General features: G+C 47.3%; 46 protein-coding genes and 3 pseudogenes (1 of these 49 running past the window's edge). 39 read left to right on the top strand and 10 right to left on the bottom strand.

Going from position 1 to position 57,671, the window contains the following annotated elements; translation table 11 throughout:
• The 14 genes from DFP97_RS22730 to DFP97_RS22680 all read left to right on the top strand — a co-directional run.
• On the top strand, nt 1-676 hold the 3' portion of the coding sequence (locus DFP97_RS22730; protein WP_114382643.1) for an ABC transporter permease. It extends 284 nt beyond the left edge of the window; only the last 676 of its 960 coding nucleotides appear in the window; its start codon lies off the left edge, out of view; its stop codon occupies nt 674-676.
• 12 nt (nt 677-688) lie between these two features.
• Nucleotides 689-1,582 carry a carbohydrate ABC transporter permease gene (locus tag DFP97_RS22725; protein ID WP_114382641.1) on the top strand — a complete coding sequence of 298 codons (894 nt, stop codon included), beginning with the start codon at nt 689-691 and terminating at the stop codon, nt 1,580-1,582.
• Between the two features lie 71 nt (nt 1,583-1,653).
• The gene (locus DFP97_RS22720; protein ID WP_114382639.1) at nt 1,654-3,354 is read left to right on the top strand and encodes an ABC transporter substrate-binding protein; all 1,701 of its coding nucleotides are present in this window, start codon (nt 1,654-1,656) and stop codon (nt 3,352-3,354) included.
• Between the two features lie 153 nt (nt 3,355-3,507).
• On the top strand, nt 3,508-7,842 hold the full coding sequence (locus tag DFP97_RS22715; RefSeq protein ID WP_114382638.1) for a polysaccharide deacetylase family protein: 4,335 nt from the start codon (nt 3,508-3,510) through the stop codon (nt 7,840-7,842).
• Between the two features lie 159 nt (nt 7,843-8,001).
• Nucleotides 8,002-8,811 (top strand): polysaccharide deacetylase family protein, encoded by an 810-nt coding sequence (locus tag DFP97_RS22710; protein ID WP_114382636.1) that lies wholly within the window; start codon nt 8,002-8,004, stop codon nt 8,809-8,811.
• 287 nt (nt 8,812-9,098) lie between these two features.
• Complete coding sequence (locus tag DFP97_RS22705) at nt 9,099-10,634, top strand: glycoside hydrolase family 43 protein (RefSeq protein ID WP_114382634.1); 1,536 nt, start codon at nt 9,099-9,101, stop codon at nt 10,632-10,634.
• 215 nt (nt 10,635-10,849) lie between these two features.
• Nucleotides 10,850-13,231 carry a glycoside hydrolase family 95 protein gene (locus DFP97_RS22700; RefSeq protein ID WP_342773301.1) on the top strand — a complete coding sequence of 794 codons (2,382 nt, stop codon included), beginning with the start codon at nt 10,850-10,852 and terminating at the stop codon, nt 13,229-13,231.
• Nucleotides 13,232-13,326: 95 nt separating this feature from the next.
• A complete protein-coding gene (locus DFP97_RS31705; protein WP_245976550.1) occupies nt 13,327-13,554 on the top strand; it encodes an alpha/beta hydrolase in 228 nt (75 codons plus the stop codon).
• A 30-nt stretch (nt 13,555-13,584) separates the two neighbouring features.
• A complete protein-coding gene (locus tag DFP97_RS32145) occupies nt 13,585-13,671 on the top strand; it encodes a hypothetical protein (RefSeq protein ID WP_342773305.1) in 87 nt (28 codons plus the stop codon).
• Between the two features lie 23 nt (nt 13,672-13,694).
• The gene (locus DFP97_RS31700) at nt 13,695-14,048 is read left to right on the top strand and encodes an alpha/beta hydrolase (RefSeq protein WP_245976549.1); all 354 of its coding nucleotides are present in this window, start codon (nt 13,695-13,697) and stop codon (nt 14,046-14,048) included.
• 27 nt (nt 14,049-14,075) lie between these two features.
• On the top strand, nt 14,076-15,212 hold the full coding sequence (locus DFP97_RS22690; protein WP_114382632.1) for an SGNH/GDSL hydrolase family protein: 1,137 nt from the start codon (nt 14,076-14,078) through the stop codon (nt 15,210-15,212).
• 349 nt (nt 15,213-15,561) lie between these two features.
• Nucleotides 15,562-15,837, top strand: coding sequence for a hypothetical protein (locus DFP97_RS30445; protein WP_147275085.1), 276 nt, complete (start codon nt 15,562-15,564; stop codon nt 15,835-15,837).
• Between the two features lie 41 nt (nt 15,838-15,878).
• On the top strand, nt 15,879-18,623 hold the full coding sequence (locus DFP97_RS22685) for an RICIN domain-containing protein (protein WP_114382630.1): 2,745 nt from the start codon (nt 15,879-15,881) through the stop codon (nt 18,621-18,623).
• A 362-nt stretch (nt 18,624-18,985) separates the two neighbouring features.
• Complete coding sequence (locus DFP97_RS22680) at nt 18,986-20,845, top strand: polysaccharide deacetylase family protein (protein WP_114382628.1); 1,860 nt, start codon at nt 18,986-18,988, stop codon at nt 20,843-20,845.
• Between the two features lie 149 nt (nt 20,846-20,994).
• Here DFP97_RS22680 and DFP97_RS22675 read toward each other — a convergent pair.
• From DFP97_RS22675 to DFP97_RS22665, 3 genes and pseudogenes are all read right to left on the bottom strand, one after another.
• Nucleotides 20,995-21,174: pseudogene (locus tag DFP97_RS22675) on the bottom strand (transposase); the annotation flags it as partial.
• A gap of 103 nt (nt 21,175-21,277) precedes the next feature.
• A complete protein-coding gene (locus DFP97_RS22670) occupies nt 21,278-22,123 on the bottom strand; it encodes a rhodanese-like domain-containing protein (RefSeq protein WP_114382626.1) in 846 nt (281 codons plus the stop codon).
• 7 nt (nt 22,124-22,130) lie between these two features.
• Nucleotides 22,131-23,945, bottom strand: coding sequence for an alpha-galactosidase (locus DFP97_RS22665; protein ID WP_114382625.1), 1,815 nt, complete (start codon nt 23,943-23,945; stop codon nt 22,131-22,133).
• A 123-nt stretch (nt 23,946-24,068) separates the two neighbouring features.
• Between DFP97_RS22665 and DFP97_RS22660 the strand changes: the two genes are divergently transcribed.
• Nucleotides 24,069-24,893, top strand: coding sequence for an AraC family transcriptional regulator (locus DFP97_RS22660; RefSeq protein WP_114382623.1), 825 nt, complete (start codon nt 24,069-24,071; stop codon nt 24,891-24,893).
• A 1,119-nt stretch (nt 24,894-26,012) separates the two neighbouring features.
• Nucleotides 26,013-26,453, top strand: coding sequence for a hypothetical protein (locus DFP97_RS22650; protein WP_114382619.1), 441 nt, complete (start codon nt 26,013-26,015; stop codon nt 26,451-26,453).
• Between the two features lie 682 nt (nt 26,454-27,135).
• On the opposite strand, the gene DFP97_RS22640 is transcribed toward DFP97_RS22650, so the two are convergent.
• Complete coding sequence (locus DFP97_RS22640; protein WP_245976558.1) at nt 27,136-28,134, bottom strand: helix-turn-helix transcriptional regulator; 999 nt, start codon at nt 28,132-28,134, stop codon at nt 27,136-27,138.
• A gap of 3 nt (nt 28,135-28,137) precedes the next feature.
• Between DFP97_RS22640 and DFP97_RS22635 the strand changes: the two genes are divergently transcribed.
• Nucleotides 28,138-30,123, top strand: coding sequence for a beta-galactosidase (locus DFP97_RS22635; RefSeq protein ID WP_245976548.1), 1,986 nt, complete (start codon nt 28,138-28,140; stop codon nt 30,121-30,123).
• Nucleotides 30,124-30,379: 256 nt separating this feature from the next.
• Here DFP97_RS22635 and DFP97_RS22630 read toward each other — a convergent pair whose 3' ends face one another.
• From DFP97_RS22630 to DFP97_RS22625, 3 genes are all read right to left on the bottom strand, one after another.
• Nucleotides 30,380-30,721, bottom strand: a complete 342-nt coding sequence (locus DFP97_RS22630) for an HAD family hydrolase (RefSeq protein WP_245976547.1) — start codon at nt 30,719-30,721, stop codon at nt 30,380-30,382.
• Between the two features lie 285 nt (nt 30,722-31,006).
• On the bottom strand, nt 31,007-31,159 hold the full coding sequence (locus DFP97_RS30890; RefSeq protein WP_181873634.1) for a hypothetical protein: 153 nt from the start codon (nt 31,157-31,159) through the stop codon (nt 31,007-31,009).
• Nucleotides 31,156-31,947 (bottom strand): AraC family transcriptional regulator, encoded by a 792-nt coding sequence (locus DFP97_RS22625; RefSeq protein WP_114382613.1) that lies wholly within the window; start codon nt 31,945-31,947, stop codon nt 31,156-31,158. Before DFP97_RS22625 ends, DFP97_RS30890 begins: the two co-directional genes overlap by 4 nt.
• 206 nt (nt 31,948-32,153) lie before the next feature.
• Between DFP97_RS22625 and DFP97_RS22620 the strand changes: the two genes are divergently transcribed.
• Nucleotides 32,154-33,281 carry a glycoside hydrolase family 5 protein gene (locus DFP97_RS22620; protein ID WP_114382612.1) on the top strand — a complete coding sequence of 376 codons (1,128 nt, stop codon included), beginning with the start codon at nt 32,154-32,156 and terminating at the stop codon, nt 33,279-33,281.
• Between the two features lie 232 nt (nt 33,282-33,513).
• Here the strand turns inward: DFP97_RS22620 and DFP97_RS22615 are convergent, their stop codons facing one another.
• Nucleotides 33,514-34,656, bottom strand: a complete 1,143-nt coding sequence (locus DFP97_RS22615; RefSeq protein WP_114382610.1) for a X2-like carbohydrate binding domain-containing protein — start codon at nt 34,654-34,656, stop codon at nt 33,514-33,516.
• A gap of 197 nt (nt 34,657-34,853) precedes the next feature.
• Nucleotides 34,854-35,885, bottom strand: a complete 1,032-nt coding sequence (locus tag DFP97_RS22610) for a LacI family DNA-binding transcriptional regulator (protein WP_114382609.1) — start codon at nt 35,883-35,885, stop codon at nt 34,854-34,856.
• A gap of 349 nt (nt 35,886-36,234) precedes the next feature.
• On the opposite strand from DFP97_RS22610, the pseudogene DFP97_RS22605 reads away from it, so the two are divergent.
• The 7 genes and pseudogenes from DFP97_RS22605 to DFP97_RS22580 form a co-directional block, all read left to right on the top strand.
• A pseudogene (locus DFP97_RS22605) lies at nt 36,235-36,672 on the top strand (FGGY-family carbohydrate kinase); the annotation flags it as partial.
• A 20-nt stretch (nt 36,673-36,692) separates the two neighbouring features.
• Entirely contained in the window at nt 36,693-38,162 is a 1,470-nt protein-coding gene (locus DFP97_RS22600; protein WP_114382607.1) for a DUF5605 domain-containing protein, read from the top strand.
• Nucleotides 38,163-38,368: 206 nt separating this feature from the next.
• Nucleotides 38,369-38,491, top strand: a complete 123-nt coding sequence (locus DFP97_RS31975; protein WP_281271002.1) for a hypothetical protein — start codon at nt 38,369-38,371, stop codon at nt 38,489-38,491.
• Entirely contained in the window at nt 38,458-38,631 is a 174-nt protein-coding gene (locus tag DFP97_RS32340) for an RICIN domain-containing protein (protein ID WP_181873633.1), read from the top strand. The genes DFP97_RS31975 and DFP97_RS32340 overlap by 34 nt, the downstream gene beginning before the upstream one ends.
• 3 nt (nt 38,632-38,634) lie before the next feature.
• The gene (locus DFP97_RS32335) at nt 38,635-38,814 is read left to right on the top strand and encodes an RICIN domain-containing protein (protein ID WP_114382603.1); all 180 of its coding nucleotides are present in this window, start codon (nt 38,635-38,637) and stop codon (nt 38,812-38,814) included.
• A 224-nt stretch (nt 38,815-39,038) separates the two neighbouring features.
• Complete coding sequence (locus DFP97_RS22585; protein WP_245976545.1) at nt 39,039-39,776, top strand: SDR family NAD(P)-dependent oxidoreductase; 738 nt, start codon at nt 39,039-39,041, stop codon at nt 39,774-39,776.
• A 38-nt stretch (nt 39,777-39,814) separates the two neighbouring features.
• The gene (locus DFP97_RS22580; RefSeq protein ID WP_114382600.1) at nt 39,815-40,480 is read left to right on the top strand and encodes a Rossmann-fold NAD(P)-binding domain-containing protein; all 666 of its coding nucleotides are present in this window, start codon (nt 39,815-39,817) and stop codon (nt 40,478-40,480) included.
• A 344-nt stretch (nt 40,481-40,824) separates the two neighbouring features.
• Here DFP97_RS22580 and DFP97_RS22575 read toward each other — a convergent pair.
• Nucleotides 40,825-40,968, bottom strand: a pseudogene (locus DFP97_RS22575) (sigma factor-like helix-turn-helix DNA-binding protein); the annotation flags it as partial.
• A gap of 308 nt (nt 40,969-41,276) precedes the next feature.
• On the opposite strand from DFP97_RS22575, the gene DFP97_RS32330 reads away from it, so the two are divergent.
• From DFP97_RS32330 to DFP97_RS22515, 14 genes are all read left to right on the top strand, one after another.
• On the top strand, nt 41,277-41,522 hold the full coding sequence (locus DFP97_RS32330; RefSeq protein ID WP_114382599.1) for a helix-turn-helix domain-containing protein: 246 nt from the start codon (nt 41,277-41,279) through the stop codon (nt 41,520-41,522).
• A gap of 496 nt (nt 41,523-42,018) precedes the next feature.
• Nucleotides 42,019-42,999, top strand: coding sequence for an ABC transporter permease (locus DFP97_RS22565; protein ID WP_114382597.1), 981 nt, complete (start codon nt 42,019-42,021; stop codon nt 42,997-42,999).
• Between the two features lie 46 nt (nt 43,000-43,045).
• Complete coding sequence (locus DFP97_RS22560; protein WP_114382788.1) at nt 43,046-43,897, top strand: carbohydrate ABC transporter permease; 852 nt, start codon at nt 43,046-43,048, stop codon at nt 43,895-43,897.
• Nucleotides 43,898-43,969: 72 nt separating this feature from the next.
• Entirely contained in the window at nt 43,970-45,580 is a 1,611-nt protein-coding gene (locus tag DFP97_RS22555; protein ID WP_114382595.1) for an extracellular solute-binding protein, read from the top strand.
• Between the two features lie 101 nt (nt 45,581-45,681).
• On the top strand, nt 45,682-46,185 hold the full coding sequence (locus DFP97_RS31695) for a hypothetical protein (protein ID WP_245976543.1): 504 nt from the start codon (nt 45,682-45,684) through the stop codon (nt 46,183-46,185).
• Between the two features lie 63 nt (nt 46,186-46,248).
• The gene (locus DFP97_RS22550; protein WP_245976542.1) at nt 46,249-47,421 is read left to right on the top strand and encodes a sensor histidine kinase; all 1,173 of its coding nucleotides are present in this window, start codon (nt 46,249-46,251) and stop codon (nt 47,419-47,421) included.
• Complete coding sequence (locus DFP97_RS22545) at nt 47,418-48,050, top strand: response regulator (protein ID WP_245976541.1); 633 nt, start codon at nt 47,418-47,420, stop codon at nt 48,048-48,050. Before DFP97_RS22550 ends, DFP97_RS22545 begins: the two co-directional genes overlap by 4 nt.
• Nucleotides 47,974-48,135: a helix-turn-helix domain-containing protein gene (locus DFP97_RS31690; RefSeq protein ID WP_245976557.1), complete on the top strand. Its 162-nt coding sequence runs from the start codon at nt 47,974-47,976 to the stop codon at nt 48,133-48,135. Before DFP97_RS22545 ends, DFP97_RS31690 begins: the two co-directional genes overlap by 77 nt.
• Nucleotides 48,136-48,566: 431 nt before the next feature.
• Nucleotides 48,567-50,228, top strand: a complete 1,662-nt coding sequence (locus DFP97_RS22540) for a sensor histidine kinase (protein WP_181873632.1) — start codon at nt 48,567-48,569, stop codon at nt 50,226-50,228.
• The gene (locus DFP97_RS22535) at nt 50,228-51,673 is read left to right on the top strand and encodes a response regulator (RefSeq protein ID WP_114382592.1); all 1,446 of its coding nucleotides are present in this window, start codon (nt 50,228-50,230) and stop codon (nt 51,671-51,673) included. Before DFP97_RS22540 ends, DFP97_RS22535 begins: the two co-directional genes overlap by 1 nt.
• A 237-nt stretch (nt 51,674-51,910) precedes the next feature.
• Nucleotides 51,911-52,828, top strand: coding sequence for an ABC transporter permease (locus tag DFP97_RS22530; RefSeq protein ID WP_245976540.1), 918 nt, complete (start codon nt 51,911-51,913; stop codon nt 52,826-52,828).
• Entirely contained in the window at nt 52,825-53,697 is an 873-nt protein-coding gene (locus DFP97_RS22525; protein ID WP_114382588.1) for a carbohydrate ABC transporter permease, read from the top strand. Before DFP97_RS22530 ends, DFP97_RS22525 begins: the two co-directional genes overlap by 4 nt.
• Before the next feature lie 65 nt (nt 53,698-53,762).
• Nucleotides 53,763-55,373, top strand: coding sequence for an extracellular solute-binding protein (locus DFP97_RS22520; RefSeq protein ID WP_114382586.1), 1,611 nt, complete (start codon nt 53,763-53,765; stop codon nt 55,371-55,373).
• A gap of 171 nt (nt 55,374-55,544) precedes the next feature.
• A partial coding sequence (locus tag DFP97_RS22515) for a discoidin domain-containing protein (protein WP_181873631.1) occupies nt 55,545-57,671 on the top strand: 2,127 nt, incomplete at its 3' end.

The following is a 57,671-nucleotide window of genomic DNA, read 5'->3' as shown; positions in this document are numbered from 1 at the left end:
GAGTACGATGGGACTAATTGTAGGCTTCACGGTTCCTGTTATATTCGCATTATTGTTAAATGAGATGAAAGGTCAGTTTTTCAAACGGTCAGTTCAAACGATTTCGTATTTGCCTCACTTTGTTTCATGGGTTGTCGTAGCCGGACTCGTATATAAGATGCTTTCGACAGACGGCGGAGCGGTGAACCAACTGCTCATGTGGCTTAACATTATCGATCAGCCTATTCAGTTTATGGCCAAAGGCAATTTGTTCTGGGGAATTGTAACCGCTTCAGATTTATGGAAGGAAATGGGCTGGAACTCGATTATTTTCCTGGCAGCGATGGCTGGCATCGATCCCGAGCTTTACGAAGCTTCAACGGTTGACGGCGCAGGCAGATTCCGCAAGATGTGGCATATCACGCTGCCTGGTATTCGTACAACCTTCATGGTCCTTTTCATCTTGTCGATTGGACACTTAATCAGTATTGGTTTCGAGAAGCAGTTCTTGCTAGGCAACCCTCTGGTATCCGATTTTTCAGAGGTACTCGATCTGTATGCGCTCAAGTACGGTATTCAAATGGGCCGATATTCGTACGGTACGGCAATCGGTATATTTAACTCCGTAGTCAGCATCCTACTAGTGTTTATCGCGAACGGGATATACAAGAGAGTCACCAAAGAATCAATCATATAGGAGGCGCGGCACATGCAAGGAGTTGTTCAAAAAAATATTGGCGATAAAATATTTGACCTAATCATCTATATATTCATGACGATGGTAGCTATTGTAACCTTATACCCGTTTTTAAATGTACTCGCGATTTCATTTAACGATTCGGTGGATACCGTTCGAGGCGGTCTGACGATTTACCCGCGGGAATTTACCTTAAGAAACTATGAAACGATTTTCGGCTTTGAGGGCTTAATAACCGGCTTTAAAAACTCCGTCATTCGGACGGTTGTCGGTACAGCAATCGGGGTTGTGGCAGCGTCCATGATGGCTTATACGTTAAGCCGTCCTGATTTTCAGGCTAGAAGATGGATGTCGGTTGTGTTCGCTCTCACGATGTATTTCTCAGGCGGACTCATTCCGGGCTTCCTATTGATAAAAAACTTAGGCTTGATTGGAACCTTTTACGTTTACATCATTCCTGCACTGCTCAGCGTTTGGAACGTGTTCGTTATCCGCTCGTATATCGACGGACTTCCGTATGCGCTTCAAGAATCAGCGAAAATTGACGGTGCGAATGATTGGACTATATTTTGGAAGGTGATCCTTCCGCTTTGCCAACCCGTACTTGCGACAATCGCATTGTTCATTGCTGTCGGACACTGGAATTCCTGGTTTGATACGTACTTGTTTAATAACAGGAATCCCGAAAATACGACGCTTCAGTATGAGCTGATGAAGGTGCTGTTATCTACGCAGACGGGCAGCAATTACCGCGACCCGAACGCACAGCAAGCGATATCGGCGGTATCGCCTGAATCCATTAAGATGGCGATTACGATCGTCGTTACCGTACCCATCTTGCTCGTATATCCATTCCTTCAAAAGTACTTTGTCAAAGGAATGACACTTGGCGCAGTAAAAAGCTAATTTCGGTAATAGCAGGTTTCCTGTTATATACATTCAAATCACGCACATGAAAAAAGGGAGGCTTTAACGAAATGAAAAGAAAGATGCAAATGGCACTTAGTCTGATGTTGGCACTCGTATTCGTATTCGTCACAGCATGCAGCAGTTCGAATACTGAAGGCGGTAAAAACACGACGACGCCAGAAACAACAAATGCAACAAACGAGCAGCCAGCTGAGCCCATGACGATTCGCTTCGCAACCGGTAACAACCCGAACTGGGATGACATGCAATCCGATATCGGCAAATTCATTAAAGAAAAAACAGGCATTACAATTAAACCAGAATTCCCTGTCGGCGGTTCCAGCGATGAAATGCTCGCACTTATGATAGCAAGCGATGAGTATCCGGATCTGGTTATTCCGGGTGGCGCCACAAACAAAATGGTTGATGCAGGCGCTTTGATCGACCTTCGTCCTTTGATCGAAGAGCATGCTCCTAACATTAAAAAGGTTTACGGCGAATATTATAACCGTCTTCGTTGGAGCAAGGATGATGACGCGATTTATACACTTTCGCTGACCGGCGTTGATCATACGTACTTTGATTCAGGCAGCGGTTTCCAATTGCAGCACCAAGTGCTTGAAGCAGCCGGCTACCCGGAAATCAAAACCGTTAAGGATTACGAAGCTGCAATCAAAGCCTATATCGAGAAAAACCCGAAAACGGCAGACGGCCAACCGAATATCGGTTTGTCTCTTAACGGCGGGGAATGGCAAATTCTGATTTCCGTAACAAACCCTGCGTTCTACGCAACTGGAGCACCGGACAATGGCGAGTTCTTCATTAATGAAGATACGTATGAAGCTATTATGCACTATCAGCGTCCTGAAGAAAGAGAATATTTCCGTTGGCTCAATCACATGAACGATATCGGCTTGCTAGACCCGGAAAGCTTCATTCAGAAATACGATCAGTATAAAGCAAAAATCGCTTCCGGCCGCGTTCTGGGTCTTATCGATCAAAATTGGGATTACGGCCAAGCTGAGAACGCTTTGAAAGCTGAAGGCAAATTCGGTTCGACATACGCTCGTTTCCCTGTAACATTGAACGAAACGTACCAGGATCATTCCTTCCAAGGAACGGGTTACCTTCCAGCCCTCGGAATCGCTATTACGAAAGATGCTCAAGACCCGGTTCGTCTGATCAAATTCCTGGACTACCTTGCTTCCGATGAAGGCCAAGTGCTTTTAAACTGGGGGATTGAAGGCAAGCATTACAATGTGGTAGACGGCAAACGCGTCATTCCTGCCGATCTGCTAGAGCAGAAAACAAATGATAACAACACTTTTGTGAAAACAACGGGTATCGGCAACTACAACATATCCGCCCGTTACGGGGACGGCGTGAAGGATCCGTCCGGAAACTACTACACGACGACATTCCCTGAGCAGATCCAAGCCGCTTACTCGGAAGAAGACAAGAAGACGCTGGCGGCTTACGGCGCTACGACTTACAAGGATCTGTGGCCTTCCGATGATTCGTTCCCTGAACGCAAATACGGCGCGGCATGGACGCTTCCGTTCGAGGCGACCTCCGAGGCGAACGTTATTTTCCAGAAAACGCAGGATATTATGAAGAAACGCATACCGGAAGCGATTCTGGCGAAGCCGGAAGATTTCGATAAGGTCTACGATCAGTTCCTGAAGGACCTGGAAGACGCAGGCGTTGCGAAGATGAATCAAGAATTTACAAAGATGGTGAAGGACCGCGTCGAGCTTTGGTCGAAATAAGTGCAAGGCGGATAATCTCCGGACGATGGGGCTGTCCCAAAAGTAGAATTAGTCTACTTTGGGACAACCCTCCCTATGCCGCAGATAGTCGCCGCATTGTGTCGATATAAGTTCAGTACGTAGACTACAGCACAATGAGAGGAATGACATCAAATGAAAAGATTTTTTTTATTGTTCTTAGCTCTCTTAATTCTTTTACCTCAATTACCGTTTGTGTCTAAGACTGCATCAGCAGAGTCATTAGACCCATATGTTGTGAATTTCAGTAATAGTAGTAATCTAACTGCAAGCAGTGATTCCACTGTTGTACCTGGAAGCACCGGTGTTAACTCCCAGAAATTTGTCCTTTCAGATAGTAGTAGTGGCTGGAACGGGGCCTTTTTCACGGATTGGGCCCCACATGATGTATCCAGCTACAATACTTTGGAATTTTGGGTAAAAGGAGAAGCTGGCGACGAAGCTCTTATCATGAATGTTAGCGATGGGACTAATAATTATACCGCAAACATACAAACCCCATACGATGGATCCTGGGAGCACGTTTCCATTCCTCTTTCTGATATGACCGGGGTTGATTTTACAAAATGGAACAGCATTACATTTACTACTAATACACGTACTGAAAACACTACATTCTACATTAATAACGTTAAGTTCACGTACATCGAACCGTACACTGGACCAGCAATAACAGTCTTGCCATGGAATGGAGCACAATCAGCAATATCTCTTACCTTTGATGATGGAAGTGATTCGCAGCTTGATTATGCGGTCCCGGCTTTAGATGCAAAAGATTTGGATGCTACGTTTTTTGTAACGGAAACGGCAGTAACGGGCAGCCGAAAAGAGGATTGGAAAAAGCTCCCTTTGGATGGACATGAAATTGCAAACCATTCCAAACATCACTATATGCCAAGTGCCAATCCAACCCAACCACATGAAAAAACTTTTGACGATACTTTAGGCTACGATGAAACAGTCGCAGCGCAAACCATGTTAGAACAAGAGTTGGACACAACAGTTGTAACTTATGCTTATCCTTACACGAATAATGATCCATATCTCGTCAAATACCTGAGGGATACGCACATTTCGGCAAGAGGGGGATGGGGTGACGGAACTTACTTTATGAAACCATCACACAAACCCAATTGGATGAATATCTCTTCCAATTTTTCATGGGGAGAAGGGAAATTCGATTCGGACTACAAGAACATGGTAGATAATGCAATAAGCCAAGGTGCCTGGACAGTATTTACGATACATGATGTTGGTGCTAATACTTCCTTGCCACTGAATGAGATGAATTTATTGTTTGACTATTTGGATGCCAATCGATCCAGCATCTGGATCGCTCCTTTCGGAACGGTGAGCAGCTACTGGAGAGCGCAGAAAACAATTGAAAAACTTACTCCAAATGCGACTCCAACAGGAACCAGTTATACTTGGGATGTTCCAGCCTACTACCCTGATAATGTCAATCTAAAGGTGAAGGTGAAGGACGGGGATGGTTACCAGCTTGTGCAAAATGGTCAAGCCATTCAACCTGATGCAGATGGCAATTATACGATCTCCTTTGGTGCCAAGTCGCTTGAATTGACGAATGAGCCACCACAGTCGGACACTGTGCCGGTAACAACGCAAGCCTATGATTGGGGCAGGGTGAAGATCGTCGGCGGCGGACTCATTACGGGTATTATTTACAACCCGACGGAGAAGGATCTCATCTATGCCCGCACGGACATGGGGGGCGCGTATCGCTGGGACCCGGAGACCAAGACGTGGATTCAGCTGCTGGAATGGGTGAGCTTGGATGACTGGAACCTGTCGGGTGTGGAGAGTATAGCTACCGACCCTGTCGATCCGAATCGCGTCTATATTGCGGCCGGCACTTACTCGAACGACTGGGTGCAGACAAATGGTTACATTCTTCGTTCGCAGGACCGCGGGCAAACGTGGGAGATGACGGAAATGCCGTTCAAATTCGGCGGCAACATGGCCGGCCGGACCATGGGCGAACGTCTGGCTATCGACCCGAACGATAACCGGATCCTCTATCTGGGAGCCCGCAACGGGAACGGATTGTGGAAGAGCGAGGACTTTGGAGCGACATGGCATAAGGTGGACAGCTTCACTCCGATCGGCGACGTGACTGAGAGCATGAGCAACGGGAATATCGGCCCCGTATGGGTCACCTTCGATCCTTCGACGGGCTCAGCGGGCCATGCGACGCAGACGATTTATGTCGGTTTGGCCGATACGCAGACGAGCATTTACAAGTCGGTCGACGGCGGCGAGACCTGGGAACCGGTGGCGGGCCAGCCGAAGCAGGGTTTCCTGCCTCACCACGGAACGCTGGGTTCCAACGGTATGCTGTACGTAACGTACAACTCGGGTATAGGACCTTGGGACGCCGGCACCGGCGCGGTATGGAAGCTGAATACGAGTACGGGCGAGTGGACGGACATCAGCCCGGGCGGAGCCGGCACTACGGAAAATCCGTACGGCGGTCTTGCCGTCGACGCTCAGCATCCCGATACACTGATGGTCGCAACGTTGAACAAATGGTGGCCGGATAACCAGTTTTACCGCAGTACGGACGGCGGACAAACATGGAAACCATTTTGGGAGTTCACCTCGTATCCGCAGCGCGACAATCGGTACACGATCGATTATTCGATCGCGCCATGGCTTGACTGGGGCGTTCAGCGCGATCCGGAGACCGATCCGGTAACCTCGCCAACTCTTGGCTGGGGAATCGGCGACCTGGAGATCGATCCGTTTAACTCCGACCGGATCATGTACGGTACCGGGGCTACGCTGTACGGCTCCGAGAACATGACCAATTTCGATAAGGGCGAGAAAATCCTGATTTCCGTCATGGCGGACGGGATTGAAGAGAACGCGATTCTGGGCTTGATCAGTCCTCCATCCGGGGCGCCGCTCATCAGCTCGATGGGCGATATCGGCGGGTTCCGTCATGAAGACCTGAATAAGGCGCCGCAAATGATCACAAATCCTTATATCGTATCAAGCACCGATCTGGACTACGCGGAGACGAATCCGAACCTGATCGTGCGCGTCGGCCATGCATCGAACCTAGACGCGCGGATGGGCGTATCGACAGACAACGGCGTCACCTGGACGCCGGCGGCCAATGCCTGGCAGGCGGCGGACGGCGACCATACGAGCGGAGAATGGGTCGCGGTCAGCGCGAACGGCGATACGATCGTATGGGCTCCGGATGGCAACGGCGACCGGCCGGTAAGCTACTCTACCGACCTTGGCCAGACGTGGACACCATCGACAGGCATCCCGCAAGGCTCGATAGTCTCTTCGGACCGTATCAATCCGGACAAATTCTACGGGTTCCATGAAGGGACGTTCTATGTCAGCACGGACGGCGGCGTCAACTTCACGGCTTCGGCTGCTTCCGGATTGCCGCAAAATCTGATTGGCAAGTTCAAGGCTGCTCCTACGGCTGAAGGCGATATCTGGCTTGCCAGCTCGGAAGGACTATTCCGTTCGACGGATTCGGGAGCGAGCTTCCAGAAGCTAGCGGGCGTTGATGAGGCGGTATCCGTCGGTTTCGGCAAAGAAGCGCCAGGCAAAACGTATAAAACGATCTATGCCGGACTGAGAGTAAACGGCGGCAAGTTCGGGTTCTACCGCTCGGAGGACGAAGGAGCGAGCTGGATCCGCATTAATGACGATCAGCATCAGTTCGCGAATGCAAGAGGGGTGATTACGGGCGATGGACAAGTGTACGGCCGGGTCTATATCGGAACGAACGGTATGGGCATCGTGCGCGGCGATATTAAACAGGGCACGACAGAGCCAACGCCTAACTCGGCTCCATCCCTCTCGCTCACTTCGTATGAGGATGGCCAAACGATCAATCTGAATAGTCCGCAGCTTAACTGGACGTTCCTTGACTCCGACGATGCGGATGTTCAGGCAGCTTATCAGGTTCAAGCCTCCAGCAACGGCTTCGAGACGGTTGATGTGGACAGCGGCGAACTGACGGGCGAATCCGGTTCATACACGTTGAATGGACTGGCAGACGGAAACTGGTCGATCAGGGTTCGTGTGAAAGATAATCAAGGCGCTTGGTCGGAGTGGGCATACAGAAGCTTGATCATTGATACGACTGCTCCTACCCTGAATGTTGTTTTGGATAAGGAAACCTTGTGGCCGGCCAACAACAAGCTGGTTAAAGTAACGGCGATTGTTGAGACGGGGGATGAGCAGTCTCAGGTGGAATTGCTGTCCATTACGCCGAGCGTAGCCGTCTACCGCTACGAATCCATGGTACAAGGAGCTGAATTCGGCACATTCGATACGGAATTCAAGCTGCTGGCCAAAAAAGCAAAGGGTAAAAAGCCTCTAGTCTATACGATTACTTATAGAGCGGTAGATCAAGCAGGGAATGTAACGGAAGCATCTGCCACCGTTACGGTTCCTCATGATCAATCAGGAAAAAAATAAGCGAGATCAGAAGCATTATACCTCCGGCCGTAATGGTTCGGAGGTATAATGCTGAAAGGTTAGCGGAACACGCTTGCCGAGATTTTAATACGCTCTAAGCGTATGCTTCCGAAGCGGTTTTGTTCCACTCCGTTCCACAAAACTTAAGGAGGAGTCATAATGGATAACGTGAGCATTCGATTCGACCGATTTCCGGGAGGGTTTAGCAAGGCGGTCGTGTTTAGTTTTGACGATGGCCGCGAACAAGACAGGAGGCTGGTGCAGGCATTTAACCGATATGGCCTCAAAGGAACGTTCCATCTGAATTCCGGCAAATTCGGCGAGGAAGGACACATCCGTGCCGAAGAAGTGGCGGACTTATTTCGCGGCCACGAGATTTCGGCCCATACCGTCACGCATCCATTCCTGGAGCAGTCCCCGGACGACCAGATTGCGGAGGAGCTGATCGCGGACCGCCGAAATCTGGAGGCGATTGCGGGATATCCTGTACGCGGCATGAGTTATCCGTTTGGCACTTACAACGACCGCGTTGTGCGCGCGCTGCCGGTGCTCGGTATCGAATATGCCCGCACCGTCCAGAGCCACGGCGGCTTCCACATGCCAGATGATCCGCTGAGATGGCATCCGACCTGCCACCACAAGGAGATGGTTGAGAAGGCGGAACAATTTCTGTCGTCCAAGCAGTGGTTCAGCCGGATGGAGCTATTGTTTATCTGGGGCCACAGCTACGAATTCGATCATGATGACAACTGGGAACTGGTAGACAAGGTGGGCGAGCTGCTCGGCGGCGAGGAGTCGATCTGGAAAGCATCGATGACGGACATTGTAACCTATCAGAACGCCCTCAAAGCGCTCCGTTTCTCGGTTGATCGAAGCATGGTGCATAATCCGAATGCCCTTGAGGTTTGGTTTAGCGCAGACGGCGAAGCCGTCCGTATTGCGGCAGGCGAAACGAAAAGGCTGCGATAGCAAGTATTTGTTTTCTAAATATAGCAAAAAAAATTCAAGGCACCGGATAGCTTCCATGCGAAGCCCGGTGCCTTTTTGGTTCGGAAGTTTTCAGATGCCCCTCGCGCTGCCCTTCAAAAGACCTTTTTTCAGCTAAGCCAAGCGCCTGAAATATAAATGGCTAAATCATGCTATTCGATGACCTGAAAATCAAGGTGCAGGTTTATGCCGTGTTTTATAATCCGAATTGGAAGGGGAATGGAAGGGCTTCAATAATATCAAACTTTAGAATGATTAGGAGTTGTAACATGGAGACGACCTTTAGCACCGCGACGTATAGCAATCCTGTAATTCCAGGCTTTTATCCCGACCCGAGCATCTGCCGTGTCGAAGATGATTATTATTTGGTAACAAGCTCGTTCGCTTATTTTCCTGGAGTCCCCATATTCCATAGCAAGGATCTTGTCAATTGGCGCCAGATCGGACATTGCCTCACTACCGAGCAGCAATTGCCGCTGGGCAACACCTGGATATCGGGAGGGATTTTCGCCCCGACGATCCGCTATCACGATGGCTGGTTCTATATGGTCACGACGAATGTGAGCGGGGTCGGCAACTTCTATGTTCGCAGCCAACAGCCGGAAGGTCCTTGGTCCGAGATGATTACTGTCGCGCAGGGTGGCATCGATCCATCTCTATTATTCGATGAAGATGGCAGCGTATACTTTCAATCCACCTATTCCGGAAATGAAGGCTATGGCATTTATCAATGCGAGATTGACATATCTACCGGTCAAATTCTGACAGAGAGCCGTATGATCTGGATGGGAACGGGCGGAGCGCATCCGGAAGCGCCTCATCTTTACAAGATCAATGGGCTTTATTACTTGTTGATTGCCGAAGGCGGGACGGAATACGGTCATATGGTGACGATTTCGAGAAGCGACGCTCCATATGGACCTTACGAACCATGCCCCCATAACCCGATACTAACTCATAGAAGCCGGAACAGCAGCATTCATGCAACAGGCCATGCAGATCTGGTACAGGCGCATGACGGCAGCTGGTGGGCGGTTTTCTTAGGCATTAGACCGGTCTCCTATCCTTATCGGCATCATTTGGGCAGGGAGACGTTCCTGGCGCCCGTATCATGGAAGGCTGACGGCTGGCCCATCATCGGTAATGGGGGAAGCGTCGAGAGCGTCATGGATGCTCCGCAGCTGACGGAGGTCCGGTGGCCATCTAATTCAACCCGAGAGGATTTTGACGATTCAACCTTAGGCTGCGACTGGGTGTTCCTGCGGAATCCTGATCCGTTAAGCTGGTCGCTCAGCGAATCTCCGGGGAATCTTGTATTGCGCGGAAACAAGACGTCGCTCGACGATTCCGGTGCCCCAGCCTTTGTAGGCCGTCGTTTGCGCCACTGGTCAAGCAACATCTCCGCCTTGCTGAATTTCGAACCGCAGCACGAAGGCGAGGAAGCCGGACTTACCGTATTTATGAACGATAGCTATCATTACGATCTGGCTGTAAAGCGCCAAGAAGGGCGCAAGGTGGTCGTATTCCGGCGTACCGTAGGATCCTTGAAGGCGGAGATCATGCTGGAGTGCTCAGAGGGTTCTGTCATTCTTAAGGTTGAAGCGCAGCCGGAATGGTTTCACTTCAAAATTCAGCAGGATTCATCCGATGTACTTGAAGTGGGATCTGGAGAAACACATCTTCTCTCAACAGAAGTTGCGGGCGGCTTTACGGGAGTAGTCATTGCGATGTACGCCGTCTGTGAAACGGGGCAAGGTTCTCCGGCAAGCTTTGATTGGTTCGAATATGAGCCGTTGAACGGATAATGCACAGCTCGAATAATTAAGTTCCATCTGCAAGTGACCCATGAATATATTCATGGGTCTGCTCGGTTTTTGAAGGCGTCGGAATGAATCTGAACCGTCAGATACGGTAGCTGTCTTGTCTCTAATGTGCTAGTCAATGACTAGAAGAGCAAGGCACCTCGGATTGCCTTGCAATATAATTGGAAATATTTAGTATCGCAGAAAGGTGGAATAACGTGGAACACAGCAAACCCATACAATCGCCAATGCGGTTATGGTACAGACAGCCGGCAGTTGAATGGACCGAAGCTCTGCCTCTGGGCAACGGTCGGCTTGGAGCTATGGTTTTCGGTCGGCCGGACGAAGAGCTGTTTCAATTAAATGAAGATACGCTATGGTCATTCCAGCCGCGAGATACGGTGAATTATGGCGCGGCAGCTTATCTCGCTAGAGCGAGACAGGCTATTGCGAACGGAGCGTATATGCAGGCACAGGAAATAATCGAGCGGCATATGCACGGACCCCGAACGGAAGCGTACCAGCCGCTTGGCGATTTAAAGCTTAAGCTCGGCGACGGCTCAGGCTCCGTCGAAGCTTACGAACGGCAGCTCGATCTGGACACGGCTGTAAGCAGCGTTACTTACGTGCGTGACGGCGTCCGTTATACTCAGGAGTCATTCATCTCCGCCGCCGATCAGGTATTGGCGATCCGATTGAGCGCAGATCGTCCGGGGAGCATCGATGTGACGGCGTCCCTTGAAACGCCTCATTCGGCGGCTGTCAGCCTGGAAGCCGACAGAGGCATTCTGACGATGAATGGAAACGGTCCTACGCATCCGGAGCCGGAATCGGTACCCGGTGCGTTCGAAAAGCTAATCTACGAGGAACATAAAGGAGTGCGCTTCGAGGTTCAGCTCCTGGCTGTCATCGAAGGGGGATCGAAGGAGAGCGGGAATCATGCCGAGCTGAGAGCGGCCAATGCCGACGCCGTAACGTTCCTGCTTGCGGCTGCAACGAGCTTTAACGGCTTTGATAAAAATCCGGAGTCCGAGGGCAAAGACCCGGCCGATCAGGTTCGAATCGCTCTCACTGCGGCAGCCGGTTTCTCCTACGATGAACTCAAGCGGCGTCATCTCAAGGATTATCTCCAGTTGTACAACAGGGTGAAGCTTCATCTGGGCGAATCCGATGCCGATCGGCTTCCGACGGACGAACGGCTTGTTCGCGTGCAGCAAGGCGAGAGCGATCCGGGGTTGTCGGCTCTGTACTTCCAATATGGCCGGTATCTGCTTATCGCTTGTTCCCGGCCAGGCACGCAAGCGGCGAATTTGCAAGGGATTTGGAACAAAGACATAGACCCGCCATGGAGAAGCAATTATACCGTTAACATCAATACGGAAATGAATTACTGGCTGGCGGAAACGTGCAATCTGGAGGAATGCCACGAGCCGCTGTTCGACCTGCTTGAAGGTCTCAGCGTCAGCGGGCGAAAAACCGCGGAAATACATTACGGGTGCCGCGGGTGGACTGCCCATCACAATGTGGATTTGTGGCGAATGTCGACACCCGCTGCCGGCTCCGCAAGCTGGGCGTTCTGGCCGATGGGCGGCGCATGGTTGTGCAGGCATTTGTGGGAGCGGTACTTGTTCGAAGGAGATGCGGAATTTCTTGCAGCCAAGGCGTATCCCATCATGCGGGAGGCTGCTTTGTTCTGCCTGGATTGGTTGATCGAAGACAGCGAGGGACATTTGGTTACGTCGCCTTCTACGTCGCCGGAAAATATGTTTCTGGATGCTGAAGGCAGGGCGTGTGCGGTCAGCATGGGGACAACAATGGACACCGCCATTATCCGTGAGTTGTTCACGAATTGCATAGAAGCGAGCGCGCTGCTGAATGCCGATGCCGAGCTGCGCCGCGAATGGGAAGCCGCGCTAGCCCGTCTGCTGCCTTATCGCATCGGTCGGCACGGCCAGTTGCTGGAATGGTTCCGCGAGTTCGAGGAGCATGAACCTGGGCACCGCCATATCTCGCATTTATACGGATTTTATCCTGGAGAGCAGATCGATCTGCATCGCGATCCGGAGCTGACGGCGGCCGTACGAACCTCTCTTGAACGTCGTCTGCAGTACGGAGGCGGACATACCGGATGGAGCTGCGCCTGGATCATTAACGTTTGGGCTCGGCTCGCGGATGCGGAGAACGCGTATCGGTATGTGCAAACGTTATTCGCCAAGTCGTCCTACCCGAATTTGTTCGATGCGCACCCTCCGTTCCAAATCGACGGCAATTTCGGCGGTGCCGCCGGTATCGCGGAGATGCTGTTGCAGAGCCATGGCGGAGAAATCCGCTTGCTTCCGGCACTTCCGGCAGCGTGGCCGACCGGCTTTGTAAGCGGCCTGCGGGCGCGGGGCGGTTTTGAGATCGATATGGCCTGGAAAGACGGTCATCTTGCCGAAGCCGAACTGAGAGCGACGCGGGATGCTCTGTGCAGCATGCGCGTTCCGAGCGCCATTCGCGTCAAGCGGGCAGACGGTTCTGTGCTGGCTCAAAGCGATGGTGCGTCGGTAGTGAGGTTTCAGACGGTCGCAGGAGAGACGTATTATATCAGGGCTGTCTGATAAGGAATGAAGAATGGAGGCCATATGCGTACAATTGAATTATGGCTGGCGCATCCGAAGAAAGCATCGGCGATGAGAACCAGGGATGTCCGAGTTTGAATGTATACCCTGTGCATGGAGAAGGACCTTGTCCTGCAGTCATCGTATGTCCGGGCGGGAGATATCTCAGACGCGCCGCGCACGAGGGCGAGCCGATTGCCAAGTGGTTGAACGGGCTCGGCATAACCGCATTCGTCCTTAATTACCGGGTATCGCCGCATCAACATCCAATTCCGCTTCAGGATGCGAAGCGGGCTATTCGAACCGTAAGACATTATGCGTAGGATTGGAACATCGATCCGGAGCGAGTCGGCATGTTTGGCTTATCCGCAGGCGGTCACCTGGCATCCGCAACGGGCACTTTGTATGACAATGGAGATACCTATCATCCGATCCGATAGAAAGACAGAGCAGCCGTCCGAAATTGCTAATCTTGTGTTATGCGGTCATCACATTCGGAGCGTATGGTCATCAACCGTCCATGCGCCATCTGCTTGGCGATTCTCCGGATGAATCGCTTGTTGCTTTGTTGTCCACGGAAACGCAAGTGGCCGAAGACACCCCGCCAACGTTTCTCTGGCATGCGGCGGATGATGAGAACGTTGCGGTCGAAAACAGTTTGCTTTTTGCAGGTGCTCTCAGCCGCCATCAGGTGCCATTTGAATTGCATATTTTCGAAAGCGGCGGACATGGGTTAGGTTTAGCCGAAGGTCATCCTGAAGTGAAGGCTTGGCCGGAGCTCTGCGAGGCGTGGCTAAGAAAACGAAATTTCTTATGACGAATAATAGACAGGGGGAACGTATCCATGTGGTGGAGTTCTTATACTTCGGCGACAGTTCTATCTACAGCCAAAAATTTTATTATGAAAAGTGATTCCGCTTTTACTCATACGTACAGAGCTTATATCAAGACAACGGAATGCGGGGAATTAAAGCTGAGATTCTGGTGCAGCAACCTGGTGGATTCCACATGGGCAGACGGTTCTGAATCGAGTGCCAATCTGATGGGAGGCTCGTGGAAAATCGAGTCTGCTTACATTGCTGATGGCGGGAGGCTGCCTGATGGAAGCGTTGTAGAGGGTACGCAAATTCCGGTAACGTTCGATTCGTCGATCGCCAGATTGGTTATGCCGGGAGAGAAGTTTTGGAGCGATGCCGCCCGGATCATGATCCCGGAGGAGCATTATTTGGTATTTTCGTGGACGATTACGACATTGGCTGCCGGCGTAAGCTTTCCCTACAATACAGAAAACCCATTGGTGTCCGCCTACGATGCGCCTGGGCATGCAGCCGGCCAAATCAGTGCCGAAGGTTTCCAAAAATCTGCGAATTGTCTGTTTCTGCCGGATTTCATCGGTTGCGAGCGTGAGGGAGCTAAGCGTATTGCATTCTTTGGCGATTCCATCACCCAAGGTGTGCGAACGCGCCCGGACGCATATGAATACTGGGTTTCCCGCATTGCGAAGGGGCTTGGTCCGGAATATAGTGTATGGAATCTTGGTTCGGGCTGGGCGCGTGCTTACGATGCCGCAACCGACAAGGCTTGGCTGAGCAAAGCCAAGCTAAGCGATGAGATCGTCATAGCATTGGGGGTCAACGATATAGGTACGACCGGACGAAGCGCCGTTCAACTGCTGGAGGATCTGCAAACCATTGTGTCCAGCCTTAAAGGCAGCCGTACCGGTATGTCGGTGATCCTTTGCACTGTACCCACATTCAATTTTTCCGATGCGCAGGAGCTTGTCTGGAGGGATGTGAATCAGGCAATACGAAGCCATGCTATTGCCGGAGTCGATCGAGTATTTGATATTGCGGAAGTACTCTCGCAAGCGGCTCCTCGCGATAACCTGCTTATACCTGAATATATGTCGAGCGAGTTCGATGCGCATCCGAATGGTGAAGCAGGGTCTGCTGTTGCCTCGGCTTTCTTGGAATGGTATTGAATGGGAACAGCCTAAAGTCTGCATTAGTCACGTAATAAGGAGCCTGGTCGGAGTTCCCAATGATTAGAAAAAGCTAGATAACAACAAGGTACCGGGTCGCTTCCTTACGAAGCCTTGGTACCTTTTTCGTCTTCACTGAGACAAATCCAATTTTAACCAGACTAAATCGTGCTAAACGATGTCCAAAAAATCAAGGTTCACTATTCAACCTGTTGTTAAAGTATTTATGTAAGGAAACACGCGAGATTAGGAGGAGTGGTTATCGAAAATTGAAAACGTTTTCATAGAGATCGGCTTTGAACAAGGGCAAATGGCATAAGCGCAAGAAGAAAAGAAGGATACTAGCTTGATGAAAACAAGGAAAAAGTCGCGTGGATTCACCAAACAAATCATTCCCTTATGTAAGTCCGCTTCACTTCTGATGACGACCGCCGATTTGACGGTAAGCACGGGCCCTTCGTTAACACGATTCCCGGCAAGGCATTCTCAGCGGATTCGATCGGAAGCGCAGCAACAGCTGTACAGTCGGATATCGGCCAGTGAAATCGCAAGCCTTTATGAAAGCGCATACTTGCCGTTATTACGAAGGAAGAAGGGGGGATTGGCACAGCGGAGTGATGGGTAATAATTTATTTTAAATCCAACTAAAACCGAGGAGGTTCCTATATGAACCAAAGACTTTTTAAGAGGATGTGGATAATGCTTCTTGCAGTTATTTGTATCGGCTCTGCTTTTGCCGGGACAAACCCCACGGCTGAAGCGGCAAGCAGCGAGGCATATACATGGAAAAGTGTCAATACGGGTGCGGGCGGCGGCTTCATATCCGGAATTATTTTTAATTCAACGGAACAAAACCTGATCTACGCCCGGACAGATATCGGCGGCGTTTACCGGTGGAACCAGACCGATTCAAGCTGGATTCCGCTGATTGACCATGTCGGCTGGGACGATTGGGGCAAAACGGGCGTAGACGCTCTCGCTACAGATCCGGTCGAACCGAACCGGCTTTATATCGCGGCCGGCACATACACCAACGGCTGGGAAACCAGCAACGGTTATATCATGCGGTCAACTGACAAAGGGAATACCTGGCAGGAAACGCAGCTGCCGTTCAAGGTCGGCGGCAACATGCCGGGACGTTCGATGGGCGAACGTTTGGCGATCGACCCTAACAAAAACAGCATCCTCTTCTTCGGCGCCCGCAGCGGCAACGGATTGTGGAAAAGCACGGACTACGGCGTAACGTGGAATAAAGTGACTTCCTTTACGAATACAGGAACATATATTCAAGTGCCGGGCCACGACTACCAAGGCGATATCATGGGGCTGGCTTGGATCACGTTCGATTCGAGAACCGGGACAGCCGGCAACGCAACCCAAACCATCTATGTCGGGGTGGCCGATACCGGAAACAGCGTCTATCGCAGTACGGACGGCGGCGTAACATGGTCGGCCGTGCCCGGGCAGCCTACCGGCTACCTGCCGCATCATGGCGTTCTGGCATCCGACGGCAACATGTATATATCCTATAGCAACGGCATTGGGCCGTATGATGGCACCAAGGGTGATCTTTGGAGGTTTAATACGGCGACAGGCGTCTGGACGAACATTAGCCCGGTTCCGTCCAGCAGCCCGGATAACTCGTTCGGTTACGGCGGTCTGGCCGTCGATGCCCAAAATCCGGGTACGGTTATGGTAGCGACGCTTAATTCATGGTATCCGGATGCGATCATCTACCGCAGCAAGGACAGTGGCGCAACCTGGTCGAGAGCCTGGGATTACAACGGCGGCTATCCGAACCGCGTCAATAAGTATACGATGGATATCTCGGCTGCGCCGTGGCTGGATTGGGGGGTTACGGCTACGCTGCCTGAAACGTCGCCGAAGCTCGGATGGATGATCGGCGATCTGGAGATTGATCCGTTCAACTCCAATCGCATGATGTACGGCACGGGCGCTACGCTTTACGGCACGAACAATCTCACGAACTGGGATAACGGCGGGACATTCACTATTTCCGTCATGGCCAAAAATATCGAAGAAACGGCCGTTATCGACCTGATCAGCCCAGGGTCCGGCGCTCCTCTTATTAGCGCTCTCGGCGACGTATCGGGCTACCGCCACAGCGACCTGACAGCCGCTCCGGCGAAAATACTGAAAAATCCGGACAGCACGTCAAGCCTGGATTTTGCCCAATTGAACAACAGCTTTATTGCACGCGTAGGCTTTGCCAATCATTCCGCAAACAGCAACGCCAAGTCGATTGCGCTGTCGACCGACGGCGGCGTGAACTGGTCCAGCCCGAGCTCGGAGCCGACCGGAACGAATGGCGGCGGCATGATCGCGGTTGCGGCCAATAACAGCTCTCTCGTATGGAGCACATCGGATGTCGGCGTATACTATTCCAAGACGAACGGAAGCTCCTGGACCAAGAGCACGGTCGTTCCCAACGGCGCCAAGGTAGCGGCGGATCGCGTGAACCCGAACAAATTTTATGCGGTATCAGCAGGGAAGTTCTATGTAAGCACGGACGGAGGCGCTACGTTCACGCAAACGGTCGCAACCGGCCTTCCAGCCGAAGGCGCGCTTAACTTCAAAGCGCTGCCGGGCGTTGAAGGGGATATCTGGCTTGCAGGCGGCAGCGACAATAGCGGCGTCTACGGCTTATGGCACTCCACGAACTCGGGCGCATCGTTCACGAAGCTGTCCAATGTGCAGGAAGCCGATGGCGTCGGCTTCGGAAAAGCGGCGCCTGGACAGAGTTATCCCGCGATCTATGTTTCGGCTCAGATCGATGGTGTAAGAGGCTTCTTCCGCTCGATCGACAGCGGCGCAACGTGGGTGCGAATCAACGACAACAACCATCAATACGGCCGAGCCGGGGTTTCCATTACAGGCGATCCGAACCTATACGGACGCGTCTATGTCGGGACAAACGGACGCGGCATCCTGTATGGCGACACGACGGTGAGCAATCCAATCATTTCGGGCGCTACGTATACTCTGATCAATCCGAACAGCGGCAAAGCGCTGGATATAGCTGCTAATAGCACCGCAGACGGCGCGAATGTGCATATCTGGGCGAACAACGGCGGAACGAATCAACAGTGGACGATTACGGATAACGGCGACAACACGTACCGATTGATCGCTGTACACAGCGGCAAAGCGCTGGACGTCAGCGGTGTCGGCACCGCCAACGGAACTAACGTGCAGCAGTGGACATACTTGGGCGGGGCGAATCAGAAGTGGAAAATCATCGCAAACGCCGACGGCACGTTCAAGCTGATCGATTCGAATAGCGGGAAGGCGTTGGACGTTAATGGAGCCGGTACGGCGGACGGGACCAACGTGCAGATTTGGACCGATACCGGCGGTTCTGCGCAAAAGTGGCAGTTGATCCGTAAGTAACGGTGTTCGGCTAGCGAAGGCCTCTGTCGGCCTAATTTTTGGCTGACAAGGTCCTTCTATTTATTTCGGCGGAAATCAACTGGAAGGTGTCATCGGTATTGCTAGCCAAATTGGACATTGCGTCAGCTTCAAAACGATACGAAACCGAAAGGCGATCAGTCACTCGAAATGGAAATTGTTGTTGTCGAGACAACAAAACCATAAGAGGGGGGAATTCCGCTTGGATGAGTGGAAAGCAGCCGCCGAACAAAACCGTTTTTATGAGTCATTCGGTAGGAGGGGCTGATCATGGCTTTGCTTGCTAGTATGACTGGATATAAGTTCAATACGTATACTACAGCACACGAAAGGAATGACATCAAATGAAAATTTTTTTTTCAATATTCATAACTGCCTTAATTCTTTTATCTCAATTACCGATTGTGTCTCAGACTGCATTAGCAGCACCATCAGCCCCATATGTTGTGAATTACAGTGGTAGTAATAATCTATCAACAAGTAGTGATTCCACCGTTGTACCTGGAAGCACCGGTGTTGCCTCCCAGAAATTTGTCGTTTCAGGAAGTGGCTGGAACGGGGCATTTTACACGGATTGGGGCACACATGATGTATCTAATTACAATACTTTAGATTTTTGGGTAAAAGGAGGAGCTGGCGGCGAAGCTCTTTCCATAAATGTTAGCGATGGGACTAATGGTTATTCCGCAAACATACAAACTCCTTCCGATGCATCTTGGAAGCACGTCTCCATTGATTTTTCTGCTATGACCGGGGTTGATTTTACAAAGTGGAACACAATTACATTTACTTGTAATACAAGTGCTGTTAATACTACGTTCTATATTAATAACGTTGAGTTCTCATATGTAGATCACTACACTGGGCCACAAGTAACAGTCGTGCCTTGGAATGGAGCACAATCAGCAGTATCTCTTACCTTTGATGACGGATATGATTCGCAGCTTGATTATGCGGTCCCGGCTTTAGATGCAAAAGGTATGAAGGCTACGTTTTATATAACGGAAACTGCAATAACGGGTAGCCGAGTAGATGATTGGAAAAAGCTCCCCTTGGCTGGCCATGAAATTGGAAACCATTCCAAACATCACTATGAACCAAGTGCCAATCCATCCCAACCCTATCAAAGGACTTTTAACGATACTTTAGGCTATGATGAAACAGTCGCAGCTCAAACGGAGATAGCACAAGCGCTGAACACAACAGTTGTATCTTATGCCTATCCTTACACGAATAATGATCCATATCTCGTCAAATACCTGAAAGATACGCACATTTCAGCAAGAGGGGGTTGGGGTAACGGAACTTACTATATGAAATCATCAGACACCCCTGATTGGATGAATATCTCTTCCCAGTTTACATGGTCAGGTGGAAGTTTCAATACTCACTACAAGAGTTGGATAGATAATGCAATAAGCCAACGTGCCTGGACAGTAATTTCGGCACATCATGTGGGTGATGCTGACTTGCCACTGGATCAGTTTAATTTATTGGTTAACTATTTGGATACCAATAGATCTAGCATCTGGATAGCTCCTTACGGAACGGTAAGCGGCTACTGGAGAGCGCAGAAAATAATAGAAGGTCTTACACCAAATGCGACTTCAACTGGAACGAGTTATACTTGGAACGTTCCAGCCTACTTCCCCAATAATATCAATCTAAAGGTGAAGCTAAAGAATGGGGATGGTTACCAGGTTTTACAAAATGGTCAAGTAATTCAACCTGATACAGGTGGCAATTATACGATCTCCTTTGGGGCCAAGTCACTTGAATTGAAGCGTAAGCCATATGCTGTAAATTATAGCAATTCTAACAATCTAACTGTAAGTACTGACGCTACAGTTGTACCCGGAAATACCGGTGTCGTTTCCCAGAAATATGTCTACTCAGGAAGCGGCTGGAACGGGGCTTTTTATACGAATGATTGGGCCGCACATGACGTATCTGCTTACAATACTTTAGATTTTTGGGTGAAGGGAGGAGCTGGAGGCGAAGTTTTTTCCATGTATGTTAGCGATGGGACTAATGGTTATTCCACAACCATACAAACTCCTTCCAATGCATCCTGGCAACATGTTTCTATTAATTTAGCCAGTATGACTGGGGTCGATTTTACGAAATGGAAAACAATCACGTTTACCAGTGTTACCAATCCAGCTACGTTCTACATTAATAACGTCCAGTTCTCTCGCACATAGATCCAGGAAACAGCTGACTATAACCGGAAATGCGAAATGTTCTCAATCGTTAAAATGCCGGTATTATCGAAGGCAATGTCAGTAACTCAAATCCCCCTCCAAATTTATAGTTTGGAGGGGTGGATTCTATTTTCTTGCATCTTAAGACTAAACATTCGCAAGGGGTCGATAGCGTTGCGGCCATTGTCTAGACAATAGTTTGCTTTCAATACGTCGTAGACGAAGGAGAAGTCCACCAGCTCGTAAATCTGGCGCAGCACGTTATCCTTTGGCACAATAAGGTCGTATAGTGCCGTATAAGGGCTGAACGCAAATGAGATTTTCTTCAGTAGCCTTTGTCATCAAGATGGGGGCTACTACGATGGATGTTATTCTTGTTTAAATCTCGATAGGTTAGCGGCAGCGACGACGACCACGGAAGCAGCCATTCTCCTATATTAAATGATACGGATACTGCTCTATACCTGGAATCGTGTAGACTCTACTATAGCCTGCTTCTATAAGGTCTTGTGCCGCTGCAGAACTCTTATACCCCTTTTGGCAGTAAAGGATTATTGGAGTATCCTTTCTCACACATACCGAGAACGGATTAATTGATATATCATGTAACGGTATACAAATGCTTTCTTGTATATGCCCTGTTTTATAATCCTCGATAGTCCGCACATCAACAAGCATTGCAGTAGGATCATTTAACATCAGCTCCCAAGCTTCATCGGGGGACAGATTTTTGCTTTGAAATTTTCTGCCCCCAGTCTGGGGAATACGCTGCTCCCTATTAAGCATTCTTGCAACAACTGCTGCTGCTTCCGCATGAGTTAAGCTGCCCGCAGCGTCGAACAGGTTATGGTCACGCGCGAGCATTATACCTTTAACATACATCTGCGCTATATGCATAACGCAGGTATGGCAGGAATATAAGTCCCTAAGATTTTCTGCCGTCGACCATTCGTACTCATCTCTTTCTCCGAATTCTGTTAAAAGCGCCTCATGAACGATTCTTGCAGCGGAACGGCGCTCAATGGGTTTGCTTATGTTTGTTATATCATAGTCCTCTATTATTCCCTTATACAACGCGTAATCCATATACCCTGATGACCAAAAGCCACGCGTTGGCTCTATATTACCTTTACTACTTCTAATTACCATTGTCACAAACTGTTCAGTAGTAACATTATCTTCGGGATGAAATAAGCCGCCATTCATCCCTGGAATAATGCCACGTTCTATAAGTTTTAAAATATATGCTTTTGCCCAATGATTATCAATATTCATCATCAGCGTATTAAACAGGAGTAACTCTTATGGTAACATTGTCATAGGCGTCAATGCCTGTAACAGAGAAGGTCCTTGAAATGTTCGTTGTAACCTCACCTGTCCATAAATCCTTAAGGGAATAGCTTGCGGCATTTTTAAATTTTTCAGCATCAATTATTTTATGCCCAATATAATCGATAATGCGGCTTACATCAACGGAATGCTCCTTCGTCTCTCTTGAGTCGCTGAGATTTATAAAGGATATTGCAATATCTCCGTTCGCAAGAGGTTTTACAAGAATATCAACACGGTTGTTATTAGCAATATAGGCCGTATCGGGATTGGTATTATCGATAGAGCAGTAAATTCTTTTTGCCTGAATGCCAAGGGTATCCTGATTCAATGCGATTACATCTTTGTTCGCAATAATCATCCATAGCTCGTCACCCTTTGCAACCCGTCTTAAATCCATTCCAAGCATAATCGGAGAATTCATCATACACCACATCGTCATATGAGTTTTACTCATGGTATTGGTGATTTCGTTCATACCGATTACAAGCATATCGGGATCGTTCCACCCCTTGTCAAGTCCGGTAAACTCGTCCATAATAACCGCCTTGCTGTACTGCGAAGTTATACTTGCGGTATTGTTTGAACTCCATTCGGCGGAGCCCGGATTACCATCAGAGCCGACACAGAAGGTTATATCATTAAGAATACGCCATGAGTCTCCAACCTTATATCCCCAGTTATGCGGCTGTGTTTTACCCCATTCACAGATTGAGAATACAATATCATGGTCAGGGTCAGCCTTGTTCAAGCCTTCGAGCAAAGCCGCATATGAATTAAGGGTATTTTCCTGCCTTCTGTGGTTCATTAGACGTATGATATTGTCTCCCTCATTTAAGGATACCGTTATTTCTTCTGAATCTGCAAAAGCATCTGTACTTTCAGTAAGAGGAAGCATATTATCAAAATATCGAGTTTCATTATCTGCGTTTCCTACTGCAAGCTGAAGCCAGCGTCCAGTGCCATCCTCCTCACCGCTTGCGTAATTTATGGTTATGGCGTATTTTCCGCTAGCCGGTGCGTTCACAGTAAACTCAAGCTCGCCCCAGCGATCGCCCACAGGTGTTGTACCCACGTTTGTTCCGTCGAATGTACCGATATTTGTCACATAGTCGCCACTGTTTTTTGATGCGCCCTGGCCTAAAAGCACACCGTCCTTAACAGCATTTAATGTTATCTTCAGTTCTTCACCCGTAACCGTTATGCTTCTGATATTCGGGGCATAGGAATATTTTGAGTTAGTTGAGTCTGAGAACGTTGCATTGTCCCAAAGGTAGTAGCAGTTATCAACCTTTATAAAGTCAACCCCCCAGTCCATATAAGACCTCGTGTCGACATCCTCATAGCCGCAAGTGCCTACCGCAGAGCCTGCACAAAGATGTGTTCCTATATCGTTGTACATACCGAATTTAAGTCCCTTGCTGTGGATGTAATCGGATAATGCCTTAAAGCCGCTTGGAAATTTAATCGTTTCATTTGAAAGCAATCCGTTTACGCGTTCGGACTTATAGCAGCCGTCATCGAGCACTACATACTTGTATCCCAGATCCGCAAGTCCCAAATCAACAATTGCGTCTGCCATGGCCTTTGTAAGTGCCTCGTTGTTCTTACTGCCAAAAGCGTTCCAACTATTCCAGCCCATGGAAGGGAGGCGTCCCTGCTTTTTATCTAAAAGCACCTTGCCGTTTGAGAAAGCCGGAAACATATAGTCAGGATCCGTGATCTCGTCCGGCGCAATCCTTGATGTAGCTCTAGCCGATACTTTGTCCATAAGAAATCCTCCTTAAACTTGCATTTTCATTGTTATGATAAGACAAATAAATGTGTTAATAAATATGTTTTTATCGAGTGATTATGGGGAAATGTGATATATTAGCTTCGGGAGCTGATTTCAATGAAACTATATTATGCAAAAAGCCCTTTAATCTCATCTGATATTTATCCAATGCAATACGGTGAACAGCAGTGTGATAACGGATATTCCTTTGGACCTGCAGTGCGTAACTTCTATTTAATCCATTACATTTACAGCGGGCAAGGCGAATTGCATATTAATAAAAAAGCTTATAAAGTACATGCAGGACAGTTTTTTCTGATCTATCCGAAACAAACTGCATATTATAAGGCAGATGACAATGAGCCCTGGCTGTATCGCTGGATTGAGTTTGACGGCAGCTTTTCGGAAAAGCTTTTGACTGTGACAGGCTTCTCACACGAAAACCATGTTATTAATGATGATAATGGCGTTGGAAACGCACTTAAGAATATAATAGACTTAGGCTGGTCTGACTACGAAACAATCATGAGCCATTTTTGGCCATTTATCGCGGCACTTACGAAGGGGAAATTATTAAAGAAAGATGAGAATACAGCAGAAACATATGTCTCTTATGCAAAAAAATATATAAGAAGCAATGTTCACAAAAGGATATCCGTTTCTGAAATTGCACATTTTTTGAACATAGACCGCAGTCATCTGGCACGTATCTTCAAAAGCATTTGCGGCATAAGCACACAGCAGTTTATCATTTCTCTTAAAATGGAGATGGCTTCACAATCACTCAAAAAAAGCAGTATGACCATTAAAGAAGTTGCCAATAGTGTCGGATATGACAATCAGATGGAATTTTCGAAGCTGTTTAAAAAACACTTTAATATGACTCCTACACAATGGAGAGAACAAGATATCTTTCAACAGTCCATAAATAACTATGAATGAAATCCTTTTCTTAAGTAACGTGACATTACAGGCACCGGGCATTACGCTTTCTTCCAGTATTTAGAATATGGAAATCTCGACCAAGACGCCGTGCAATGGTACAAAGACAAAGCAGACGTTGGTTTAATTACTAATGTCGGTTTTTTGGTTTTTCCAAGAAACATAAAATTGAAGGGAAGCGGTTAAAAGGAATTAGTTGTCCAAAATACCTATCAATCAGATCCTGGAATGATATATGTATGAAATAAGAAAAAACCAGATAATTTCTCTTTTGACAATACCAAGGAATTAAAATAAGGACAGGGACGGAATCGGCTCCGATAATAGCATAAGACATTATAAATAATGGCGGTGTTTGACATTTCAACGTTGTTAGGTTTAAAAAAAGATTGTAGTTCCTAGATTATCTAAATATGGTTTCGAATATTCAGGAAAACGTCATTCTATCAGTTGGGTATTTTCACGAAAGGTACCGAGGGACGGGCACGATAGTTGAACACCGAAAGGGCTGCCGCGTGGTAGCCTTTCGTTACGCAAACTGGCAGATTATCTACAACAGATGCGTCTACATCAGGTTGAAATAAATGATAAGGTGGGAGATAATGCGGAAATTCAGTGTTTTTCTTATGGTGACTAGTATTCTATTGGCAATATTCTTTATCGGTCTAACCGCACAAATAACTAGTGGAGACCAGATTTGGTGGGGGTTATCCAAAGAATCTGCCCATTATTTTTATTTACCGTGTATTATTATAGCTTTCATTAGCTTGATTATTTATTTAAAGTCTGAAGATTAGAATATATATTTGCTGGTGGTTGCTCAACTAATAGAAACATAGTTGAACACCGAATGGACTGCTGGTGGCAGCCCTTCGTTACGCAAACTGGCAGGATGTTAATACTATATAAGGATTAAAAATTTGGGAAAATTTGAATTTGCCCATCAGTGATTGGACGGATCATAAGGTATTCTTAATGGAGAAAGATCCTAAAGGAGCTCATCGAATTGGCGGTTCTATTCCCCAAGAATTATTTCTTCCAGAGCACCCTGAATTGACCACCATGTTTCAATACATAGGAACATTAGATTGAACAGACCCTTATTTTAACTGGCTTAATATGGAGAAGCTACACGTCGTTTTCCCTGTAAATGAATGTTATGGTGGAGTTTATCTTGATTACAGCAATCCATCCAAACCGCAACACATCGAAAATTTAACAAATCCAAATGATTGGTATGAATCTAAAGATGAAGGCATCCTAATTGAGTATTCTCAAGTCAATTTCAAGATTACAAATGTATTAGATGTTTCTAAATATAATAACCGAGACGCCTTATTGTGTGGAGTACCTTTATGGTATCAATTTCCACATGTTCCGAAGTGTCCTATTACTAATGAACCGATGCGTTTTATTTGCTCTATTGAGTCGGATAAAGAAATTAGGGTTGTTAACATGGAACGTGGAAGAGACGATATTCTAATTTTTGAGGACATGGGGCACTTAATGTTATTTTATCACCCAGTAACTAAAATATTATTTGCAAACGTAGAGCATTAGGGTAACTATAGCTTATCAATTATCAAAACGAGGCTAGCGGAAAGAACTGCAGCCTCGTTGAGCTAAACGGGCAGTATACTTGTAAAATTGTGTTCTAACTATGGCTTAATTAATGGTAAAGTTATACAATATGCGGACTCAGCGGCCCCCCTTGCGGTGTCCCTTCGTTGCTTGGCTTGACTAGACCGTTTTCCATAATCCCTGATTCCAGGTACTTACGGATAAGCTAATTAGTCATTGAAAATTGTGGCAGCGGCGGGATGCGCATTGACTATGCCATGTTAAGTAAGCAAGGATCGTTTCAAGCTGGTGAAGGAAGCTCTTGACTACTATAAGAAATTCGAGATTACATCCCGCGTGCATTGCCTTTCTGGCCGCATGGCTTACCAACTCAACAGGATAGCTGGATTACTTATGGCTTAAAAACGGGGGATCGTTCGTTCTTGGCAGTGTGGAGGCTGAGGTCCGGCGGCGGCCATCTACAGCGAATTGGATGTCTCGCTTGGTTATCCTAAGGCAGGAATTTGTGAATGGAAGTGGAACTCTGCCTCCGGTTTATTATCCGTTTATCTGCCGAAGCCGGAATCAGCGCAATTATTTAGTCTATCGAAACGAAACAAACGGTGTATAGTAGCAACGACCGGACATGAAGTAAAAGAAACAAGACCGAGGAGCTTAGTAGCTACTCGGTCTTGTTAGTTAAGTTATTATTATTTCCGGCACCTCGTAGTATTCTGAATTGTTCCGGAGTCATCCCCTCTAACTTTCGAAACCGCTGAATGAAGTAGGTACTATTTGCAAAACCGACAAGCTCAGCAATGTTCTTTATGGTCATGTTTGACGATACCAGTAGGGTTTTGGATTGAAGAATACGGCATTCCGTTAAATACTCAATCGGAGTCTTCCCAATTAAGCTGTGAAACTGTCTGCTAAAATGCGAAGGACTGCAGCTCGCTTGTGAAGCCATCTGTTCAAGCGTGAGTGGCTCACGACAGTGTGAGTCTATCCACTCCGCTGTCTCAGTCAGCCTGTCCCGCATCCCAGGTTTAGGAATGCCTTCAATAGCCTCTGCATGCTGGACGATTAGAGCGATCATTTCATAAGTAATGGCAGATAATCGCGCTGCTCCTTCTTGCATCGGAGGCATGTTGTAATCTAACAATTCTGACCACAGCTGGTCAAGCCGTTCGACTCCTGCCCACGAGAAGAGCCAAGGCTCTCGCTCCCCACGTCCTTGCAGGAGTGTACCCAAACCGCGAGCCGTAAAATGAACCCATCTGATATCCCATGGCTGGATGCTGTCAGCGTAGTATTGCTGTGGAACCCCGGGGCCGTAAAGAAAACCGGTACCGCTGTGCAGTTCCATGGTTTCCTCTCCGATCCGAACATATCCCTTACCAGCCCGAACGATATGCCAGTTGTATGTGGTGAGTCCATTAGGCCGGTTCTCGTAATGTTCTGGCTCGTTTGCGTAGTGGCCATATGATTCTGGGTAACAGAGATAGCGTTCAAATCGTGGGTTTGGAACAAAGTGGTTTATTCGCAATGATCTCACTCCAAAAAAGCAAAATTGTGATATGTCTAGCAAAAAAATATGATTTAATGCTTTTAATATAAATAATATAATTAGTTTGTTGAATGAATTGCAAGCAAAAAAATGATATAAGAAATGGAGAAACATCAGATGAGAATGGGAATGGATTACTATCCGGAGCATTGGGATCGCTCCATGTGGGAGGAAGATGCGAAGCTCATGCAAGATACAGGCGTCAGCCTGATTCGTGTTGCTGAATTCGCTTGGTCTAGATTAGAGCCGACAGAAGGTTGTTACGATTTCGCTTGGCTTGATGATGCAATCGTTACGTTTGCAAGACATGGTATCCAAGTGGTCATTGGAACGCCGACCTGCACACCGCCAAATTGGCTGGTTAAAGAGTATCCGGACGTACTGCCGTTAGACGCTCAGCTACATCCGCACTATCCGGGAGTTCGGGGGCACCGATGTTTTAACAGCCCATCGATGAGACATTACTCAGAATTAATCGTGGAGAAGCTTGCACTTCATTATGCTAATAATCCAGCTGTCGTAGGATGGCAAATTGATAATGAGTTCGGATTGCACGAGTGTAATTGCGAGCATTGCAATTTGCGGTTCCGGACGTGGCTGCAGGATAAGTATGGTTCGATTGAATCAATCAACTCGGTTTGGGGTACAGTGGTATGGAGCGGGGAATATAGCGATTACTCACAAATCACTACACCGCTTGGAGGTACTAGACATAAGAATCCATCTTATCTACTAGATTACAAACGTTTCGAGACCGATTCTGTGGTTGAATTCCAACAGCTGCAATTGAACATCTTGAAGGAGCATTGCCCGAACCATTTCGTTACCCATAACATTTGGAGTTATCCGATGAGCTTGGATTACTATAAGCTTTGCGAGAAACTAGACTTTGTTTCCCTTGATTACTATCCGAGCACGAGTCCTGAAAAGGCTGTTACGAGTGGCTATAGCGGGGCATTGACCTTGGATTTGACGCGCGGAATCAAACGGCAGAATTTCTGGATCATGGAGACAATTAGCGGTCCCCCAGGCTGCTGGATGCCTATGTGGCGTACACCACATCCTGGATTTATCCGAGCCTTTGCTTGGCAATGCATCGCTCGTGGCGCTGATACTTTGGTCCACTTCCGGTGGCGAAGCGCTCCGTCGGGAGCAGAACAATTCTGGCATGGGCTGATTGATCACAGTAATGTGCCTGGCAGAAGGTTTGATGAATACCGTGAGCTGTGCAATGAAGTTCGGAAGCTTGCTCCGCTCATGGAAGGGACGGAAGTGCAGAGTGAAGCGGTCATCCTTCATTCGCACGATCAATTTAACGCGTTTCAGATGCAGCCTCAAGTAGAAGGAATGGATTATTTTGATAATATAAAAACGATTCATCGCGCCTTCACTAAACTAGGCATCATGACAGATGTACTGAGCGAGAAAGAAGACTTAAGCGGATATAAGCTCATTGTGGCTCCTTCGCTCTTCTTGCTCGACCCAGATCTTGCGTCTCATTTGGAGGAATGCGTCAAGAATGGGGCCACGCTTGTATTGATGCCTCGTACCGGTGTGAAGAATGAAAATAATGTATGTTGGATTCGTCCTTTGCCCGGACCGCTTTCCGATGCTGCAGGGGTCACTGTAGCGGAGTATGATCCGATTGGAAGAGATGCTCATACTATTCGCTGGCAGAACAAGTCTTATTCCTGCAGTCAATGGTGCGACATTTTAACACCTCAAAGTGCGGAACCGATAGCATGGTATGAAGACGATTTCTTCACCGGTCAGACCGCTGCAACCGTTCATACATTGGGTAAGGGTAAAGTTTTCTATCTGGGAACGTTTCCGGAGGAAGACTTCTATGTAGACTTCATCCGAGATGCAGCAGAGCAATCTGGCCTGCACAATTTCCCTGGATTACCAGAAGGTGTTCAAATTTCAATTCGTGCGAATGAGTCAACGCGATATCTGTTCCTAATGAACCTTACGCGTAAGCAACAGACAGTGCAGCTTGACCGGACATACCGAAGTCTCTTCGACGATAGAAATATTGACCAGGCCTTAACGATGGATCCATATGCAATCGAAATCGTGGTACTTCCATATAAAAACGCATAGCTTTATTGAATGAAGGGTTTAATTAAGCATTTTTGACTAAGGAAATGGACTGTTCTCTATCTTCTCATGTGGGGAGAACAGTCCATTTTCATTAAGAAGTGGATCCCGGACGCCTTGTGAAAATGCCTGAAGGGATGTTGAATCAATAAATTCCCCAAATACTTATGAGGTGAGCAATTATGCTTTATGCGGGTTTAAATAATACTTATCACGAAGATCCCCAGCAGTTGCATATTAACACGGAAAAGAATTGCAACTACTTTATGAAGTCGTTATGGACAATAGCACAGTCGATACCAGCCGCCACGGCTGAGTTCAACCCTCTGTTTGAATCCTCTACAACCAGGGTCTCTTCTTTGGTAGCTCCGAAGCGCATTAGGCCGGTCAAGTATGGTTCCGGGTGTGGCTTGGTGCGCTCGTAGTCTTCGCGAACAAGGACGAATTCCATGAATTGTCTAATCTGGCGCTTTTCATGAATAAGTTGAAAATCCGCACGTTTTGCAGTCGTTCCCGAAGCTTGAAGTAAAGGTGCGTACGGTCCGCTCAAGTGGAACTCATAGGTAAATCTCCATGTCTTGGAGTGAACGGCATAAGTCATGCTCTAAACATCTTAGATTTCCGCATCATACAATTACAATCACAAATAGATTGCGACCGTCTGTAGTTCATTGCATTAAACTGCCCGTTAATCCGCGATACTGACACCGAAATTTTCGTTGCTATTGTTGATGGCAAAGAGATTCGTTATATCCAAATGTGTCGGTTGACAAGAATATATACCGATTAATTTCCGCGTACATCGCGGTTTTTTTATTTTATCGGAACATATTCTTGTCAAAGTCTTGTGTCAAGAATATGTCCCGATTGCCGAACCTGGTCGCCTCTACTCGATCGCGCAGATCACTGGGCTTTCGCCTTCGGAAATCGCTGAATTGGCCCAGCCGGGCGAGTAATCAGTTGCTTGGTGCTGAATCCAATTTGGATTATTGATCAGGATCGGATCAAACCAAAGCCCCGTCGAATTGACGGGGTTCATTTGTGCTGCTTCCTGTATTCTGTTGGTGTAAGCCCGAATTTCTCTTTAAATTGTCTCATAAGATGGAAGGCATTGCTGTATCCGCTTTGCGCAGCAATCGAGTCCAGCGTTAAATCTGTTGTTACCAGCACGGCTTTTGCATACTGAAGGCGGCTATGAATAATGTCGGTCATAACATTGACGCCGAACATTTTTTTGTAGGTGTGCTGGAAACTCGACAAGCTCATGGATAGTTCATTAGCCAACTCTTTTACAGAGGGGGTTGACACAGGGTTGCTGCGAATACGGATGCGAACGTTAATCATACAATCATATTTTGCAGAAGCCTTTACCGAAGGAAAGTGAAGCCCCATATGAAGTTTGCGGCTGAGCTTAATAAAGAAAATATTCAAATAATGCTTGATAGCATCTATACTGTGAGGACCCGCCGTATAAAATTCATAAGTCATTTTCTGTACAATTGACGATATCTCAGAAATATCCCCTAACCACGTAACCGTGTTATAGGGGATATTAAGTTTGCCGATAAATTCCTTATCATCGTCGTCTACACTGAAATAGAACCAGTCGTCCACGTACTTATCACCATATGTACGATAATGCTGGGAAGCATCGCTGGTATACAGAATAAAGGAATTTTCCTTCGTGATCACTTCTTTACCGTTTTGCATAAAGACTGCAGGCGTTTTGATTAATAATAGAATCCAACTGCTGCCAATGCCGTTTGGGCGATCGATCGCAAAGGTTTTGTCATGGGAATGATTATATCCGATCACGTGTAATTCCATGAAAACTGCTTCCTTTCATACTATATATTTAGCATAACATCGATTTGCACGTTCCGCTATGACGAAGTTAGTCAAAAGCAACAATGATAGGTACTTTGAATTCATATATTTGCAGAAAAAGATATCATATCATGCGCGTTTAGCTATCGGGCTTACTAACGACGTATATTATAATTTTTAAAAAAGATTCGAAAGAGAGAGTACAAATGAAAAAGAAAACGATCTTAATCATCCTATTAATTACAGCGCTTTCAATGTTGGCGGCTTGTTCCAAGGATGAAAAAGGCGCGCCAATGCGAGAGATCACAACAATGGAGCTTGTCAAAGAAATGGGAATCGGCATTAATTTGGGCAACACGTTTGAATCCAGAGGCGACTGGATAAGTGGCAACAGTGTTACAAGTTATGAAACTGCCTGGGGAAGTCCCATTATTACGGAAGAAATGATTAAAGGTTATGCAAACGAAGGCTTTGGCGTCCTTCGAATTCCCGTAACGTGGTCCAATATGATGGGCGAGGATTACACGATCAATCCTGATTATATGGCCCGGGTAAAAGAAGTTGTGGATTGGGCGCTGGGTAGCGGTATGTATTTTATTCTGAATATTCACTCGGACAGCTTGTTTGAGAAATTTCCGACAGAAAAAGAAGAATCCATGTCCAAATATACACGCATATGGACGCAGGTAGCGGATTCGTTTAAAAACTATGACGATCATCTGATGCTCGAGTCTTTCAATGAGGAAGGTGTATGGCCTGATTTATGGAATGTCTACGGTACCGATGATACCAACAAAGAAAAAGCTTATACGCTGCTGAATGAGATCAATCAGACATTTGTAGATATTGTGCGTGGTTCCGGAGGCAACAATAAGCGACGCCACCTGTTGATTGCCGGCTATACAACGGACATCGAGAGGACCGTTGATAAACTGTATAAGATGCCAAACGACCCCCAAAATCGCTGTGCGGTATCGATCCATTATTACACGCCTCCAACATTCGCCATCATAGATGAGGATGTGAGCTGGGGAAAAGCGCGTGCGGAATGGGGAACGGATGAAGACTTCGTCGAGCTAAACAAACTTATGGATAAGGCGAAAACACATTTCATCGACAAAGGCATCCCCGTTATCATGGGGGAGTTTGGTGTAGCTACAAAAAATAAGACGCCAGAAATGATACGGCTCTATCTTACGTCGGTGGCCAAGGCCGCATATTCCCGAGGAATTACCCCGGTTTTATGGGATGTTACAAATGTAATTTACAACCGATATACATACGAAATGTATGATAAGGTGCTGCATGAGCAGCTTATGGCTATTAAACGATAGAATTAACAAAACCGTCACATGATGTGGCGGTTTTGTTGGATTACTGGAAAGTGCTCCACTGAATACATGGTGAACCCCGCCGTGAGACGCTTGTTCAAGCTTATCGGTGGTTTCTTGGCCTCGTAAGGAATGATCTTCTTTTTGCTTTACGCTGTAAGAACCTAAACATTCCTTAGCAGTAAAAAAGCGTTCCAACGGGAACGCAAATCCCCCGCCGGAACGCCTTGCCATATTACTGGGCAGTGCCTGTGACGCTCGTGCCGCTTTTTACAATCGTGTACTTGACGGTTTGCCCGCTCCAGAAGTGGAACGTCAGGATCACCGTTCCGTCAGTCGTTTCATTGAAGAAATTAGAGGTCAACGTGATTTTATTGTTAGTATAGTCGGGTTTGAAGCACCAACCAAATTCCTTGTAGGAAGTCCAGTTTTGCGGACCGGCGTTGCCGCCTGCAGCGTACACGGCTTCCATCGTGGCTAGCTGATCGCCGTTAAAGGCTGTGGGAATATCAAAGCCGCTGGTGGTGCCCGATGCATTTTGCTGTACCGGCGTATTATAGTAGCGCACATGGATCTTCCAGGCGGCGCCCGAGTTGAAGGTGGCGGTCAATACCGCTTTCTCGCCCAGCGCGCCTGAAGCGAACTTGGAGAGATAGCTTGCCTTGACGGTCAAGGTGCTGCCGCTCAGCGTATAGTCTCTGCCGGATCTCAATGTGGCCGTGCCATTTTTAAGCGAGACGAAGCTGTTGCCGTTCAAGTTCAGCGCAAGGGATGCATCAGAAACAGTTGCGCCGCTCTTCAGGAAGATCAGGTCCGTGTCTGCGGTGGACGAACGGCTCGTCAAGCTTTGCATGATGATATTGTGTACCTCCGGATAAACCCACTGGTAGGTCCTGCGGTTGAATTGCCCGCCGTCGTCCCACAGCATACTGGTTACGTTTTTCGATTTGGCATACTGGAGGTAATACTCGTAGAATTTGAGCATCTCGCCGAGCTCGATTGCGCCTTGGCCGTAGCCGAGGAGTCCGTATTCGCCGACGACAACCGGAATTCCTTTGGCAACGAATGTATTGTAGACAGCATCTAGGGAAGTCGTGATATCGTTTATTGTATTGGTCTCAAACTTGGTGTAGCCCGCAATGTTTACACTGAACGGCCAGAATCCATAGAAGTGAATGGTGGTAATAATATTCGAATCGTTCAGGCTGGCGATGGTGCTGCTAAGGGAATCCAGATATTGTTGACTGGCATTGGTCCAAAGTGTAGGCAGTACAAGCGGTCGAGTAGCGTTGCCGCCGCCGGTGCCCCGCACAATATTATTTTCCAGCAAGCAGCCAGAGTGACGCTCGAGCGCCGGCTGGCGCACGGTTGCGGACATACCGGCCGGAGCCGGGCTCGGATCGTCATTTTGACAAAGCTTATCTTGGAAGGTTTCTTAAGCGGCGGATACATGGGCCTTGGAGAGACTTATGTTCATCCGGCAACTCTAATATACGGCATTAAGAATATGAATAGCCTGACCAATGAACAGAGCACTCTGCCCGCGAAGGGAGGAGTGCTCTGTTTTTTTGGATGTTAGCGAGAAGTGACCGATTTCCGATTGATGAGGAGCGTGTCGACCTTGACTTTGCTCTTGATCTCCAAGCCCTGCTCGATGGACTCGACTAGAAGATCAACCGCGGTCACTGCCATTCTTTCCTTCTCTACATGAATGGTCGTGAGCTCGGGCGAAATGATCATCGCCTCCGTAATGTTGTCGAAGCCGACGATTGAGACCTCTTCCGGCACGCGAATGTCGAGCTCCGCTAACGTCTTCATGGCACTGATTGCAATGTAGTCGCATTCGCAGAACAGGGCGGAAGGCAGCGTGCGGCCGCTCTGAATGTAATCGTTCACTTGGGACTTAAGCTCATCCTGCGAGGACAGCATCGTCGGCGATACGGAGAAGAAACTGTCAGGGGCGATACTGCGACCGTTCTCGTTAAGCGCTTCTAGGAACCCGCGTCTGCGCTCCTCGAAATTCGGAATTCTTACATTCGACGCAATGTAACCAAAGCTCTCGTGACCTAGCTCGCAAAGATGCGTTCCCGCCTGATAAGCCCCCATGAAGTTGTTGATCCCGACAAAATGAAGCGGCAGCGTCTCGAAGTACGTATCGAGCACGACGAGCCGAGGCTCGATGATTTTGGCGATATCTGCCAGTTGAGCGGCCCCGAGGTTCGTCCCCAGCAATATGACGCCGTTGCTTCGTTTCTCCTCGGCCACGGCACGGATGTCCCGTTCATAGTGCTCCATATCCACAGTCGTGAAAATCAGCGCATAGCCGAGTGACCGGCATCGTTCCTCAATGTATTGAATGAGTTCCCGGAAAAAGGGCTGCTGATAATATTGCTCGAGCACGATACCCGAATTGGCGAATACGAGGAATGTGAGCAATTTGTTCTGAGTCTCGGCAGCCGCTTTGAATTTCGGTGTGTAGCCGTACTGCTTGGCGATCGTCAGGATGCGTTCTCTCGTTTCCTGACTGATGCCTGGTTTTCCGTTTAACGCGAAGGAAACAGCCGATTTGGATACGCCGGCTTTTTTTGCGATATATTCGATATTCATTATTTTGGCATCTCCGCTTCTGATTAACTTTTAGTTTAGTAAGTTTAGTTTACAAAATCATGAGAATAATTGCAATGGGTATAAAAAGATATAAAAACTAAAAGATATAAAAACTAAAAGTTTAGTCCGCTAAATCAAAATATTTATTAACAACAGGCTAAACAACGTATTGACGGCTAAATTTCTAAGTGGTACCATCATCTCGGAGCTAGTCATTTACTAATATTTTTTAGTGTGGCGCGGAGTTCTTTTTAGTGAAAAAACTAAAATTAGGATGGTTCCATGTACATAGGGCTTATACCTAGTACCTGCTTTCGTAGGAATGGGCGCGCCCTAGTGGGATCCTTTTGCTCGTGCGGCGATTTTGGGCATGAATAGAGACAGCGGGAAGGCGCATATCGCGCGTGCTGCGCTGGAGAGCATCGCCTATCAAGTACGGGACGCCGTAGAGCTGATGCTCCGTGATTCGTGTATTCTGCTCCAAGAGCTTCATGCCGACGGCGGAGCATCCGATAACGCGGTGTTGATGCTATTCCCAGGCCGACATGCTGGAGCGGCAGGTGGTGAAATCGGAGGTAACCGAACTTTCCGCCATGGGTTCCGTCTACTTAGGCGCGCTAGCCATCGGCTTCTGGTCATCGCAGAAGAGATCGCAGCGCAGGCTCGACCCTATCGTTCTTATATGCCGCAGATAGAGCCGGGTCGGCGAGAGAAGCTTTACGCAGGCTGGCGTCAGTCCGTAAGCCCCGTATTGCAGTATGGACCTCAGTCGCAGGCAGATATTTGAATCAGAGGAGGAAGGACATAATGATCAAGACAATCCAATCGGTGCCTGCAGAGGCCGAAAAATGGGGGATATTCGAGGTCGGACTCGAAGGCCCCCGCAAGGGAAACCCTTTTGCCGATGTCACCTTGCAGGCGAATTTCACCCATACGGACCGAGGGGAGCAGGTGGGGGTGACGGGCTTCTATGACGGCGACGGCGTCTACAGGCTTCGGTTTATGCCGCACGCGGAGGGCGTCTGGGCGTACCGTACCTCGAGTAACGCCGAGTCGCTCGACGGCATCGAGGGGACGTTTGTTTGTACGCCGGCGTGCAAGGAAAACCACGGACCGGTGCGGGTGCGCCATACCTTTCATTTTGCTTACGAAGATGGCACTCCCTATATTCCGGTCGGCACGACCTGTTATGCATGGACGCATCAGGGCGATGAGTTGGAGGAGCAGACGCTTGATACGCTGAGCAACGGACCGTTCAATAAAATGCGGATGTGCGTATTCCCGAAGTCTTATCAGTTCAATACGAATGAGCCTGTCTATTATCCGTACGAAGGATCCCCGGGGGAGGGGTGGGATTTTACACGCTTCAACCCCACATTCTTCCGGCATATTGAGCAGAAGATCGCAGAGCTAGGACAGCTTGACATCGAAGCCGATCTCATCTTGTTCCATGCGTATGACCGATGGGGCTTCGCCGAGATGCCCGCAGAAGCGGACGACTTTTATTTGCAATATATTACGGCCCGGCTGTCCGCTTACCGGAATGTGTGGTGGTCGCTCGCTAACGAATATGATTTGATGCGTGCCAAGACGACGGAGGACTGGGAGCGTTTCGCCGGGATCATAAACTCCCACGATCCTTACCGCCACTTGCTCTCGATCCATAACTGCAACGACTTTTATGATCATAGCAGGCCTTGGGTCACCCACTGCAGCATTCAGCGGGTCGATATTTATCGTACGGCGGAGAATACGAACGAATGGCGCGAGCAGTACCGAAAGCCGATCGTCATCGACGAATGCGCTTATGAGGGCAACATCGACCACGGCTGGGGCAATATTACCGGCGAGGAGATGGTTCGGCGTTTCTGGGAGGGTGCCATTCGCGGCGGCTATGTCGGACACGGCGAAACGTATTTGCATCCCGACGATATCCTGTGGTGGTCGAAAGGCGGCAAGCTGCACGGAACCAGCCCCGAGCGGATCGGCTTCCTTAGGTGCATTCTGGAGGAAGGACTGTCGGAAGGCCTGAACCCGTTGAAGTCCGACTGGGACTTACCCTGCGCGGGTATTCCGGAGCAGTATTATCTCTATTACTTCGGCTTTAATAGGCCGAGCTTCCGTCATTTCCATATGAACCCGGGCGTTCAGTATCGCGTCGACGTGATCGATACGTGGAACATGACGATTCAGGAGCTTCCCGGAACGTTTGAGGGTTCGTTTCGTATTGAGCTCCCGGGTTGGCAATATATGGCCGTAAGGCTGCGCAAGGCATAAACTATGGACAAGATATTCTGGCATAGACGAGTCATTTTGAAACAAAGTAATAAGCCTCTTCGCTTCACCAAACAAATCATTTCCTTGTACATGTCCGCAGCGCTTATGCTGAGGTGAGCGCTTCCCGCTGCAGCTGCTGACAGCGATTAAACCAATCCATATCTGCCCCCGGAGGAGCGGACTGGAACAAGCTGAAGGATCTCTCGATGAGTGATTATGCATACGGCTACGGCAACACGGTAACCGATGAAACCTATCAGGGCAAGACAGCGAAGAAGACCGCTATCGACAACTGGTGGGGGGCCAATTATATCCTGAACGGCTGGTAAACCTTGGATTTAAGCCAGACGGTTATTATTTTTTAAATAGTGTTAAAAGCGGCAAGGTGCTGGAAGTAAAAGACGCCTCAACTGCAGATAGCGCTGTTGTAGATCAATGGTCGAATAACGGCGGGAATCATCAGAAGTAGCAAATTAACGATCTGGGCAACGGAAGTTATAAGCTTATTAATGTAAACAGCACGAAGGCATTGGATGTCAACGGCTCTTCAACGGATGACGGAGCTTCAGTCATTCAAAATTCAGACAGCGGTTCAAGTAATCAGCAGTGGATGTTTGTTGTGTTAGATTGGCAATATGTATTACAACATTAAATGAATACTGGAAAAGTTGCTAAAAGACCTGCTGATGCATTGGCAGGTCTTTTGGTTGTGTTTCTGTGATGTAGTATTTTTGTAACCCGTGCCAAAGAAAGCGTAACGCTGTAAATCCGCATTCCTTTCCTTAAAAACCCACAAAGCGGAAGCTTCAAGTCATACGTGATATACCTTGTTATTTCGGGACAACCCAATGCCAGTATGAGCTTAGGCATCGCGTTGTGATTGTTCAAGATAACAACGGCATGAAATTCCAGATGTCTGCGTTTAAGCTTGCTCAACTGGGCGCGAAAGTGGTGATCACCGGCCGTCGCAATGAGTTAGGAAATCAGGCCGTACGGGATATTGTTGCGCAAGGCGGAGATGCACTGTTTCTGCAATCAGATGTGAATAGTGAAAAAGAAGTACAAGAAATGATTGAAACAACGATTTCCCACTACGGTAAATTAAACATTCTCGTCAATAATGCCGGGGTCAGCTTGGAAACATTGCCAATTGCTCACGCAGATGGAAATCTTTTTCAACAGATGCTGCAAACGAATGTGATGGGTATTTTCTTTTGCATGAAACATGCAATTCAGCAAATGTTAAAGCAGGGAGAAGGCGGATCCATTGTCAATCTGGCATCAATTGCCGGTCTTAACGGTATGCCTTACGCAGGCCCTTATGCAGCAACAAAACATGCTGTCGTTGGTTTGACGAAGTCTGCAGCCCTCGAATATGCGACAGAAAATATTCGTGTAAACGCGGTAGCACCCGGAGCGATTAAAACGGATATTATTACGAAATCAATTGAACAAGGCACCTATAATGAAGATATAATTGTTCAAATGCATCCTATGATGCGTATGGGCAGACCGCAGGAAATTGCGGATGGCATTGTTTGGTTGTGCTCGGATGAGGCTTCTTTTGCCACCGGGACAATTTTAAATATGGATGGCGGATTCACTGCGAAGTAGTTGGATCGAGTGGAAAACTTTTTATTGGAGTGTATGTTATGAAGGTCATTATTTTTGGAGCTACAGGCATGGTCGGTCAAAGTGCGCTGCGAGAATGTTTGTTGGATGACAAAGTACAGGAAATACTTATAATCGGCAGAAAGCGTGCGGTCACGGAGCATAAAAAAATAAAACAAATCGAACTTGAAAATGTAGCTGACTTGTCGTCAATAGAACATGATATAACAGGATTCGATGCTTGTTTTTTCAGCCTGGGAGTATCCTCTGCCGGTATGAAGGAAGAGGAATATACAAAAATAACGTACGACATTACACTATCTGTCGCAAAAAAATTATCAGGTCTGAACCCACAGATGACGTTTATTTATGTTTCCGGAAGAGGGACAGACAGTTCGGAAAAAGGACGGTCTATGTGGGCAAGAGTGAAAGGAAAGACAGAGAATGATTTATTGCGTCTTCCTTTCAAGGCTGCGTACATGTTTCGACCGGGTCTGATCATTCCCCTGAATGATGTGAAATCAAAAACAAAGCTGTACCAACTTGTTTACGATACGCTGAAGCCAGTTTACCCCTTATTGAAGAAGTTAAACGGAGTTATCACATCAGAACAAGTGGGGAAAGCCATGATACACGTAGCAAGCAACGGGTATTCTGACCCTTTAATCGAAAGCCAGGAAATTAAAAAAATAAGTATGCTTATCTAAACGATTGGGTGCGTCCGGCATGGGCACTACCTAGTGGATTCCTTCATGCGAATATTCTTTCGAAGCTGGCTGTTAAGGATCGAGGGTACTTTTCATCATTATGAGGCGGCACGTATTGACAGGCTGAAATTCTTCAGCAATTAAAGATCAGAGCTTATCCTGGTCAGGCGACTTTATTGTTGCTTGACCAGTTTTTTATGCAGAAATATCTGATAGAGGTGGGAGTATTCATGTTCAATAACAAAAGAAGTGTGTTCGATTGTCTTCTATAATACAAACAAAAAGGATGTTAAATTTTTTTTCTAAACTCTTTACAAGGAGCTGATCAACACATGAAGAGATCTCCGTGAGATCCCAGGCTCCTTCGCAATCTCCCGCTGCGTCCGCTCATCTCCGCCGTGCTCCAGCCTGAAGCGGCCGATGACGACTTCCTTCTCGCGGTCATCCAAAATATCGAGATTCTTATATATCTTCGATTTCTCGATCTTAGCAAGGCAGCAGCGAAGGAGTTGGCCCAATAGGGCATAACCGTAAATACCACACCTTTGGCCCGATTGGAGGGCGAAATTGCAATTGGCACGCTGCTACACCGAATGCCTGGACTACCATTGAAGACATCCAGCGATAGCCTTGATTGGCGTCCGGGGATGATTATCCGAGGTCTAAAAGAACTTCCTATCTTGTTCTAATAGTTCTAACGATACAATTTATATGTCGTAAAATGCACACTAGAAAGTCGTCAAAAAGGTAGTTAGGGCTTTCTGGTCATGCTAAGATTAAAGATACCAACGTTGTGATGGCTAAAATCTCATGGAATAGAAATAATAATATAAGCACACAGCAGTTTATCATTTCTCTTAAAATGGAGATGGCTTCACAATCACTCAAAAAAAGCAGTATGACCATTAAAAAAGTTGCCAATAGTGTCGGATATGACAATCAGATGGAATTTTCGAAGCTGTTTAAAAAACACTTAAATATGACTCCCACACAATGGAGAGAACAAGATATCTTTCAACAGTCCATAAATAACTATGAATGAAATCCTTTTCTTAAGTAACGAGTACATTAAAGGCAAGATTTACAAGAATCTAGACTAAGGCAGTTCTCAAGAAATACTGTCCAATGGACGTGCAGTTACAAAACCTGTTTACCTTATCATGTATAACAATTAGAAAACCCTTGCGGCGCAAGGGTTTTTTTGATGTTTTCCTTTTCTTGTCGTATTTACGTCTTTGAGTGCTATAGGGATGTTGTTGATGATTCTTTGACGGTAACTGCTTGAGGAATGGTTACTCTAAATCGATGGAGTTTCTGTAGTTGTTAGTTAACTAGGACATCATTCTGATGCCGGCAACAATACAATTATGCTCAAGCAAGTTACATCCGAAACTGGATTAATCAGTGTCGAAGATTTAGGTTCGAAATTCACGCAGCTAATTACATATGGGTCTTAAAAAATGACAACGCTTTCTTAAGAATGTTGTCTATTAAACACTTGAGTAGGAGAGTAAGATTAACACAAAGGAGGATAGCATATGAACTTTGAGACAAAATGGGCAACACCGTTTAAAGCAAAACGCCACCAGATACTTTGGAAGCGCTTCAAAAAACAAATTGTGCTTCAATTATTTGTGGGAATGGGCATGGTATTCCTGCTGATATTTTCCTTCACGCCGATGTTCGGGGTCGTGATGGCTTTCAAGGACTACTCGATCGTCACCGGCATCAAGGGGATCTTTACGAGCGATTGGGTGGGTCTTAAATATTTTGACGAATTCGTCAATGATTATCGATTTGGTCAAATTGTAAGAAACACGCTTATCTTAAGCTTCCTCAAAGTGATATTCGCGTTTCCGGCGCCGATCTTGTTCGCGATTCTACTGAATGAAGTGAGACACATGGCGTTCAAACGGTTTGTACAAACGGTAAGCTATCTTCCGCATTTCATTTCTTGGGTCGTTGTGGTAGGCATCGCGTTCTCTTTTCTTTCAGCGGATATCGGGATTATAAACAAGTTGATGGTCAAAATCGGTCTCATTGACATGCCGATGGATATCCTGACAAACGCGAACTATTTCTGGGGACTAGCAGTCGGCAGCGCGGTCTGGAAGGAAATGGGCTGGTGGACGATTATTTTCCTGGCGGCGATAGCAGGCATCAATCCTGCACTTTATGAGGCGGCTGAAATCGATGGCGCGGGAAGACTGGCCCGAATTCGACATGTTACGTTTCCTGGCATCAAAGGAACGATTGTTGTGGTGCTAATTCTGACAATCGGCAGTATTCTTGGCGGAGGACTGGTAGGATCCAACTTCGAACAGGCCTACTTGTTGGGCAACGATGTCAATAACCCGACGTCGGAAATCGTACAAACCTATGCATTCAAGGTCGGGTTGGCGGACGGCAGATTTTCCTACGCTGCCGCTATCGATCTGATCCAGTCGATTATTTCCGTACTGCTGATCTTCTCCAGCAACTACATTGCGAAGAGAGTTTCGGGCTCGAGTCTATTTTGAAGACAAGGAGGGCAGTCATTTGCTGACAACTCAGAAACAGAAGGATATGCTGCTGGACAGCGTCATTTACGTTTTATTGTTCTGCATCATGATCGCGACTTTATATCCGTTTTATTACGTACTTGTCATTTCGTTTAACCAAGGCAAGGACTCCTTGCTCGGAGACATCTATTTATGGCCCAGAAGCTTTACATTGGAGAACTACGCCACGTTCCTTACGGATTCAAATTGGTATAATTCACTCTTCGTTACCGTTGCCCGTACTGGAGCAGGAACGTTGCTCGGCGTGTTGTTCACCTCTCTGGTCGCTTACGGATTGTCGCATAAGGACCTTCTGTTTAGCAAAGTTTACTTTGCCGTTATCATTTTTGCCATGTACTTTTCGGGTGGACTGATCCCTTATTACGTCGTACTGCGTTCGCTCGGACTTTTGAATACGTTCGGTGTTTATGTTATTCCATCGATGCTTAGTACCTTCTTTTTGCTGATCGCAATATCCTTTTTCCGGGAAATACCCATTGAGCTAAAGGAATCCGCATATATAGACGGGGCTAACGAATTCGTAATTTTCTTTAAAATTATTCTTCCGGTTTCAACCCCCCTTCTTGCAACCATGTCGCTATTTCTAGGTGTAGGACAATGGAACTCGTGGCTTGATTCGGCATATTTCGTGCAATCCGACTCTCTGAGGACGCTGACCTTCAGGATGATGGAAATTATCAACAAGAGCAACATCCCTATTGAGTCTGTAGGTGCCGCGGCCAGCGCTTCTGGCGTCACTAATTATTCGCTGCAGGTTACATCCATGGTGGTTTCGATCGCCCCAATCGTTTGTGTTTATCCTTTTTTGCAAAAGTATTTCGTCAAAGGCATCATGTTGGGGTCGGTAAAAGGTTAGTCGATCGTCAATATCCTTATTGAAGCACCCGCTTTGATAATATAAACAACAAAACATGGAGGGGTTTTCTTGATGCGAAATCAACGAACAAAAATGTTGGTACTGTCGCTGTCCATTATCATGATGTTGACCATTTTGTCCGCATGCAGCGGAGGTAACTCGGGCGAAGGCAGTAATAAGGGCAACAACACGAGCACCAATGTTTCGGCCGAGGATCCAGATGCTGACAATTCGGGCACCGAAACGGCTGACGGCAATCAGGATGTCGAAGAATTGACGTTATTCATTAACCACAGTTGGTACCCTATAAAAGAATGGAAAGGATCAGTGGCCGATAAAATCACGGAGAAAACCGGCGTTAAGCTCAAGGTTACAGTAGCTACCGACGATAAACAGCTGCCGCTTATGATCGCATCCGGCGATTTACCCGATTTGATTTTCACAGCCTCCGATATTGACAGGCTCTCTAATTCGAACATTTCGTATCCGTGGAATGAGCTGGTCGAGAAGTATGCACCGAATTTTGAAATCGATCCTACGCGAATAGCGATAAATACGATGGAAGACGGCAATTTCTATACGATTCGTAATGCATTCGCGACTAAGCAGGAATGGGAGAACAACAAGTATGCGCTAGGCAATGACGGTACCCCTGGGATCGCCGTGCGCGAGGACATTATGAAGGAACTTGGCAACCCGGAATTGAAAACACTGGACGACTTTGTAAAGCTTCTCGGCATGGTGAAGGAGAAACATCCCGAGTTGGTTCCCCTCGTCATGGATAAAAACTGGATCGAATCTTATTTCATGACACAGTTTGGCATCGAAGCCGGCTTTGGATCCTGGTACGAAAATGAAGGAAAAGCAGAGTATTACCTTAAACATCCCAAAATGCTTGAATTTTTCAAGTTTATGAACAGCCTATACCGCAACGGATTTATTCTGGCGGAAAATTTCGCGCATGCCAACGATCAAATTGATGATGAATACGCGGTCAGCGGAAAAGCCTTCGCGCATAGCCACACGGTCAGCGTTGCGGAACGCGACAACATCTCCACCAAGCAGAACGGTGCGGCTTATACGTTTAAGATGATCCCGAGCTCGCTATCGGAAGAAGCCGTGCGCGTGAATACCGGGGTAGGCTGGTCCGGAACTTTCATTACGAAGAACAACAAAAATCCTGAGAAATCAATCAAACTGCTGCAGTTCCTCGCCAGTGACGAAGGAAAGAAACTTACCATGTTCGGCATCGAAGGCGAACATTGGACATGGAACGAAGAAGGGTATCCGAATCTGAAATACAATACGGCTGACTCCGATTTCGTCAATAGTAACGGCATTAAATGGTGGTTCCTTTATTCGGATGCCATTGTAGAGGGACTTTGGGGGTATGTACCGGGTACGCAAACAACCCAGGCTTTGCTGGAGACGAAGGCGATAACCACGTACAAACCGGAGGTCGGAATGATTCAGGTCAAGGCCGATTCTGAAGAAAAAACGATCAAAACAAAGATCGACGAGATGGTTACCAACGAGAAAGTGAAAATCTATCTCGCGAAATCCGATGAGGAGGCAGTTCAGAGATATGAAACGATGATGAAAAACGCCGAGAAGATCGGGCTGCAAAAGCTTGACGATTGGGCCAACAAAACGTACGAGGAAAAACAATCTTTGTTTAAATAACGCGGAAAATCCGGTAGGGGCCTTCTAAGCCTCTACCGGATTTTGCGGGCTCATGATACCCTGAAAAGGAACAGATGAGGAATGATGCGGGGGTAGCGGTCATGAGCATTGTCAGGAAGATCATTCTAGGATATGTCGTCATCATTTTCATCCCCGTGATTGTATTCGGGATCTATTACTACAACCAAATCTACGGAAACTTAACACAGCAGTTCGCCGACGGCCGGCAAAAGATTCTCGAACAAGCCTATTCCAACTTGCGGGCGGATATGGTCCGAATTGAATCGATACACAGGCTGTTTCAATACAATCCTTACGCAACCGATTATTTGGACGGTATATATGAAAGTGAATCTGAAAGCGTATATGCCTATCTTAGATATATAAGTCCATTATTCACCCAATCGATGTTCGTCAACAGCGAAATCGAATCCATCATGATCTATAAACGAAAGGATGAGGTTTTCCCGATCGCAAAGCAATTTTTGGATAAAAACGACATTGATCCAGCATTGCGGCCAGCCGTCGATCATTTGAAGCCGGGAAGCGGGATATGGATTCGGCAAGCGTTCGGACAATCCGAGCCTTCATTTATATACTATTAGGATATTTATAATAACCATATAACGGAGAAAATAGGCTTGCTCGAAATCAGGATAAGCCACGAAATGATTCGGAAGTTTTATGAGGCGGCAGGGGCCGGAAATAATTGGAGCGCCTTACTGTTCTCGGAGGAAGGCGATTTGTTATTCTCCACACGCCGGCATTCGACTGCCGATAACCGTGCGCTGATGGAATTGATCGCAGGCCGGGATACCAACGGTTATTTCATTACCCGCAAGTCGATTGTCAACCAAATGTACATCGGGGTATTGGGTGTTCGAGTCGTGGTTACCGGTCAGGTCGAGGACGTATTTCAAACGGTAAGACGTAGGGAAATGATGCTAATCGCAGCGATTATCGTTCTTCTCATCGTTCTATCGGTTATTTATTATTACCTCGCTTCGACGATTGCCAAACGAATTCTGCGATTGGCGCGGCATATGAGGACGATTCGGGACGATAACCTAAAAGTAATGTTCAACCGTCAGGACAACCAAGACGAGATTGGGTTTCTTACTTCAACCTATAATGCGATGATCCAGCGCATGGATGAACTCATCAACAATGTCCACCGTGCCGAAATCTTAAACAAGGAAGCGGAGTATAAGGTGCTTCAGGCTCAGATCAAGCCGCATTTTCTATATAACACGCTCGAAACGATCCGGATGCTGGCGGAAGCCAACAATGATAAAGAAGTCGCTGACATTTCGTATTGGTTCGGGCGTCTTATGCGGTATAGTCTGTCTTCTCAGAAAGACGATACCGTGCTCAGGAGCGAAATCGAAACGGTCATGTTTTATTTGAACATTCACAAGATGCGGGTCGGGGACCGGCTCGACTATCAGTTCGAGATTGGTGTGCAGGCCGACAAGATACAATGCCCCCGGTTTATGCTGCAGCCTCTTATCGAGAATTGTGTCATACATGGATTATCGGTCATTCGGCCGGTCCAGCTCAAGTTGCTCGTCGAGGAGATAGACGGGTATATCCGCATCGTCATTGCCGACAATGGAGCAGGCATTACAATGCATAAGCTCCAAGGTATACAAACGCTGTTGACGCGCGGACTCGATGCAAAAGCGATTCAATCTGATGAGGGAGGCTTAGGGCTGTACAACGTGAGTGAGCGAATCAAGGCATTCTATGGCGGGGAGTCTCGTCTTGAGATCGAGAGCGAGCGGGGTAAAGGCACGACATTGACGTTATTTCTATTGAAAAAGGCGGTATCTGTTACATGAAAATATTGATTGTGGATGACGAACCGTTAATCCTGCAGGGACTCGTCAAAATCATCAAAGAGGCCGCCCCCGTCCAAACGGAGGTCATTGCGGGCAACAACGCATACGAAGCGCTGGAGTTAATGAAGAGTAATAAGCCTGATGTTACCGTAACTGATCTCAATATGCCTGAGATAGACGGGTTCGAATTGATCCACGAAGCCAAGCAGCACGATCTATGTCATCGGTTTATTATATTGACCGGTTATGATGAATTCGAATATGCCCGTAAGGCGATACGCGCAGGCGTCGTAGACTACTTGCTCAAACCGATCAACAAGGACGAGATTGCCGCATTGCTGCATCAGATATTCAAAGAGCTTCCCTCTGATGCCGATGCCGATTATCGACACCATGCAGCCAAAATACTCTCTTACATCGACAGGAATTTCTCGCAGGAACTATCGCTGGATATGCTCGCCGAATATATGAATCTGCATCCAAACTATATCAGCAGCCTATTTAAAAAAAGAAACCGGGGCGACGTTTATCCATTACTTAAATACATTGCGTATCAACGAAGCGAAAAAACTTTTGGTCGAGATCCGCCAGATTCCTGTCAATATGATCGGCAGCAAGGTAGGCTATGAAAATCGGCATTACTTCAATAAAGTGTTTAAGAAGTACACGGGAGTTACGCCGGGCAAGTATCGTGAGGACAGATCTATCAATTAGGTGTGACCGCAGTTCTCAGCGTGCAGAAAAAGACCGCATTTACACGATCACGGATACGGCGACCGATAATGCAGAAAATAAAACGGTTAAGACCGCAACCGAGCGGGAGGAAGGCTTTGGCGCATTCCTCATCGTTAGGCTAGAAAAGTTAAGAGGTCTCTACGGTTATCTTTAAATCGACCGCCCTTTAAAGTGGCGGTCTTTCTCATTTTCGAACATAGATTGGTTTAGGCGGCTAGGAATGCAGCAACTATTTGCCTCTTTTAAATAAGCAATGAATTTGAGACAATAATTAATACAAGATTATTTTTCAACGAAGGGAAAGTCATATGCAACTGTCTTATTTTAAGAAGCTTCCCATTATGGTTCAGTTATCTTTACTAGGTTTATTAGTTGTTTCGGTTATGATGTTGATCATGGCGGCAAATTATATGAGTGCCATTAATGTTGTAAAGAGAAATAACGCAGAATATGTAAAAGGAATTATTTCGCAGATGAATCAGTCCATTTCTTCGAACAATAATGATTACAAAAGAAGTATTGAAACGGTTGCCTACAACAAAACCGTACAAGAATTTTTAAGTGCTGCAGATCCAACCCAAAAGTATGAATTGTTTACCCAGTTGAGAGCTTATTTGTCAGATATGGCGGGGATGAAAGAGGGGATTCTGGATATCGCACTGGTCGACAAACACGGCGCCGTCTATAATCTCCGGGCCGATGCGGATCAACTAACGGTTATTTCCAGGGAGATTCCGCGAAATAACTTGTATTATTTTTTGGGATTTAAAATGATCGATTTGCGTTATAAATCAACGCCGGTATTGGTTGCGGGAGCTCGTATCTACTCTACAACTGATTTTGAGGCAGGCAAAAATGAACTTGGCACTTTACTGCTGGTCATCAATAATCGATTGTTATTCGGCGACGGCAACCTTGTCCATTTACCCGAGGGAGCTTTAGTTTACATGACCGATCGTAACGGAAGGCTCTTTTTTACAAATGATGATTCAAGCAGCCTGGGGGAGCCCATTCCAGAAGATACATTGTTGGACGAAAAACATGAATATATGATGCACAGAGAAGCTATTCGGGATTTGGATGGCGAAATTGTCATTAAAATGCCGAAAAGCGTGCTCCTTCAAGGTCTTAATAAGATCCGTCTCAAGCAGCTTATCATGGTCGCGGTCGCATTATTTCTGATGATTATACCGCTTCTGTACGTGAGCAACAACATTCTGCAGCCTTTGAAGAAGTTAATGAGACTGATGGGGGAAGTAACTCTCGGGGAGAAAAAAAATCTAAGCAAACGAGTCGAAGTGGATGGTTATGCGGAAATGATTATTATGGCTTCGCGTTTCAATGAAATGTTGGAGGAGATTGAGGATTTGACGGACCGTTTGCTGGACAGCAAGCGTGTTCTCTACGAGACGGAATTGATTAAGCGGAGAGCGGAGCTCAGCTTTCTGCAAAGCCAAATCAATCCTCATTTCTTATACAATACCCTGGAGTCGATCAAAGGGCTTGCCGCGGATGAGGGATCTTCGCAAATATTCGAACTGACTACAGCGCTTTCATTGTTTTTCCGTTACAGTATCAAGGGGCCCGATATGGTATCCTTGGAAAGGGAATTGACCATCATTAAAAATTATATCTACATTCATCAAATCCGGTTCGGCAAACGGCTGCAAGTGGAATACGACATAAGCACGAAATGCTTCGGATGTCTCGTCCCCAGGATGATCCTGCAGCCAATCGTGGAAAATGCAATTAAGTATGGCATCGAGCCGCTCGAACGAACCGGTTTGCTTAGGATCAAAGGCTATAGGGACGGGGAGAACCTGCTGCTATTCGTCGAAGATAACGGTATGGGAATAAGTCCGGTCAAGTTAGCGGAGATTAACGCTTCGATTGAACGCCGCCAATCGGCAGCCGATAGCCTTGACGGGTATTCCGAATCCGGTATCGGACTTGCAAATGTGCATGACCGAATCCGCATCAAATTTGGGGAAACATACGGTATCGGGATGACGAGCGAGCTCGAAGGCGGAACGACGGTCTCGCTTAAAATTCCGGCCAGGGGGGAAGCATAATGTATAAGGTCTTTATTGTGGACGACGAGGAACTGGTTATTAAAAGCCTGAAAGCGACGGTGGATTGGAAGGGCAGCGGCTATGAAGTTGCGGGCTATGCGCTAAGCGGTGAAGAGGCTGTGGAAGCGATTAAACAAATTCATCCGGACGTCATTTTTTCCGATATCCGGATGCCCGGAATGAACGGACTGGAGCTTAAGAAACGATTGGACGACGCAGGCGTATCCGCCAAATTTCTTATCGTCAGCGGTTTGGCGGAATTCGCTCTCGCGCAAAAAGCGATCCAGAACGGCGTATCCGGGTATTGCCTTAAACCCTTCGACGAGATGGAAATCACGGGGTATCTTAGGAAGTTCAAGCGGGAATTGGATGCCTCCCGTCTGCTGCCTGAGGGGGAAATACTTGATTTGATCGAGGCCGGTACGCCGGAAGCACACAGCAGATTACGGGATGAGTTGGCTTTGGCCGGCATTGCCAGCTCCGAAAAAGACGGCTTGCGGATCATGCTTTCCGTAAGAAGGGAAAAGCTGCCGATCCATGAAAAAGTAGCATGCCTTACAGTACGCATCGGTTATCGCAAGTTTATATACGTGATGGCTGACAGAGATGCGGATGAGTTAATGGCCAGCTTTGCTTCTGAAGACCGTCAATTCTTGAAAGGAATCGGTTTCAGCAAACGGGGTATCGAAACGGCGGGATTTGCGCAAGCCATTCAGGATGCAGAACTGCAGGCTTATCAATACTTCACGTTGGCCGAAGATCTCGCATGGGAAGGGTCATGGCAATCGAATGACATGAAGTCGGCATCTGCAATGCTGGCAGAAGGAGATGACCAGGCGTTTATTGCGCAGCTTGATTCTTTGCAGGCCATGTTTCGGAGCGGCCATCTGAATATCCGGCATGCCCTGTTGTTGTATAACGAGTGCATTTTGCAGTTAAGCCGAAAAGGCAGGGAATCAGACGAGTTATATCTTTATTCTTTTGAACAATTGGCAGAGCAGTTTGAAGATGTTCGGGATATGATCGATGATTTAAAGCGATTGTTCCAGGAGGAGAAGGGCCCGATCGATCATCAGCAGGTTCCCGTACAACCTGGACGCAGCAGTACATTCTCTATCATGCTGGAATACATCAACGTGCACTTCGGCGAGGACATTACAATACTGGGCTTAAGCAAACAATTTAACTTAAATCCGAATTACATCTCGCAATTGTTCCGTAAAGAACTGGATAAAACCTTTACCGAATACTTAACAGGTCTAAGAATAAACCGAGCTTCGGAGCTGCTCCGGACGACCTCCATCCCGATCAATGAGATCGCGGATCATGTAGGGTATAAGGATTATTTTTATTTCAGTAAAATGTTCAAAAAAATAATGGGCGTTCCGCCAAGAGGGTATCGCTTCGACCAAAATGAGAATAACTCCATTCCGGCTCCTTTTTGAAAAGGGGCCCTTTTTTTTGTACTCCTTATCGAAAACTTGTCCTTGAGTTAGTTTTCTCGACAATTTCATACCATATTCGACATGTAGTTGCTTTAGAATACCAAAAAAATGCTCTAATCTAGCGACATACCTTTAAGAAAGCGCTTGCTTTATAATTTTCCTCATAGAGAAGATTTGGAGGCGAGAGAGAGAATGCAAAATTCTGTAAGTCATATCAAGTACGGGAGGCAGTCGGGGTTGGGAGCCAACCGTCGCAAGTGGCTGGAAGTCGTCAAGCATAAGTATTTCTATTTGATGATATTGCCAACCGTGTTGTTTTTTCTGATCTTCGCATACGTGCCTATGTACGGCGTGGTCCTTGCTTTTAAGGATTTCAATTACATGCTGGGGATTATGGATAGTCCCTGGAACAACTTTCAAAACTTTCGTGATGTGCTGAGCGATCCGAACTTTAAGCATGCGTTTAATAACACCTTGCTCATCAGCTTCGGGCGTTTGATTATCGAATTCCCGATTCCGATCCTGCTGGCGATCCTATTGAATGAAATGAGATTCGGAAGACTAAAGCGGATCTTTCAAACCGTATTTACGTTTCCGCATTTCATCAGCTGGGTCGTGTTAAGCGGAATCATCACGAATATTCTGAACGATCAGGGTGTGCTCAATCAAATCTTGGTGCTATTCGGATTCGAAAAAAATGCGATCCTGCTGCATGACGGGAGCTTCCTGGCCCTGCTTTTCACGTCGAATATTTGGAAAGAAGCAGGCTGGTCATCCATTATTTATTTGGCGGCCATCGCAGGCATCAACCCAGAGCTTTACGAGGCGGCAGCCATTGACGGGGCTAACCGTTACCAGCAAATGAAAGCCATTACATGGCCGGTGCTTCGCAATACGGCCGCGATTATGCTTATATTGGCAGTCGGCGGCATTATGAACGGCGGATTCGACCAAATCTTCAATTTATATAACCCAGCCGTTTATGAACGTGCCGATATCCTCGATACGTTCGTATACCGCAGCGCATTTGTGGATTCTACAGGGTTCGGTTACTCGACAACGGTCGGTTTGCTGAAATCGGCTATTAATTGCCTACTTCTGTTTGGAGCAAACTTTGTTGTGAAACGTGTTTTTAAGGAGGAGGGCCTCTATTGAAGCGGTTTTCGGTATCTAATGCACTTATCACCCTCATCTTGGGGCTCGGCGCGATTGCGACTGCATTCCCGTTTTATCAAACGCTTGTTCAATCCTTGTCCACCATATCGGACATGAGGGCGGGAGGGGTTATGATTTGGCCCCGATCGATTGATTTTTCTTCGTATCAGTATATCTTTCATCAAGGGAAGGTCGTCAATGGCTTGTTGATATCGGTTATCGTGACCGTATCGGGCACATTGGTCAGTCTGGCGGTCACGACGGCAGGAGCTTATGCGTTATCCAAGAGCTCGATGCCCGGGCGCAATATCATCTTTCTTGGCATCATCTTTACGATGTTTTTTTCAGGCGGCCTTATTCCCTTTTATTTGACGGTTCAGGGACTTCACCTGCAGAATAATTTGCTTGTTATGATTTTGCCTGTGGCTGTAAACGCATTTAACTTGATCCTGATGAGAAACTTCTTCGGGTCCGTCAATCCTTCTCTTGAGGAATCAGCAAAAATCGACGGGGCTAACGATTTGACTATACTCATTCGTATTATTGTACCTGTTTCTCTGCCTATTATGGCGACCATGGCGTTATTTTATGCGGTTGACCGATGGAATGAATGGTGGCTGCCGATGCTGTTTATTAACGATATCAACCTGCACCCGATGCAGCTTGTGCTTAGGGATGCTATCACTAACCTGAGTCAGGTCATGAATAATTCGATGGGCGCACAGTTGGCCGCAAAAACTCAAAACGTGTATAGCGAATCGGTAAAGTCGGCGATGATCATCGTCTCCGCCGTTCCGATCCTGATGATTTATCCCTTCTTGCAGAAATATTTTAATGCGGGAATCATGATCGGTTCCGTGAAGGAATGATAATAATGGCTTCGGCCGTTGTTATATATATTCAGGCTTCAAAAACATAAAGGAGGGTTTTCAGGATGAAGTTGAAACAAAGAGTAAAGGTTGGGGTGGCGCTGCTTCTTGCCGTAATGACAGTGTTAACTGGCTGCGGAAAAGGGGAGGATCAGTCTCCAAATACATCCCCGGGCCAAGCGGCTAACACGACTCAAAGCGCGGACGATTTGAGCAAGCCAATAGAGCTGAGCGTTGCAGTATGGGACATCCAGGCGGGGTTTGACGCTCCAAATGCAAAGAATGATAAGGTTTACAACGATTTGACCGAGAAATTCAACATCACGATCAAACCGGTTCAGATTACCTGGAACGACTGGTCGGAGAAGGTAAAAGTATGGGCCGCGTCCAAGCAGCTTCCCGATATGTTCGCCAACGCGATTGATTTGGGGTTGTACCAAACCTGGGCCAAGCAAGGCGTTCTCAAGCCGCTGCCTGACGATTTGAGCCCGTATCCGAATTTGCAAAAATTTATGTCCGATGAGTCTGTGAAGCCACTCAAGGTGGATGGGAAATTTTATTCGATTCCGCGCTTTGGCGGCGGGGATGTCGGCGAAGCCAGGTTGGGCAGACCAATCCGTTATCGGATGGACTGGGCGGAGCAAGCCGGATTTACAAAGGAGCCGCAAAGCTTTGAGGAATTCCTGGCTATGACTAAAGCCGTCATGAAGCAGCACCCTGGAATCGCCGGCTTGACGATTAACGCGAAAGGTTACCTGTTAACGCAATTCCTGGGAAGCTTCCCTGAAATGGTGAACAGCAATAGCTGGACTCAAGAGAACGGCAAGTGGATTCCGTCCTTTACGTCGGAGAGAGCATATACCGGCATCCAACAGCTTCGTACGCTCTATACGGAAGGTGTTCTTGATAAGGACTTTGCGATTCAGAAAGACGCCGACGGCACGAACAAGTTCTTGTCCGGCCAAAGCTTTGCGCTTTACGGCATGGAAGGCGTAACAGACGATCAATTAGCCACATTCAAAAAAGCGAACCCGGGCGTTAGTCCTTCCAAAGCAATGGGTTATATGAATATTTGGCCTGCTGCTGACGGCAAACGTTATACGATGGCTGGCGCTCCTTACTGGTCCGATACGTTTTTCCCAGGTACGCTCAGCGATGAGAAATTCAAACGGGCGCTTCAAGTAATGGATTACATGGTGTCTGATGAATACAGAGTCCTGGGCATTAATGGAATCGAGAATGTCGATTATAAAGTGGAAAATGGACAATACGTTTCCCTGCTAAAAGAAAATGAAACGCTTGCCGACAAATATCCGATCACGTCTAAACTGGTTTGGCTTGCCGCATGGGATCCCCTCCTGTATAAGGGCAAAAAAGTGGTAAGCTCCGACCCTGAAGCTGCCGCACTGCTGAAGCTTCAAATTGATACCTGGAATCGATTCAAACAAGAAGATACGCCGATGCCTGTCAACTTTGAATTCGATGCGATTTCGACTCCGGCGAAAAACAAGTTTGCGGCGGACCCTAGTATCATGGATAACATCGTTAAAGTGGTTTTGGGCAAAGGAGATCCGATCGCCCAGTGGAAAGAAATCGTCAAGAGCTATGATTCGAAGGGTGTTCCGGAAGCGATCAAAGAAGTCAACGAAGAGGCAGCCAAGAGAGGCATTAAGTAATTTTTAATTGACGCCAAGTTATAGTTGCCGGGCTCCTTGCACAGGAGCCCGGCACGTAACTAGGGATCTTATGTAAAAGGAGCTGAAATGATGTATAAATATTTTGGCAAACATAATAAAAGGTCCAGAATCCATACTTTTCTACTGGCGTTTTTGGTAGCCTTCGTTCCAATGATGGCAAATTTTCTAGCAAATGCCGAAGCGGCTACAACATTAGTAACTTATCCGGCCCCGACGACGGGTATCACTATGAACACCACCTATACTGTTCAGGTACGGGTGCCAGGCGGAAACTGGCAGAACGTGGACGTGTATAATACGACCGTTGGCATTGTTCCCGCTAATGCTTCCATTGCTTATTTCGATACGGACGGTCCGGTTGATCTTTCGATAACCTATAATTCCGGAACGGTTACATCTGCGGCCGTCCATCCTACGAGCAAGGGCATTACGCCTGCAGTCAACGGGAATACGATGACATTCTCCATATCAGGTCCCACGAAGCTCTCGCTCGAGGTGAATGGGAATATCAACAATAATCTTCACCTGTTTGTAAACCCGCTCGAGGTCAATCCTCCCAGCCCTACGGACCCAAATGTCATTTATCTAGGCCCCGGTGTGCATAACCAGAGCTACGTCGTACCTAGCGGCAAGACGCTTTACCTTGCCGGCGGAGGGGTCATCAACGGGAATGTAATGTTTCAAAGTGCTAATAATGCCAAGTTCCTTGGCCGTGGAATGCTGAGCCGTCCCAATTATGGAGGCCTGGTTATCAACTTTTCGAATAATATTACAGTCGACGGCATTATTGTAAATAACTACGGCAACGCTAATGGCGGCGGTACTGGCGCCAATATCGGAAATTCCAGCAATGTTTTGTTGAACAACGTCAAATGGTTCAGCCATAAGAAATGGACCGACGGTATAAATGTATACGGTTCCAACAATGTAACGATCAATGACGCCTATTTCCGCACGGGCGATGACTCCATCGCGATCTACGCCACGCGCCAAGGCGGGGGAGAAAGCTACTGGGGAAACACCCAGAATATTAAAGTTTCTAACACTATTCTGATGCCGGACGTTGCCCATCCGATCAACATCGGCACCCACGGTGATCCGACGGCTCCCGGCGAAGGCGTTGTTATCGATAATGTCAGGTTTGAGAATATTGACATTCTGACGCATAATTCCCAAAGCTGCAGCCGTGCGTTGAACATTGGAATAATCAGCGGCGACGGCAACCTGATCACCAATACGACTTTCGACAATATCCGGATCGAAGATGTTTGTGATAATGGAATTTTTGAAATAGGTACCGTCGATAATGGCTGGACGACCGGCCCGGGTCGTGGACATAAAAATATCTATTTCAAGAATGTATCCTATACCGGTACGCATGCCGAAGGTTCCAAGATTTACGGCTGGAATTCCTCCCGTCTGGCCCAGGATATCACGTTTGAGAATTTGAAAATTAACGGGAATGTAATTTCGAATGCCGCCGCAGGAAATATTTCTGTCGGTAACCATACCAGCAACGTGAACTTCATCGCTTCCGGAGGTACACCTCCTGCGGTGACGCCTTTCCCTCCTGTCACGCCGATTAATCTGGCGTTGAACAAGAGCGCAAGTAGCGATAGTTCACAGTCGGGTAATCCGGCTTCGAGCGGGAATGACAGCAGCACTTCGACCCGCTGGTCTGCGAATGATGGAAATACCGGCCATTCGTGGACGGTTGACCTTGGCTCCAGCATGAGAATTACTGACGGTACCCAAGTGAAGTGGGAACAGAGCGGCAAAGTGTATAAGTACAAGATTGAAACCTCCAATAATAATACAAACTGGACCATGAAAGTCGACAAGACCGCCAATACGAGCACGGAACAGACGCAAACCGACAGCTTCAAGGCAGACGCCCGGTATGTCAAAATTACGGTGACCGGTCTGGAAAGCGGTGTGTGGGCAAGCTTCTATGATTTCAAGGTACTTGGAGAACAATGGAATCTGGCGATGGGCAAGACCGCAAGCAGCGACAGCTCCCAGAGTTCTTTCCCGGCTTCCAATGCGGCTGACGGCAACCAAATGACCCACTGGAGCGCGAATGACGGAAACACCGGCCACTGGGTGAAGGTTGACCTTGGCTATGTCAAGAAGATCACCCATGGCACCCAGGTGTTGTGGCCGACTAGCGGCTCCGTCTATAAGTATAAGGTCGAAACATCAATAGATAACACCAACTGGACCCAAGTCGTTGACAAGACGGCGAATACGAGCACGGATCAGGTTCAGAACGATTAC

The organism is Paenibacillus prosopidis (genome assembly GCF_003337375.1).
In the GTDB taxonomy this organism is placed as follows: domain Bacteria; phylum Bacillota; class Bacilli; order Paenibacillales; family Paenibacillaceae; genus Pristimantibacillus; species Pristimantibacillus prosopidis.
The sequence above is the reverse complement of the archived record's forward strand: the minus strand, read 5'-3'. Positions and strand labels throughout refer to the sequence as shown.

What these genes read in the sequence shown, in the direction of transcription:
- DFP97_RS22725 (WP_114382641.1), top strand. Translation starts at nt 689, where the DNA reads ATGCAAGGAGTTGTTCAAAAAAATATTGGCGATAAAATATTTGACCTA.
- DFP97_RS22720 (WP_114382639.1), top strand. Translation starts at nt 1,654, where the DNA reads ATGAAAAGAAAGATGCAAATGGCACTTAGTCTGATGTTGGCACTCGTA.
- DFP97_RS22715 (WP_114382638.1), top strand. Translation starts at nt 3,508, where the DNA reads ATGAAAAGATTTTTTTTATTGTTCTTAGCTCTCTTAATTCTTTTACCT.
- DFP97_RS22710 (WP_114382636.1), top strand. Translation starts at nt 8,002, where the DNA reads ATGGATAACGTGAGCATTCGATTCGACCGATTTCCGGGAGGGTTTAGC.
- DFP97_RS22705 (WP_114382634.1), top strand. Translation starts at nt 9,099, where the DNA reads ATGGAGACGACCTTTAGCACCGCGACGTATAGCAATCCTGTAATTCCA.
- DFP97_RS32145 (WP_342773305.1), top strand. Translation starts at nt 13,585, where the DNA reads ATGTTTGGCTTATCCGCAGGCGGTCACCTGGCATCCGCAACGGGCACT.
- DFP97_RS22690 (WP_114382632.1), top strand. Translation starts at nt 14,076, where the DNA reads ATGTGGTGGAGTTCTTATACTTCGGCGACAGTTCTATCTACAGCCAAA.
- DFP97_RS30445 (WP_147275085.1), top strand. Translation starts at nt 15,562, where the DNA reads ATGAAAACAAGGAAAAAGTCGCGTGGATTCACCAAACAAATCATTCCC.
- DFP97_RS22685 (WP_114382630.1), top strand. Translation starts at nt 15,879, where the DNA reads ATGAACCAAAGACTTTTTAAGAGGATGTGGATAATGCTTCTTGCAGTT.
- DFP97_RS22680 (WP_114382628.1), top strand. Translation starts at nt 18,986, where the DNA reads ATGAAAATTTTTTTTTCAATATTCATAACTGCCTTAATTCTTTTATCT.
- DFP97_RS22670 (WP_114382626.1), bottom strand. Translation starts at nt 22,123, where the DNA reads ATGATGAATATTGATAATCATTGGGCAAAAGCATATATTTTAAAACTT.
- DFP97_RS22665 (WP_114382625.1), bottom strand. Translation starts at nt 23,945, where the DNA reads ATGGACAAAGTATCGGCTAGAGCTACATCAAGGATTGCGCCGGACGAG.
- DFP97_RS22660 (WP_114382623.1), top strand. Translation starts at nt 24,069, where the DNA reads ATGAAACTATATTATGCAAAAAGCCCTTTAATCTCATCTGATATTTAT.
- DFP97_RS22650 (WP_114382619.1), top strand. Translation starts at nt 26,013, where the DNA reads ATGGAGAAGCTACACGTCGTTTTCCCTGTAAATGAATGTTATGGTGGA.
- DFP97_RS22640 (WP_245976558.1), bottom strand. Translation starts at nt 28,134, where the DNA reads ATGTTTCTCCATTTCTTATATCATTTTTTTGCTTGCAATTCATTCAAC.
- DFP97_RS22635 (WP_245976548.1), top strand. Translation starts at nt 28,138, where the DNA reads ATGAGAATGGGAATGGATTACTATCCGGAGCATTGGGATCGCTCCATG.
- DFP97_RS22630 (WP_245976547.1), bottom strand. Translation starts at nt 30,721, where the DNA reads ATGACTTATGCCGTTCACTCCAAGACATGGAGATTTACCTATGAGTTC.
- DFP97_RS30890 (WP_181873634.1), bottom strand. Translation starts at nt 31,159, where the DNA reads ATGAACCCCGTCAATTCGACGGGGCTTTGGTTTGATCCGATCCTGATC.
- DFP97_RS22625 (WP_114382613.1), bottom strand. Translation starts at nt 31,947, where the DNA reads ATGGAATTACACGTGATCGGATATAATCATTCCCATGACAAAACCTTT.
- DFP97_RS22620 (WP_114382612.1), top strand. Translation starts at nt 32,154, where the DNA reads ATGAAAAAGAAAACGATCTTAATCATCCTATTAATTACAGCGCTTTCA.
- DFP97_RS22615 (WP_114382610.1), bottom strand. Translation starts at nt 34,656, where the DNA reads ATGTCCGCAACCGTGCGCCAGCCGGCGCTCGAGCGTCACTCTGGCTGC.
- DFP97_RS22610 (WP_114382609.1), bottom strand. Translation starts at nt 35,885, where the DNA reads ATGAATATCGAATATATCGCAAAAAAAGCCGGCGTATCCAAATCGGCT.
- DFP97_RS22600 (WP_114382607.1), top strand. Translation starts at nt 36,693, where the DNA reads ATGATCAAGACAATCCAATCGGTGCCTGCAGAGGCCGAAAAATGGGGG.
- DFP97_RS31975 (WP_281271002.1), top strand. Translation starts at nt 38,369, where the DNA reads ATGAGTGATTATGCATACGGCTACGGCAACACGGTAACCGATGAAACC.
- DFP97_RS22580 (WP_114382600.1), top strand. Translation starts at nt 39,815, where the DNA reads ATGAAGGTCATTATTTTTGGAGCTACAGGCATGGTCGGTCAAAGTGCG.
- DFP97_RS32330 (WP_114382599.1), top strand. Translation starts at nt 41,277, where the DNA reads ATGGCTAAAATCTCATGGAATAGAAATAATAATATAAGCACACAGCAG.
- DFP97_RS22565 (WP_114382597.1), top strand. Translation starts at nt 42,019, where the DNA reads ATGAACTTTGAGACAAAATGGGCAACACCGTTTAAAGCAAAACGCCAC.
- DFP97_RS22560 (WP_114382788.1), top strand. Translation starts at nt 43,046, where the DNA reads ATGCTGCTGGACAGCGTCATTTACGTTTTATTGTTCTGCATCATGATC.
- DFP97_RS22555 (WP_114382595.1), top strand. Translation starts at nt 43,970, where the DNA reads ATGCGAAATCAACGAACAAAAATGTTGGTACTGTCGCTGTCCATTATC.
- DFP97_RS31695 (WP_245976543.1), top strand. Translation starts at nt 45,682, where the DNA reads ATGAGCATTGTCAGGAAGATCATTCTAGGATATGTCGTCATCATTTTC.
- DFP97_RS22550 (WP_245976542.1), top strand. Translation starts at nt 46,249, where the DNA reads ATGATTCGGAAGTTTTATGAGGCGGCAGGGGCCGGAAATAATTGGAGC.
- DFP97_RS22545 (WP_245976541.1), top strand. Translation starts at nt 47,418, where the DNA reads ATGAAAATATTGATTGTGGATGACGAACCGTTAATCCTGCAGGGACTC.
- DFP97_RS22540 (WP_181873632.1), top strand. Translation starts at nt 48,567, where the DNA reads ATGAGTGCCATTAATGTTGTAAAGAGAAATAACGCAGAATATGTAAAA.
- DFP97_RS22535 (WP_114382592.1), top strand. Translation starts at nt 50,228, where the DNA reads ATGTATAAGGTCTTTATTGTGGACGACGAGGAACTGGTTATTAAAAGC.
- DFP97_RS22520 (WP_114382586.1), top strand. Translation starts at nt 53,763, where the DNA reads ATGAAGTTGAAACAAAGAGTAAAGGTTGGGGTGGCGCTGCTTCTTGCC.